Source organism: Bacillus sp. BPN334 (genome assembly GCF_008368885.1).
Lineage (GTDB): Bacteria > Bacillota > Bacilli > Bacillales > Bacillaceae_G > Bacillus_A > Bacillus_A wiedmannii.
The window spans coordinates 1-57,671 of sequence record NZ_QOZW01000019.1; the positions used below are offsets into that span (position 1 = coordinate 1).

Consider the following 57,671-nt stretch of genomic DNA (forward strand, 5'->3'; position numbering starts at 1 on the left):
TCGAACTTTATGTTTAGTAGGACATACCCCATCATCAAGTTGAAATTTTAAAATACCCCCAAAACGAGAAAATTGTACGTTTTAATCTGGAGACGTCAATTTTCTCATTTTCGGGTATTTGCTTTTCTTAGCTTGATGGTGATGTGGCGGTACCCCGAATAGAGTAAACATCAAGTAACTCTAAAATATACAATAAAAATAGTAGGTGGGGAATATTTGACGCTTACACGAAAAGCATTTTCCCTATCGCCATCAAGTTAAAAAACTAATTATCCCACAAAACAAAAAATCGAGTTGAATTCACATAAATAACTGTAGAGAGATAAAAATTTGGTTCTGGGGGTACTATAAAATATTAGCTTGATGGGCATGGGGTGGTACCCCTAATACCCCATAAGAAAAAGAAGAGGTTGAACCCTTTAACGTACAGGGCGTTCCATATATCATTGTAAAAGATCATGAAAATAACATTCAAAAATTAATTCTTGGATTCAGCACTCAATCATTAGAAGAGGCTATTTTATAATAATCATCCCAAAAAAAGAAACGAACAAAAATGTTCGTTTCTTTTTTATGGTGTTTAATGCTCAAGAAAACTTATAACCGCATAAGTATATAGAACGACTAGAGCAAAGGCACATATTCCCATAATTATAATCGCTAGTGCGCTTTTCTCTTGTCTAAACCCTATAATGCCAAGAATAAATGCACTCAACATTGTTACCTTAAGCATTGTAGAAAGGTTGGGAATTGAATATCCACTCAACCAGGTAGAGAAACTTACAATTACAGAAAAAGAGAACAAAGTTAGAACAATAGATAATATATTAATGTGCTTCCCATACTTCAGTTGCATTTCGCTAGCCTCTTTTCATTAGTGAATAATAGGTAGGTGATTATATTTTTTATTTTATTCTAAATTTTTCTTGAAAATCTACAACAAAAAGAAGAGGTTGTCCCAAAAGTCGCTGAGTAGTTACTTTTAGGCAACCTCTTTTCTTTATTTTTTACTTTCCTCTAGTTTAGAGATACTTGTTTCTTTTTCAGGTAACGTATCAACAAAATCCTTTTGAGATTTTAATAGGTCAGATTGTTGTATCCAAGCCATAAGATCATCTAAAGATTTACGGGCTTCTTTTACATCGCCAGTAATATCATTCATGTTCAACTTATTAAATGTAGCTAAAAATTCTTGTTGAATCTCACCTTGCAATGCATTGGCTTGCTTTGTTAATTCTTTATTTTCATCACTTTTTTCCTTTTGAACTTATAACTAGTTTTTATTATGTCTATTTACAAGGAACTGATTATGACAACTACATTAAATTTTTCAAAAGAAAATCCGTTGCTCAAATTCGAACAACGGACCTCCTTTATATGAACCAATGTAAAACATCCTCGGCAATCTCTTCCGGTCTATCCCAATGCATTAGGTGCCCTGTATCTGTATAAAGCTTAGTCGTAATATCAATATGCTTCCTAAATTCCGCAATCTGCAATTCTCTTATTTCTAAATAATTATGTGGAAGATCACAATACAATAGTAAAATATCGCTTTTAATTTTATGAGATTTCAATGTCTTATACACTGTATATTGAAACTTAATTACACTTCTAGCGGTATCGCCAGTAGCATGCCATTTCACTTTATTATCTTCTTCTCTCATTAAATCATAAACCGCACGCTCTATTAATGGCGACCATCTAGTGTAAACCATTTTTTCTGATTGGATGAACGCTTCTTTACTGTCAAAAATATATTCATCAAAATCTTTCTCATAATGGGTGATTTCTTCTTCTAATGACCGAGGTGGGCACTCTCCTTCTTTCGCACCTTTATATAGCTCCGCAAAATAATTTGCATTCATTTTACCATGATGATAACCACCATCTAACAAAACCATTTTATTCACTTTTTCTGTACATTCTGCTGCATAGTGAAGCGCAACACTTGCTCCCCATGAATGTGCTACTATATGAAATGTTTCTTTTCCTATCCCTTCAAGTAATGCTACTACCCATTTTGTTAAATGAGATGCACCGTAATCTTCATCCTTCTCAAAACTTCGTGTTTTCCCATGTCCAGGTAGATCAAACGATACAATATGATAATCATCCTTTAAAAGTTCCGCTATTTCGATAAAACTTAATTTTGTACTTCCTAAACCATGAAAACAAATGATTTGAGGATTACTTTTATCTCCCCATTCACAAACACTTGCTTCATACTCACCAAATTCTACAAAAAAGTAATTCATTTTAATCTCCTCTAATTATCAGATGTAAATTAGTTTGAATGCAAAATTGTTTTTTCTAAATGAATAAATTCAGCAAAATTATCCAAATCCCTTTTTCGTAAATGATTTTATAGAATCCGAGAGTTAACTCTCGTTGAAAGCACGAAACGCTTATCATTTCAGTTAATGGTTAAACTACATCTTCACGCCTATGAAATTAATATAGTTTAATAGTTGTAATATGCGTTTATCATATGTGTGATTTTTTAAAGTTCTATCCAGTCCATTTTTTGCAATTTGTTTTCTTTCTTGTACATGTTCCAAATAATACTCTGCTTTTTGTATAAAATCTGGTGCACTGTAAAAGGTTTCTATTTCAACACCTGGTATGTAATGCTTTGCTACATCTGGGCGTATATCAGTTAATTGAAAAGAACCTACAGCATTAATTTCAAACGTCCTATTGTTTACTGAATATGCTTGGATGTTTGCAGCATTACAATTCAATTCCTGATCATTTGGTGAACGGTGTAAATTTATATTGATTTTAGTTGATACGTAAAATTGTAATGCATCTTCATACTTTGCAAGTGGCAAGATTTGTATTTTATTCTTTAACCTTTCATAATTCTTTAACTTCTCCCAACCGAATCCCACAATTTTTATGTTTTTTTCTACTAAATACTCTGAAATAGAATCAACAAAGTTAATTCTATTTTCAAATGCTGTACCTATAAAACTAAGATCATACTTATATGTATCTTCTTTTTGAGAAGGCTTAAACACATCTTGATTTGCTGCTAACGGGAGATGAAACACATTATTACATCCTAACCCCCTATAAAACTTGATACAATTTAAATCTTGCGTAAATATGTAATCATAATACGGAACAAGATTTTGTGTTACATCCGTATAATACGGATCATCTGTCAACCAAAGTCCAGTAGTAAAACCTGCACTCTTTAGGACTGGCATGACACTAATACATCCCTCGTTTAAACCACTTAGTACCAAAATAAAATCCGGTTTCATTTTTAATGCAGTTTCTACCGCTCGTTCTGGGTTCACCATAATTGTATTACTGTTTACCTTTTGTAAACTATTCAAAATTGCTTCTTCGATCATTGGGTAATAAAAAGGAATTCCTGATTGGATAAATAAAATTTTTTTAGGCGTATTATCTTTCATGTCATCCCCCCTATTTCTACATAATCAAAGTGCGCAAAAATTAGCAGTCTTTATTCATTTTATGACATCTTACTTTACATGTATAAGCAACGTTTATGTCCATTATGTTGAACTCCTCTCATTTTGGAAGCTGGCACGAAGGGAATAAAACTAGGTCATATTCAGTCCAATTATTAATAAAACATGGTACATAAAAAAAAGAGCCAATTCACATGAGTTGGCTCTTTCTTATCGTATAAAACTTCAATAGTTACACTAGCTAAGTTTTACTTTTGTAACCCTTTAATAATGGTATCTGTATTCCATTTCATCATTTTCAAGTAAGTATCTCCATCCTCACCTGATTTACCTAGTGAATCTGTAAAAATTGTACCTGCAATTGGTACGTTTGTTTCTTTTGAAACAGTTTCCATGCTACGTCGATCTACACTTGTTTCAACAAATAAAGCTGGCACTTTGTTTGTTTGAATTACACTTACAACATCTCTAATTTGATCTGGTGTACCTTGATTTTCTGAGTTGATTTCCCAAATGTATCCCGTCTTAATGCCATATGCTTTTCCAAAATATTTAAATGCACCTTCACTAGAAATTAAGAAACGTTTTTCTTCAGGGATTTGATGAATTCTGTTGACTGTCTCATCATGTAATTTTTGAAGTTCCGCTACATACTTGTCGGCATTTTTAGTATAGAACTCTTTATTTTTAGGATCTTCTTTAATTAATGCCTTCTTCACATTTTCAGCGTATACAATACCATTTTTAATATTCATCCAAGCATGTGGATCTGGTTCTTTTTCTAATCCTTTTGTTTCTAAATAAATAGCTTCTACACCTTCACTTACTTTATAAACAGGTGCATCTTTCTCTGATTTATTTGCCGTTTTTAATAGTTTTTTAAACCATGCTCCGCCCTCTTCTAGGTTTAACCCATTGTAAAACACCATATCTGCATCTGTCATTTTCATAACATCTTTTGGTAGTGGATCATATTCATGTGGGTTAGCTCCAATTGGAACAAGACTATGAATCTCAACTTTATCTCCACCAATTTGCTTCACCATATCATATATAATGGAGTATGTAGTTACAACTTTTAATTTCCCACTTTTCTCTTCTTTCCCATTTGTGTTACTAGAACACGCTGTTAATGCAAATACGAAAATACAAAGTATTGATAATAAAACATTTTTGAATTTCATCTTTATCCTCCAATCAATTATGACAACTCTGCTCTATTTTTTCTAATTTTGATAACTCTCCAAAACAAACCTTGTGACGGTGAGAAAAAGAATGCCAATGCGAATAAGAATGTTGCAACAAGAACAATCGTTGCACCTGAAGCAAGATTATAAGAGAAACTAAAATATAGCCCTACTACAGATGAAAGTGCACCAATACCTGCCGCTAAATAAATCATGACCCATAAACGGTTTGTTAATAAATACGCTGTAGCCGCCGGTGTAATAAGCATAGCGACAACTAGAATAATTCCTACAGTTTGAAGTGAAGCAACTGTAACCATTGTAAGAAGAATCATTAAGCCGTAATGAATCCACTTATTTGGCAACCCATAACTTTGCGCCATCGTTGGATCAAAAGTAGATACGAGTAGTTCTTTATAAAACAGAATCACAAGACCAATAATGACAACTCCAATAATAAGTGTCATCCACATATCAGAAGAACGAACTGATAGAACATTCCCAAATAAAATATGATACAAATCCGAACTACTCTTCATAAAGGTAATTAAAATAATCCCTACAGCGAAAACAGATGTAAACATAATCCCTATCGCCATATCATGTTTAATTCGACTATTTTGACTTACAAACCCAATTCCGACTGCAGTAATAACTCCTGTTAAAACGGCTCCTATAAAATAGTTCATACCAATCATATAAGAAAGTGCTACCCCTGGAAGAACAGCATGTGAAATGGCATCCCCCATTAAAGCCATACCTCGTAAAATAATAAAACAGCCAATTACGCCGCAAATCGCTCCTACCATCACGGAAGTTAATAACGCCTTCTGCAGAAAACCGTACTGCATTAATGCATCTATAAATTCTATAATCTTCATGATGAATGTACCTCCGCTGCATTATTAAACAATATGCCGTGATTTACATACGCTTTTGACATAACAGTTGGTTCTAGTACTTGCCTTACTTCTCCGTAATGAATTAAGCTCTTATTCAATAATAGCAATTTATCAAAATACGATTCTGCTTTACTTAAATCGTGATGTACTACGACAATTGTTTTCCCTTCTTTGCGTAATTCTCTAAGGATTTTAATAATTGTCTCTTCACTTGTTACATCAATTCCTACAAATGGTTCATCTAGGAAAAATATTTCTGCCTTTTGTGCTAATGCTCTCGCTAAAAAGACCCGTTGTTGTTGTCCACCTGAAAGCTCACCAATTTGACGATTTTTAAATTCCTCCATACCGACTTTTTTTAGACATTCAAAAGCCCAATCTCGATGCTCTTGCTTCGGTCTTTTCATCATCCCTAAAGATGGATACGTTCCGATTAGTACCACATCTAAAACTGTAATCGGGAAATCCCAATCTATATCACTTCTTTGTGGTACATAAGCAACATGCTTTCTAGCACTTCGAATATCCTCTCCAAGGACTTGAACATATCCCTTATCGCTTGGAATTAGATCTAAAACAGCTTTCATTAAAGTAGATTTCCCCGCACCGTTTGGACCAATAATTCCAACGAGCTTCCCTTTTTCAATATCGAAGGAAACATTTTGAACTACTTGATTCCCTTGATAAGATACAAACAAATCTTTGACAATTATAGCCTCATCCATTTTTTATGCATTCCCCTTTCTTTTTTTCATCTATATAATTATTTTGCACTAAGGCAACTTTCAAACAAAAAAATATAATGCGAATGTAAATTCACACCAAAGTTTCCTTAAGGAAACTTTTTTATATGAGTCAAATTATATAATCTAGATGCAAATTTGTAAACTTCTTTTTATTACTTTATGAATATATTGTGAAAACTTGCCTCTAAAAAACAAAAATATCAAACTTTTCTCAATTCATTTTGACACACATATTAGCCAATGCTAATATGAATAAAGAATAACATATTAGTAATTACTAATACGAATGGAGAGGATACAATTGTGCAACTCAAATGATTCAGATGTAAAAGCCAAGTTCATCCGTGGCTTTGCTGATAAAACAAGATTACAAATTCTTCAATGTATGATGGATGGTGAAAAAACAGTATCTGAAATTGTGGAAATCACGCAAGGAAATCAGTCAAATATATCTCAGCACTTAAACTGTTTAAAAGGATGCGGAATCATCCTAGGTAGACAGGAAGGAAAATACGTCCACTATTCCTTACGCAATAAGCAAATTGAACAGTTACTCACTATGTTTGATGTCGTTTTTCATGAAGTACAAAATGAAGTAGCATCATGTGATAAAAACGATGCTTGTTTATCTCAAAAAGGAGAAAACTGTCATGACAAATAAGAACGAGAAGGAAAAACAAACTTCGTCATGTTGTTCTTCAAAAAAAGAGATTCCAGTTGTTTCTATTGCTAAGAAAACTTCTTATTGTAGTACTGAAAACAAAACTATAAAAGAAGAGATTCCAAAAGAACCTTCATCATGTTGCTCCTCTAATAAAGAGATTCCAGTTGTTCCTATCACGAAGGAAACCTCTTGTTGCAGTAGTAACAATGATTCTATAAAAACAGAAAATAGTTCTTCCTGCTGTTCATCTGAATTAGCTCTAGAAAAAGAACAAACGACATCAAAGTCTTCTTGCTGTAGTGACAACTCATGCGAAGATGCATCTCCTACTCGTGCTACTCAGAAAATAGTAGGAGACAGTGTACAAACATACGTAGTGGACGGAATGGATTGCGGGGCGTGTGCCTTAACAATCGAAAAACATCTACAAAATGTTTCAGGCGTAGAAGAAGTTCGAGTAAACTTTGCTACTGGAAAAATGCATATTCGTCATGACCGCGATGTGGATGACATTATAAAAGAAGTGTCTAATGCAGGGTTTGGGGCTTCCTTAGCAGGAGCCCGCAGAGGGTCCGCTCCTGTTCAAAAAGCTAAAAATACAACTTTAATTCTTTCAGGATTATTTTTAGCTTTAGGGTTTGGAGGAAGTTTTACAAACATATCACCTCTTCTTATTACACTTCTCTATGCGGCGAGTATCGGTATCGGTGGTTATAAACCTGCTAAAAGCGCCTTTTATGCAATTAGAAGTAAATCACTTGATATGAATGTTCTTATGATATCAGCTGCAATTGGTGCTGTATTAATTGGTCAATGGCTAGAAGGTGCAACCGTTGTTTGGCTATTTGCATTAGGTGCAACTTTGCAAAATAAATCAATTGAACGTACACGAGAATCTATTCGCGGATTAATTGATTTAGCACCGTCAGAAGCTTGGATAAAAGTTGGAACTGAACTTATAAAAAAATCTGTAGATGATATTGCAGTGCATACAACAATTGTTGTAAAACCTGGTGAAAAGATCCCATTAGACGGCACAGTTACAGGCGGCACTTCTACTGTAAACCAAGCTCCGATAACTGGTGAATCTATCCCAATTGATAAACAAATTGGTGATTCCGTATATGCGGGGACGATTAATGAGGAAGGTTCACTTGAGATTACAGTAACTAAACTCGTTGAGGATACTACGTTATCTCGAATTATCCACCTTGTAGAGGAAGCCCAGGAAAAGAAAGCACCGACAGAAGCATTTGTGGATCGTTTCGCAAAAATCTATACACCTATCGTTTTTGTATTAGCAATCGGTGTCATGATCATCCCTCCCCTTCTTGGTATGGGTGAATGGATGGAATGGATTTATAAAGGGTTAGAACTTCTTGTTGTTGCGTGTCCTTGTGCTTTAGTTATCTCAACTCCTGTTGCAATCGTATCTGCAATAGGAAATGCCGCAAGAAACGGTGTACTTATTAAAGATGGTACTGCACTAGAAATTGCAGGTGCATTAAATGCTATTGCATTTGATAAAACAGGTACATTGACTGAAGGAAAACCAAAAGTAATGCATGTGCGAAGCTTAGATTGTACGGAAGATGAATTACTATCCATTGCCGCAACAATTGAAGAATATTCTAATCATCCCATTGCAAAAGCCATTACAACATATGTGAAAGAACATCAAACTTCTCTTCAAAGCGGAACAGATTTCCGCGCCATTGTAGGAAAAGGTGCACAGGTCACGATAGATGGCAAGACCTATTACGCTGGAAATAAAGCATTATATGAAGATTTTGGTGTTTCACTTCAAATGTGGAACGAACCAATCGAAGAAATGCAAAGAATTGGTCAAACCGTAATACTTGTTGGAACGAACAAAGTGATTTTAGGAATGATTTCAGTAGCAGATTCCATTCGCTCTACGACTTATGAAACGATTCAAGAATTAAAACGAGCAGGTATTCAGGAAACTGTTATGTTAACAGGAGACAATGAAGGAACAGCTGAACATATTGCACAGAAAGCAAAAGTAGATCGTTATTTTGCTAACTTACTTCCAGAAGATAAAGTGCATGCTGTAAAACAACTTCAATCTGAAGGAAAAACAGTAGCTATGATTGGAGACGGTATTAATGATGCCCCCGCCCTCGCTACTGCAAATCTAGGAATTGCTATGGGCGGTGCTGGAACTGATACAGCAATGGAAACGGCAGATATTGTATTAATGGCAGATAATCTTGAAAAACTTCCGTTTACGATGAAACTTAGCCGGAAAGCATTGTACATTATTAAACAAAATATATGGTTCTCATTGATTATTAAATTTATTGCCCTTGCCTTTATCTTCCCAGGCTGGCTTACTCTTTGGATGGCTGTACTAAGTGATACAGGCGCTGCGCTTATTGTAATCCTAAACAGTATGCGTTTATTACGAAACAAATAATAAGATGCGGGGCTACCTAGTAGCTCCGTACCTTAAATAAATTTTGAAAGGATGTACATATGAAAAAAATGCGTGTCATTACATTACTCATACTTATTTCTATCATTACGATTTTAGGAGCATGTAGTGATAGTAAATTAAGAGATTCACTCAATTGGGTTGTAGAAAAGTTTACTTTTACAGATCAAAATGGAAAAAAGTTTGGTTCATCTGAATTGAAGGATAAAGTTTGGTTAGCCGATTTTATTTTTACAAGTTGTGAAACCGTTTGCCCTCCTATGACAGCTAATATGGCAAAACTTCAAAACATGTTGCAAAAAGAAGGTATTAAAGATGTAGAGTTTGTTTCGTTTAGTGTAGATCCTGAAGTGGACACACCTGAAAAAATAACAGAGTTTATGAAAGTATATGAAATGGATGCGAAGCGAACTCATTTTTTAACAGGGTATACACGACCAGAAATTGAAAAGTTTGCAAAAAATAACTTCCAAACACTTGTAACGAAACCAGAAAACAATACACAAGTTATACATGGTACAAGCTTTTATCTTGTAGATAAAGATGGGAAAGTTGTGAAGAAGTATTCAGGCCTTCAAAATACGCCATATGAAGATATGATCCGTGATATTAAAAGAATTCGCTAACTAAAAACTACTTATTATGTTTCTATTAAACTTAAAAAATCCGAGGTGTTTATATGAAAAAAAAGCAAAGTTCTCACATCAAATTATTGTTCGTTGCCACATTAATCATTTTCGCTGCTGTTACAGCTTTCGTCGTTTTAAATAAAGAAGATAAAGTTGCGACAAATAAAGTAATAAAAGATTTACCCCCTATCGGCAAGCAACCTACTTTAGGAAAAGAAGATGCACCAGTCTCTATTATTGAGTTTGGCGACTTTAAGTGTCCTGCTTGTAAAGCATGGGGTGAGCGCGTCTTCCCTCAGCTTCAAAAAGACTATATCGATACAGGAAAAGTTAAATTTTCATATGTAAATGTTTTATTCCACGGAACGGAATCTAAATTGTCTGCTTTAGCTGCTGAATCTGTTTATAAACAAGACCCACAAGCATATTGGAGCTTCCATAAAGAATTATTTAACGCACAACCAGCAAATCATGATGATCCATGGATTACTCCTGAAAAACTATTAGAAATTGCGAAAACATATACACCAAGTATTAACGCTGTTCAACTTGAAGAAGATTTGAAAAAACAAACAGCGCAAGAAGAAGTAAATAAAGATGAAAAACTAACGCAAGATTACGGTGTAGAACAAACACCGAGCATTGTCATAAATGGAACGATGTTGTCTGACCCTTATGATTATGAACAAATCAAAAATTTAATTGAAAAAGCATTAAAGGACAAGAAATGATGAGTACAACAAATAAGCATTTTGAATGGCGTAATTACACTTTATATTTTGCATGGATTGTATCAATGATAGCGACACTAGGTAGTCTATTTTTCAGTGAGATTCTTGGGTTCATACCGTGTGAATTGTGTTGGTACCAACGAATTATGATGTATCCGCTCTGTATTATTTTAGGCATTGCAACGTTCTGTAATGAAAAAAACATAAAAAAATATGTATTAACAATTTCTATTATCGGCGGGAGTATTTCACTTTATCACTATGCAATACAAAAAATCCCTGGCGTTTCAGAGATTAACCCGTGCGTGCAAGGTGTCCCTTGTAATGTCGATTATATTAATTGGTTAGGTTTTATAACGATCCCCTTCTTAGCGTTAATTGCTTTTTCTTTCATTACTTTGTTTATGTTGTTAACGAGATCGAATTAATATGGTAATGGTAGAAAAAGAAATCGAGCTTTTAAATCGCATTCCTTGTTACTGTGAGTATAATGAAAACCCCGACTGTAAGAACAATAGTTTTATAGACGAAAAAAGCAGGAAATCACTCGTGATCTCCTGCTTTTTTTATATTTTAGGTCCTTGATAAGTGAATCCACATATGGCTACCATTTACTCATACACGATAACTGGATTAGGACTTGCCATTTCCATAAATATTTTAGATTTACATGACGTATTATTTTTATTATGACTCCCTACTAACAACCCCTCGCCTCTCGTATTCCATTCTATATTCAACAGCAGCCGCAATTTTAGGACTTGCAAATCTCTCCGTGATCCAAAGTCCTAAATCAAGCCCTGAAGTAACTCCTCTTGCGGTAATACTATCGCCTTGATCCACAATTCTGTAAGGAAGAAATTCTGCCCCATATGTAGGAATTTCACTCTGCGCCAAATGATGCATTGTTGCCTTTTTATCATTCAATATACCGGATGCAGCTAGTAACATACCTCCAGTACAAACTCCAGCAACAATCGTTCCTTCATTGTGCATCTCTCTAATTATTTTAGTCAAAGTACCAAGCTCAGCTTGCTTTCGCGCCCCGTGTTTAGCTTTATGATTCCAGCCACCACCAGGTACAATTAACAAATCTGGACGATTATCCATTCGTAAAAAATCATGTAGTTTAATCGTAACTCCAAACGAAGTAGTAACTTCTTGTTTTCGTTCACTTGATACGAGTTCAACCGTAAATGGAGCCCCTTCTTCTATCGCTCTTTTCAGTACTTCAAAAGGTGCAAAGGAGACAAGTTCTCCGAAACCGTCAAACAATACAATTTGTATTTTCATTTTTCGAACACCTCATCGTTAAAAATCACTTTATCGGTTATTTACGAGCTATAGGCAGAAAATATAACTTTATATAATATTTTAGATAAGAAGTTTTAAATTCCTATAACAAATAAGTAAAATGCATCAAATATAAAAGTAGACATACAAAAACGCTATTCTACAGAAAGAATAGCGTTTTTTTTTAGATTTGTTAGCCTATCTTTATTTATAACTCAACCAAGCATCTCCCCAGTCCGCATGATCATTTCCATTTCCATTACCGTTACCTGCATCGTCAACTACTAGTTTTAATTCTTTCTTACCTGTAAGATCAACATCAACAAATTTGGCCGGGGTATTATAATACATTTTGCCGCTATTAAATACTTCCACTCCATCAAGTAGTACTTTAAATACGACCGAACCGCCTTTACCGCCAGGTTCTTGATCAATTCCTACATAGGAATTAAATTGTTTGTACGTTGCATTTGATATATCATAGGTAACTTCTGATTTTGCATGCGTTCCGATCCCTTTTTTATACGTAACCGGGCCTGTCGTTCCGAGTAATGAAATTGGGTTTCCGTCAGTACTTTTATCTTTTTGAACTGTTGCCCATCCAGCAGTTGCTTTTACCCATGGAATATCACTAAGATAAATACCACCAGAAGCAACTTGCACTTTCGTTGAAGTCACGACCGAATTCCCCAATTTTACGGAGACCCCAATTTCTTTCATTCCTTTAAACTGAGTTGGTGGAGTGATAACAAACGAATATGTTTCCTCTCCTCCTGCCGGTAATTGAAAGTCCGTTGTTGATGGCTGTGCATTCCAGCCGTCTGGTAATTGCAACTCAATTTTGCCAGGCGTCACTTTTTCCTTTATTTCATTTTGAACCTTTACTTTTAATGTAGTAGAACCACCTTCAGCGCTAATTGGATTTGGTTCTACTTTTGCCGAAATGAGCTTTACTGCTGGAGTTACTTCTATTTGATTCGATTTACTAACCGTCCCACTATCTGTGTTTACTTCCGCTTCAATGGCGTAATTGTTAGCGACTATATCGATAGGAACAGGTAAATCCGCCTCAATTGTTTTAGATCCTCCTGGTTCAATACCTTCAAAAGCTACTTGAATCGGTTTCACATTCCAGCTCTCAGGAGCCTTTACAACTACTTCTCCAGAAGAAGATTTCAATGTACCAAAGTTTGATAAATGAGCTTTTACCTTCACTGTATTTCCTGCAGTTACACTGTTCGTAGATTCTAAATCGAAACTAAGCATAGACTCAATTTTATAAGATTTACCTTGTTCCGTTTTAAAGGAAATCGTATCGCCATCCTTCGTAAATGGCACTGATGTATTCGTGCCAACTCTTGTTAAAGTAAATGGTGTATTGAACATTGGACTTTTTAAATTTACATCGTTTCCATGATCAGAAGTCACCTGAATAACTGTAGGAACACCATTTTTCCAGTCCGCATTAATTGTAAATGCACCGCGTGCTCTTAGTCCTTTATAAGAACCGTCCTTCCAAGCTTTCGGAAGTGCAGGCAATAGTTGAATGGAGTCGGTATGGCTTTGAATTAACATTTCAGCAATTCCCGATGTCGCACCAAAGTTTCCATCAATTTGAAACGGTGGATGCGTATCAAATAAGTTGCTGAGCGTACTTCCTGTAAGCTCCCTTGCAAAATTTTATAAGCATGGTCACCATCTAACAAACGTGCCCATAAGTTAATTTTATTCGCTTTACTCCAGCCTGTTCCCTCATCACCACGATGGTTTAGAGTAACTATTTTCGGTATTCCTTTTAGCATTTCTATCCCCCTTCCGATTTTTATCTGAAAGAAAATCATTATTTCTAATCGTTTTAAATACTTACACTTTGTGCATCTATTAGTAATTTCGGTGTAAATATTTCATTAAAAGGGCCTTCTTCATTGTTTAAACGCTTTAGTAAAATATCACCTACTCTTTCTCCCATTTCATATGGTTTGTGAGCTACTGATATAATCCCAGGTGCTCGTAATAATTGTGCTGCTTCCACATCACCAAATGAAGCGATCACTATGTCCTCTGGTACTGAGTATCCTCTCCTCGTTAATTCAAGAAGAACACCGAATGCCATTTCATTGTTCAAGGTTAGAATAGCTGACGGTTTCTCAGTAAAATTAAGAAAATAATCAACTGCTTTCATTCCACCCTCTCTAGTGAAAGTGCTATTAAACGTATAGTTTTCATCTTCCTGAATACCAAAATCCTCCAAAGCTTTTTGAAATCCTTCATAACGCTCTTTACCTGTACTTACGTTCAACAATCCATTCACAAGACCAATTGATTTATGCCCCTGTTTTAAAAGATAGCTCGTTAATGTATAAGCACTTTCAAAATTACTTTCTATAACCGAATCTAATTTTGAATCTCCAATCTCAACAGTCCGATCAACTAAAACAATTGGTACACCGGCTTGATGAATACTTCTTACTCTTTCTTCACAACCTCCAGCAGTCGCCAACACAATCGCATCTACCCGTTGCTCCACTAGTAGTTGCAACAATTTATCCTCTTTTTTAGGATTTTCATGACTACTACAAAAAATAAGGTTATACCCCTTTTGCTGTACAATATCTTCAATCGCCTTTGAAATCGTCATGTAATATTGGTTTGTGATATCAGGAATCACAACACCAATCGTGTATGTTTTATCTTGCTTTAAACTTCTAGCAATCGCATTCGGTTGATAATTAAGTTTTTTCACAGCTAAATAAACACGATCTTTAATGTCGTCACTTACAAATCCACTTGCATTTAACACCCGAGATACTGTAGCTGTAGACACATTCGCTTCCATTGCAACATCTTTAATTGTAGACTTAGCCATTTCATCACTCTTTCTAAGTTTTCAAGAAATCGTTTACTTCAGTTTCGTTTAAAGCTTTATTCCATCCATGTAAACGATTACTTAGTAGTTTACATGGATAATAATAATTTAATTTTCAAAATATTTCAACACTTTTTAAAAACATTTTTTATAAAAAAATACAACTATACATCAGATAACCCGTAAAGTGTGAATGGGGTCATTTTTTTATGATTACATGGGCGTTTTTTAGGCTTATATTTTATGGGAGGAATGCCGCAGCATCGTACTATTACGAAGATTCGTAGTACATAAAAAGAAAGAGCCTACTCGTGTGAGTTGGCTCTTTCTCTACTTACTAATACAGATAGATTTTCTCCTCTTATTTTATAAACTCTCAAATGTTCTACTAATTCACTCTCGTCACCTAAATGGCAATAACATCACTATTTGTTAGAATTATGCATGTTTGTATTTGAAATCATTCGAAATACTTTTACATAGAAAACCGCACTAACAAGGGCACAAAGTAATATAATGCCAAACACAACAATTGGAGATAACCATGTAGAAAATACAATCATAATGGGTGCAATAAAGCGCCCAATGGTAAATTGTAAATTGGATGCTGCCATATATTGTCCTCTAGCATTTTCAGGTGCATATTTACTGACAAAACTATGTACAACTGGTGAACGGATCAATTCACCAATTGTTAATATTGCCATAAACCCGAACAATAGCCATATATTCGTTGTGAGTCCTATTAAAAACATACCCGTTCCAAATAAAACATTAGAGATAATTAAAACGTTTCGGTCGCTCCAACTCTCAAAGTATTTTGCAACAGGTAGAGAACATAAAACAAATAGAATCCCATTCAACCCCATCATCCATCCGAAAATTTCAGTATTACTTAGAGAGAACGAACCAGTACTCCATGAGAAAAGAGATTGTGTTGGTACAAATTCTTTTACATATAACGCAAGGTAAAGATCGAGTTGCATGAAAGCTATCATAATGAATATTCCAGCAACTATATAAAGAGCGAAAATTTTATCACTAAAGATTTTCGTATAATTATTCCATTGTTCTTTAAAGATTTTCGATATTTTGTTTTTGTCCCCATTATTTTTAGAAGCTTCTGGAAACGTTTCTCTAATTATGAAATAGATTGCTATAAAATAAATAAATGTAACAATTGTACAAGTCCATAACAATTCACTTCGATAATGAAAGAAGAAAAATGAACCTAACACCGGTCCAAATACAGCACCGATATTATTGGCTGTAACAAAAGTGGCAAAGACGACCCTTCTATCCTTTTCTGGTACTATATCAGCTATCATTGCAGAACTTGCTGGACTGTAGATTGCCCCACTAATCCCAATACCAATATAGGCTAAATAATTAATCCAATGTGAATGAGATAAAGCAAAAACTCCAAACATTGCTACCTGTATGATTGTGCCTAATAGCATGACAGGGCGGCGTCCTAATCGATCAGCTAAATATCCACCTAATAAATTACCTATTATACCTACAAGAGGTATAATTGCCATTAAAATCCCGCCAATAGTTTTACCAAAAGCATCGCTATAGTATATTGCCATAAACGGAAAATACATCCAAAACAATGTATTGAACATAGTCTCGCCAATCAATCTAGTTTTTAAATTTCGGTCCCATAATAACCATTTCAATATAATACATCCCCTATTTTAACTTATAAAATATTTACTATACATTTTATAAACTTTTAATCCAAGGAAAACATAATAACATAAAGGGAATTTATTTTACAAATTAATATAGGAATCTAAACTTTGCGCGCGAGAAAACCTGTTTCATGTCCCGCTATATTGTGCTGCAGTTGGAAACTAGCACTCCTACCAATAAACTCAACGTTCTTAATGCGTAAAACTCTTGGTTATCAAACCCGGATAGATAAAAACAGGCATATGATAATGGGCCAATGGAGTCTTTTAAGGAACTATTAAGTGCGAGAAATATTACTTACATAAATACGATACGTTTGAGGAACTAAATCAAGCAATAGACGAGTACATTCAGTTTTATAATTACGACATTCCAAAAACAACTAAACGGCCTCATCCCCATGGAATATAGAACTAAAGCCGCTTAGGGGGTTTTATTAGTTCCCTTGTCTACTTGACAGGGGGCTGTTCAGAATTGACTCTTCCTCTACTTACTAATACAGATAGATTTTCTCCCCTTATTTTATAAACTCTCAAATGTTCTACTAATTCACTCTCGTCATCTAATAGACTCATCGTCTTTTTAACAAAGTTCCAATTTAAACTGCCGGATAACCATAGCAATGAAGAAAGTCTTTTATAATCATTTGAAGTTAAAATGTTATTAGCTCCATACCCTTCTAAAAATGCTCTAGCAACTTCCGAACATACTTTATGCGACTGTATTCCTTCTATCCGGGAGTACCATTTTATTAAAAAGGCTAATCCTTCCATACGATCAACATATCCAATCGATTCAAAATCTACAATTCCTTTTACACATTGATTTGCATCCCATATGACATTTAAAGGATTTAAATCTGTTTGTACTATATACTCTAAATCATTCGTATATGCGCTTTCTATATGATACTTAGCGAGATCTATATACCCTCTTAATTCCTTACATGTACCACTCTTATTTTCTAACAACTTTATAAACTCACCATATCCATCTAAATGAGATTTCTTTTGAAAAGTCGAGCTTTGAAACGTACTAGAAATATCATGTATCTTTCTTGCTTCCTTTCCAAAGACTTCTGCCATCGTTTCTGTACAATGAGTAACATGTTCTCCTTCCATCCAAGTAGACAATACAAACCGATACTGTTCATCATTACAAGTGACAAACGTAAAGGAATCTCCTGCCCTATTCTCCTTAATCTGCATAAATGGAATCCCATGCTCTCGTAAATAATATGTAAACCGTACTTGCTCTTTCAATTCTTCATTTGATAACGTCCCAAAAGCTGGATTGATTGTTCGGTCGCTATTTATAAACCGTGCGGAATACCGATTCCCATTCACCATGATTTTATAGTGTAGATCTGTATGCCAACTATTCTTATGTAATTCTTCTTCCACTATTAGTGAATGAATTTCTTTAAAATAATTTATTAATATGTCTTTTATTATTTGTTTCATCCTTTTTTCCTTTCATATGAAAAAAGTATTATTACATACTATTTTTTATGATTACTATCTCAATTACTCTAAAAACCAAAATTCTATTCATCATTAATTATCAATAGTATTATATGTGTAAATTTAATAGAGTCGGACTACTATTCTAACTATATCATTCTTACATAACATTCTACATTCGTTGAGATAGTTGTTGTAAACCAATGCAGTAGTGACCATGTATAGAAAAAGAACCAATCCCCTATACGATAGAAGATTGGCTCTTTCCTTTATTTACTCCCCTGTTTCAGAAAATCGCTTTATACGTTCTCCAATTTCATCGCGAACACGTTGAAATTCAGACCACTCTTTTCCTGCTGGGTCATCAAATCCCCAGTGGACACGATTTACGTGCGAAGGTGTCGAAGGACAAACAGAATCCGCATGACTACAAAGCGTAACGACTAAATCAGCACTATTTAAAATGTTTGTATCAATTATATCCGATGTTTGATTCGTTATATCAATATTTACTTCTTTCATCGCTTTAATAGCATTTGGATTTACTCCGTGTGCTTCGATTCCTGCAGAATATACATTCCACTTATCTCCTACATATTGTTTGCCCCATGCTTCTGCTATTTGGCTTCGGCATGAATTTCCTGTGCATAAGAAATAAATTGTCTTTTTGTTCTCCATGTTGTTTTCCGCCTTTGTTTTTAAATTATACTGGTTGATCATTAAAATATTTACGCTTAAACCAAAAAGCGACATTTACAAGTGCAATCATGACAGGTACTTCCACTAATGGTCCGATAACAGCTGCAAATGCTGCGCCCGAATGAATACCAAACACACCAACTGCTACAGCAATCGCTAACTCAAAGTTATTACTACCTGCTGTAAATGCTAACGTTGTAGTTACCGAATAGTTTGCACCAATTTTTCTTCCCATAAAGAAAGAAACAAAAAACATCACAATAAAATAGATTAATAATGGAATCGCTATTCTTACTACATCTAGTGGTACGCTAACAATCATCTCCCCTTTTAAAGAGAACATAACGATGATTGTAAATAGTAATGCAAGTAATGTAAGTGGACTAATCTTCGGTATAAACACCTTTTCATACCACTGTCTTCCTTTTAACTTAACGAGTACAAAACGTGTCAACATACCTGCTATAAAAGGAATTCCTAAATAGATAAATACTGATTTCGCTACTTCTACCATTGTAATATCGACAATAGCCCCTTCAATTCCTAACCATTCTGGAATGACTGTTACAAACACGTATGCATAAACGGAGAAGCATAACATTTGGAATACTGAGTTAAAAGCCACTAAACCTGCCGCATACTCTTTATCCCCATCAGCAAGGTCGTTCCAAACAATCACCATTGCAATACAACGTGCTAAACCAATCATAATGAGTCCGACCATGTATTCTGGCTTATCAGGAAGAAAAATAATTGCTAAAACAAACATAAGTACAGGTCCGATAATCCAGTTTTGTACTAAAGATAAAACCAATACTTTTACATCTTTAAATACTCGGCCCATTTCCTCGTAACGAACTTTCGCTAATGGTGGATACATCATGACAATTAAACCGACAGCTAGTGGGATAGACGTTGTTCCAACTTGTAATGTATTCAGTCCTTCTACTACACTAGGAAACACAAACCCTAAACCAATCCCAACAGCCATAGCTAGAAAAATCCATAGTGTTAAATATCGATCTAGAAAAGATAAACGTTTCATTTTATTTTCCATCTCCTATTAACAACAAGAATTTTTATCTACTACGTTAGAAGTCGTACAACAAGATGGTTCTTCTATTTTATGAACATCACTATGTGCTTTTGTATAAAAGAACTCCCACTCGTTCCCATCAGGATCCGTTACCCAAAACTTATCTTGAACTGCATAGCAACAAGTCGTATCCATCTCATCACGCGCGAAGAAACCTTCTTTTTCTAATCTTTCTTTATGTAATGTAATTTCTTCAGCTGTATCCACTTGGAAACCGAAATGATTTACCTGATTTCCTTTCACTTCATCTCGTACGTTCAGCGTGAAATTAAGTCCTGGTGTCTCTAATAAAAATTTTACATAATCTACTTTCACCTTTACTGGTGATACGCCAAATACCTTTTCGTAAAATTCGATAGACTTCTCTAAATCCGTAACATTTATACCAACGTGAACATATCTCATAGCTTACTCCTCCTCTTTATATGTTATTAATCAATTTTTTTTGATTAATAACATAAAATTTTAACAACAGCTACCTTTTCCTGTTTTTCTAAAAATACAGCACAATTCTTCTGATAATAAATTATTTACTTCCGCATCATTTAAATCATAATAACTCCAAGTGCCTTTTGTTTCTTTTACAATTAAACCCGCATCTAATAAAATCTTTAAATGATATGACAACTTAGATTGCGTCATTTCAAAAATCTCTGTTAAATCACATACACACGTCTGGCCTCGCTGACAAAGCTCATACATAATCTCTAAACGCTTTTGATCCGCCAACGCTTTAAACTTTTTTTCATAGAGCTGAAAATCTTGTGCCACCGTAGTTCACTTCCCTTCATCAACTTTTTTTGATATTTATAGTATATACGCTGATTAATTTATTATGCAACTAATTAATCATTATTTTTGATTTACAAAAACTTCCTCGCATCCTATCTTTGTTACAATTAAAAAAGACCATAGCTTTTTCAAAAATGAAAAACTATGGTTCTTTTTACAACTTAATAGTTACAATGTTTCCGAGGAATGGAGTCTCTATAACTGTTTTAAATTTTAATTTGATCATTATAGAGTAGTGCCCCATCACCATCAAGCTAAGAAAAACAAATACCCCCAAATGAAAAAAATCGATATAACTCTTCGGCAAATAAAGATAACTCTTGTTTTTGGTGCATATTCATAAAAAGCACGTCACCCTTTCTCATTAACATAAGAGAATAGTAATGTGCTTTTAATTTCAAAAATAGTCTAAATCCTTAAGTTGATGGTTGTGGGGCGGGACCCCAATAAGAACGGTATCTAAGGTTGTATGAGAGGTGTTAGTTCCATTCCAAAGGCCTCAGCCGACGATTAACTCAAGTATCGATTTCGGATGACCCCCATGTGATGAAGTTCGTGTCCTGCTATGCCGTACGCGAGAGCGCGCGCCGTAATGCTTAGGTTGTTGGCTGTACCCTTACGGGTCCACGCCTCCGCCGGTAGCCCGCGCAGCAATGTGATCGTTGATTGCCGTACGGCCCGGTAGTCTTCGGCCAATTGCGCGGTTGTCCAGCTTCCGAAAGGAGGTATGAACAATTCCTGATCGAAACCGGTCAGAGGCGTCTGGTCCCCTCTTGCGAACCGGAGCAGGCGGTAGGTCATGACGCGTTCCGCGTCTGCAATGTGGCCCACGACTTCTTTCAGCGTCCATTTTCCTTCCGCATACCGATATGCGGCCTGGCTTTCGGTCAACGATGCCAGGAGCTCAGTCATTTGCTTTTCCTGGGCGAACAGAATATCGATGATGTTACCGTCCGGCACCAAACGGATATATTCGCCGGAGTTCCCGGCGTATTCTTCTTCTGACGGTCTTTGATTCATGCATAGTCACCTCTTTATGTACATATAGAAAATTATAGCACTCGTCTATGTCTAATAAATTCTCGAAATGATAGAACTTTCCTTCTAATAATTGAGGATAAGCAACTATTTAGTTTGTCGGTCGCCACACTATCCTGATTCGTTAGCACAATAAGCAATGCTAATCAATAATGCATAAAGTGAAACTTTAATCAGTGGGGGTTTTCTTCATCCCCCACTGATTATTAGTTGAACCAATCGGACTTTTATGGGCAGTTGATCCCCCACCTAACTTCTTTGCTTTCGCTGAATTTTGAGGTGGGGGTCTTACTGCCCATTAAAGCGGGATAAAAATTATCTGTCATACAATATTTCGAAGTTATTAATATATATAGGTAACCCCTTCTTTTTTTAATTTAAAGATGAATTTCCAATTATATTTTGAAATGAAACGGAGTAAAACACACTAGTCTAACTACTTTTTTATACAAGATTTTATGCAAAAAAGAATAGCGAAGATCCCTAGAATCTCCGCTATATCAATGATGTATAAAATCTTGTATAAGTGATAGATAGACATAGAGACAAAAAATTTAGTAAAAACAAGGATTCTATGAAAAACTTGCTACCGATAATGAGACATTATGTTAACCTCACATGTATAGAATATACAACCAAAATCAAACAACATATCATTTCTCTTAAATGATAAAATAGGGAAAAAGGGAGGTCTAAATAATGCCTTTAGAAAACTCTATGTATTACATAGGAGTTGCTATTATTTTAGTGATCATCGGTGCACTGTTTGGGGGAATTATACGTATCATTCGGCATACCAATAATCGCAAAAAAAAGATCCAGTTGAGCAAAAATTAGATAAGGTTATTCAACTGTTAGAAAAACAAAACAAAGATTAAATCTCTCCAATCAGGAGGGGGTTAAAATAACTTCCAGAGACGTTATTTTAACTGAAACTGTATAGAATATACAAGAAAAACACGACACATCACCTTTTAGGAATGGTATAATAAGGAAAAAATGAGGTGGAAAACTAATGGAAGACTCTATGTTTGCGTTTCGAGTTGTTTTCAATGCACTAACATCATTCTTTTCCAACGGGGTCTGGGTCGTTTTGTTCTTCTTCTTGTTAAATAAAACGTATGAAAACAAAACTTTCAGAACAGCATCGAGTATTATTACTGTTGTTGTCTTAGTATTTTATTTGTTTTATTGCATTTGGAATAGCATGTAATGCCTTTCTTTGAATAAGAGAGGTTTACCGAGAATTATGTAAATAAGCTGTCCATGTGGACAGCTTATTGTTTTTTTGCTTAGCGTGCAAAATTCGTGTCTTGTTGGCGGTACCCCATGCCTATCAACCTAACAGAACAGGTTGTCCCAAAACGATAAAAATGAACTTCGGTGCTATAAAAAACACAAAGTTTTCGTTTAGGGGGTACTTAGTACAAAAAATAACCGTAGATAGTAGCACGAACACTGTTCTTGTTATAATTAATTTTTTCAGAACGTCTATAATCCTCTTTTAAAAAATATATGTAAATATAATAAAAAACGAATGATTAATAGAAATATTCTACGCCACTCGTTTTTTATCGGACTTCTTTTTACTGTACTTTTATTTTCTTTATGAGTTATTAGAAAAATAATTGTCTATATAAGTCTTTATTTTTTCAAAATCCTTTTCCATAAATAAGATTGCTGGTACTTCAATTATTGGAAGATTATTTTCATTATCAAAAGGTGGACACGGTTTGGGAACTACCAAATAGTCAACTGAGTTTTTATCCCTAATATAATTAATTGAAACATCATAATACTTAGAAAAATATTCCTTCAAATCATCCTGATTCCTTAAAAATGGTAGAGAAAATATTGAACCATAATTTATACCAGCGTCGACAATTAATACAAAGCATATTTTTTTCATGATACACCCTCCTCGTATAATAAGTTTTAAGTTAATAACTGTTCCTTGAAAATTAAATAGTTTTTATCTTCAAGAGCTACATCAAAAAAATGATGTATGGGTAAAATTTAGTCTTGGATACCGGGGGATTCCCCCAGATAATGGAAGTGTAGAAATGGATCCATCGGGAATATGCTTACTCCTCCTGTAGTTCGACCACGTTAAAAGACTGTGACCCAGACCAAAATGCACTGCATACGCACAAGCTGTATCGGTTTCCTTCACTTACCTCTCATAGTGGTGGGAGGGCAGCTTAGGTGAAGGCAATCATTGAATACTCATACGCGAGGTTGTGGCTATGTTTTGGACTCTAGGGAGATCCCACAGTATCCAAGCTCATTCCAAATACTATTCAAAGAAAGGAGGTCCTTTCCATGAGATTATTCGTAGCTATTGATGTAAGCTCTGAAAAACTTGATGTATGTTTTCTTGACAGTCATGACACTGTTTTGAAAGAAATTTGTCTTTCAAACGATGTGAATGGTGCCAACGCCATTAAGGAGGATGTTCTCCATTTTCACCAGTTGTACAACTATGAAAAAATTGTCATTGGCATGGAATCTACTTCCGTCTATAGTTTCCATCCTTCCATGTTCCTAACGGAAGATAAGGATTTGAGGGCTTTAGACGTGGAAGTGGTCGTACAAAATCCAAAAGCCATCCATCGGTATAAAAAACTCTTTGAAGAAGATAAGACCGATAAAATAGATGCTTTCCGTATTGCCGATTTTTTACGAATCGGGCGGTATAATAAGTTTCTTATCAAGGAGGAAAAATACGTTGCCCTTCAACGTTTAACACGATCTAGATATCAACTCGTTCACCAGCAAACAGAATGTACGCAACACTTTCTGGAGAACCTTTACTACAAATGTAATACGTTATCGAAAGAGTTAAATACCTCTGTTTTTGGTGCGACGATGATGGAAATACTCTCAGATTCCCTTTCGTTGGATGAAATCGCAGAAATGGATCTAGAAGCACTCGCTACTCTTCTTCAGAAAAAGGGGAAAGGACGCTTTAGCGACCCGGAAGATTTAGCGAAAACCATCAAGAAAGCCATACGTGACTCCTACCGACTAGGTAAGGTCGTTCAAGACTCTGTGGACGTTGTATTAGCCACTTATGCACGATTGATTCAAACATTGAAAAAACAAATCAAAGAGATAGAAAAAAGCATTACTGCTTTATTCGAAGCCATTCCAGAAGCGAGATATTTAACAAGTGTTCCAGGCATTGGAGTCGTATACGCCGCGGGAATCATTGCGGAAGTTGGACAAATTGAACGCTTTGAGAACGAAGCACAATTGGCCAAATACACCGGTCTTTACTGGAAAAAATCGCAATCTGAAAACTTTGAATCGGAACGAACACCCATGACACGAACAGGAAACCAGTATCTTCGTTATTACATGGTTGAAGCTGCCAACTCTGTACAACTTCGTGAAGCTACTTACCGTGCTTATTATTTAAAGAAATATGATGAAGTTCCGAAATACAAACATAAAAGAGCCCTTGTCTTAACAGCGAGAAAACTAGTGCGTCTGGTGGATGTGCTACTACGCAACCACCAACTCTACATGCCATAAAGGAGCGTGTAAATCAAGAGCTAACTACTGCTTTTGATATCCTTTCAAGGCGGCTTTAGGGATATGAACAAACATTCATGTTTCCCGCCCAAAAATACGAACTAACGTTCTGTGTATTCCTAAGGTTTAGTTTCCTGCGTTCTTTTTTAGAAATTCTTCTCTAGTTTTTATCAATCATATACTTGACTTAATACCACAAGTCTTATTTAACTTTATGTAACCGTTACAATTTATATTGTAACAATAAATTTGCGAAAAAAAACATTGAGTTTAAGATAATTTATTTAAAAAATATAGCTTATGGGGTAGCGTCACATGCCTATCAAGCTAACAAAGTAAATTACTAGATACGAAATGATCCTTGTTTCAAAACTAGCGAGTGATGGAAAAGTAGGCACGCTAAAGAATCCTATTAAAATGAGATTTTTTCGCTAGGCAGATTGTCTATGCTTCACCGTCGTTTTATACACAATCCCTAGAATATCAAAGACGGTCATCTTCTTATACCGATGACATTTACGACCGTTCTTTTTGAGCAGCAGATAAAGACGATGCAGAATTTTTAAAATTTCTTCTGTGCCAACGGCTATCGCTTGAAACAGTAATGGAAAGTAATCTTTAATCATATAAATCGCTTTGTATTCACTCAGCTCCTGCTTTGTCTTTTCAAGCAGAAACTGTCGCATTTGAAACATCGTAGAAGAACAGAGGAGAATGCCGATGAGTTGTCCATATAAATGGCACTCTAGGCGTTCTCTTTTAATATTTTTACATTCATCAATTTCAAAAAATGACTTCCACGTTTTAAACAAAATTTCAATCTGCCAACGAAGTGAATACAATGAGTGTACGTAGTTCGTTGGTACTCCTTCTAGAGACGTGTTCGTGATATATACATTCATACCCATTAAACGTTTACTTTTCTCCTTCATGACGATGCCTTTTTTCTTTTCACGTATCGCTTGGTTTTTCAGGCGTGTTTGCGTTTGATCATCGGTTAAACGATGGAAAATGACACGTGCTGGAAGCTTCTAATTTTGGCCAATGTATACCTCGGGGATTTCTATCGTTTCACCTGGGATTAGACCCGACATCATTTGTGCCATATCAAGCTGGATGTATTCTGTTTGCTTTTTTAACGTGCCGTTGTTGAAGTATTCTGGCTCAGGGTTCTTGATATAAATGCGTGTATTCAGCTTCAACCGCGAGATATAGTAAACCTCTTTATCATGAATAGTTTGTAAGTCTCCTAAATCGAAGTAACCAAGATCACGTAAACACAAATCACCCGCCTCTACGGTTTCAAGGCAGATGGTACCGTATGTTTTATCATTATTCTTTCCTGATCCAAGCTGCACGTTAAGAAATTGACCACTAAGTAAATCATATTCCAATTGGATTTTCACACCTGCCGTATTACTACTCCCGCCTGAACCTTGATAGTTAGTGGCGAAATGATCAGGCAGTTGAAACACTGTCGCATCTAAAATACGGACACGATTGAAAGTAGAGATCATGTGTGCAGAAAGCGAGTGATTTGAACAGAGTTTTTGTGTGAGAAGAGAAGTAAAGACTTCTCGAAGAAAATGCGACAGCTGCTGGATTAAAGCGTTGGTTCAATCCTTCTGAGCGAGGCTTCTAACTGACTGCACAATTGTGTAAGCGATGTGCTAGCGATTTCTTGACTGAGCCATACGCAAAGGGCAATGAGTTCGTTTGCTTGATACTTACTAGATCGCTGTACAAAACCAACTTGTTTGGCGATATCTTGTAGGACTATTGGAGATAAAAAGTATTGTAGCTCTTGTGCGAAAAGATTCAGTTCATTGGAAATGATAGGATTCATCAAAAACGCCATCCTTTCTGTATATTTCTACAAAAAGAATAGCGTTTTTTTGATTATATGGATACAAATTTATCTTAGCTTGATAGCGATGTGGCGGTACCCCATTGCCATCAACCTAAGCTTTTGAGATACCCCCATACCGAAATTTTCACTTTTTTACAGTTATTTATGAGAATTCAGCTCATTTTATCGTTTTGGGGAACAATCAATTTCTTAAGTTGATGGGTATGTGATAATGCTTCCATTTGAACAAATTTTCCTTTTCCATACCGATCACACACCTTTTGTAAAGTAATAGTATCAGCATATCCCAGTTTAAGAGGTTACTTACAAAATATTTAGAATTTTTTCGCGAGAATCCTCCGAAATGTAATACGGACTTTAAATATTTTCATTTATAATTCTCTATTTGTCTATACTTTTCATACCGCTGTTGTATAAGCTCTTCCGAGGATAATAGTATCAATTTTTTTAGAGATGATTCGATTACAGATTCAATCATTTTTGCCTGTGATTTTATATCATTTTGTGCTCCACCTTTAATTTCAGGAATGATTTCATCAATAATTCCTAAATGTTTTAAATCTTTTGCTGAAATTTTCATATGTTCAGCAGCTTCTGGAGCATACTTAGCGTCCTTCCATAGGATAGATGCTGCTCCTTCTGGCGAAATTACCGAGTACCATGAATACTCTAACATATGGATATGGTTACCGACACTAATGCCAAGAGCTCCACCACTTGATGCCTCTCCAATTACAATACAAACAATTGGCACTTTAAGTGTAGTCATTTCAAATAGATTTCGAGCTATCGCTTCAGAAATTCCACGTTCTTCAGACCCTATCCCTGGATAGGCGCCTATTGTATCAATAAATGTAATAATAGGGCGATTAAATTTATCAGCTTGTTTCATAAGTCTTAGCGCTTTTCTATAACCTTCTGGATGTGCCATTCCAAAATTTCTTTCTATACTTTCCTTTGTATTTCTACCTCTTTGATGACCAATAACCGTAACGGGCATTCCTTTAAATTTTGCAATACCACCTATCATTGCTTTATCATCACCATATAATCGATCACCATGAAGTTCGAGAAAGTTTGTAAACAATAAAGGTATATAGTCCAATGTCGTGGGTCGGTTACGTAGCCTTGCAATTTGAACTCGTTGAAAAGGTGTAATATTAGAATAAATTTTATCTTGCATTTTATTTAAACGTTTTTCTAATTCATGAATTTCTGACGATAAATCTACATTATTTTCTTTCATAATTTTCTTTAATTCATCAAATTTCTCTTTTAATTCAATAATAGGACGTTCAAAATGCAAACTCATTTTATCCTCCAAATATTATGACTTACCTCACTCTAATCAAAAGGCTTAGAAATAGAATCAATAAATAATTCAAAACCATCCACAACTATTTTTTGTTCTGATTCTGATAAATTATTGAGAATACTTTGATAAAATGTAATGGATTGCTCTCTTAAGCAATTAACAGTTATGTGACCTTTTTCTGTGAGGTGCAGAAAAAGTTCTCTTCTATTTTTTTCATTTACTTCACGATAAATAAGCCCCTTTTTTACTAACTTATCTACCAATCTACTTACAGTTGAAGTCTCTAATCTAAGTTTATTGGATAGTTGCCAAACAGTTAGTTTTTCCACCTCTAGTTCCTCTAACGCCATCATTTGAGAAGTTGGTAAAGGTTTTTCAAATGGTCCATTGGGCAAATTTTGAGATTCAAAAACCCCAGTTATTATAATCATTTTCTTAATATCTGTTCTTAGTTTTAAGGCATCTTCTCTTTTCAAAAAGGTCACCCTCCTACAACTAATGTATCATACATCAATTGTATTATACATGAATATGATTTTTTCACAAGCTTAACGTAAGCCAATATTACAACATGGACGAGATATTTCTTCTTGTTAAAATGGTATAAGTGGATTGTTTTCTACAAATGGCAAAACATCAATTATGTATCAGGGGCCTTTATGGGGTACCGCTCATCGCAATCAATCTAAGAAAATAAAACTACCCCAAAAACGAAATTTTGTGATAACTTGTAACAAAAAACTCATAATTTTGGAGGGGGGGGAATTCTAAATTCTTAAGTTGATGCGCATGTGGCGGTACCCCATACCCATCAACTTAAGAAAAAGAAATGCCCCCAAAACGAAAAAATGAGCGGCTTCTCAGAATAGCTATCTGTAGAGAAAGAAAATTTTAATTTAGGGGGATATGAAAATATTAGGATATATATGAAGTGGTGCCCCTATAAACAAAATCCTCCAGAAACATCTAAAATTTGCCCTGTTACCCAGCGGCTATCAGAAGAGCAAGGAATGCTACTACATCTGCAATATCTTCAACTTGCCCTATTCGTCCGAACACAGATGAATTCGTAGCAAAATTTCGTATTTCCGGATTATCTAGCAATTTCGCATTTATATCTGTCTTCGTATATCCAGGCATAATTGTATTCACTGTTATACCTCTTTCTCCAAGATGTTTAGCTAGAGGAAGTGTCATCGTATTTAGTGCCCCTTTACTTAAACCATATGCAATGGACCCTGCAAAACCAAGTCTTACTTCAGCTGATGAAATGTTAATAACTCGCCCCTCCGCTCGTAATAACGGTAATGTTTGCTGAATTAAGAAGAACGGTGCTTTAATATTTACAGACATAATTTCATCAAAAACTTCTTCTGTCGTATTTTCAATTGTTCCTTGTGTACCTATCCCTGCATTGTTTACTAAAATATCAATCTCTGATGTACCAACTCTTATTTGTAATTCATTCTTCAATTGTTCTACTATCTTTTTGATACCATCAATTGAATTGAAATCCGCTTCAATTAAGAATGCCTTTCCTCCATTAGATTCAATCTCACTAATTGTTTCATCTGCAGCTGCTTTATTTCGGCCATAGTGAATTGCAACTAATGCACCGTCGTTTGCCAATCTCATCGCAATCGCACGACCAATACCGCGACTCGCCCCTGTTACTAACGCTACTTTCCCATCAAGATTCTTCATTTTTTCCACCCTTCCTAAATTTCCGTTTAATAAAGTGAAACTTTAATCAGTGGGGGTTTTCTTCATCCCCCACTGATTATCAGCCCTCACCAATCGGGCTTTTACGGGCAGTTAATCTCTCACCTAACCACTTTGCTCCAGCTGAATTTTGAGGCGGGAGTTTTACTGCCCGTTAATGCGGGATAAATCCTATACTTATATTTTTAAGCAAATACTAATAATTTTAAATATAGATTTATAGGTAATTTAGTTCCTTCACTTATGATATTATAGTAATAATTTACGATTCACTTTATAAAATAAAGAAAGGAGGCTACACAATGCAAAACACAGTAAAACTAGATGAAATCGATCATAAAATTATGAACTTGTTATATGAAAATGCGAGAATTTCTGTTTCAGAAATAGGACGTATTATATCCATGACGCAGCCTGCTGTAAAAGAACGCATTAACAAACTTGAAGATCAAGGCGTTATAGCTGCATACCGAACGAAATTTGAGCCTTCTAAAATTAATAAGAACATTCAAGCATTCATCATGTTTAAAACGAGTCAATGCTCTGATTTCATCCAATTTTGTAATGCCGCTCCCGAAGTAACTGATTTATATCGAATTAGCGGGGAGTTTAATTATATGATGAAGGTCATGAGCGATTCGATGGATTCCCTCGCTGCATTTTTAGACTCTTTAATGCAATTTGGATTATCGTCTCCTCTAATTGTTTTAAAGAGTGAGTTTGAGGAGAAATTGTCGTTCTGATAAGAGGGTACTAAGATAAAGATACCGAGTGTATGTGGAAAAATTCTTATATAATATAAAAAGAACCACCCATAGGCTGGTTCTTTTTTCATTCAATTTCCTACTAGAAAATCCAGAGATACGTCTCCTTCTCACCTATCCCTGATTCCTCTGCGCCTCTCTAAACTCTTCCTTCACCTTCTCTAACAGCCCTTCTTCCGTAATTAATCGATATGCTGTATTTGCTAGTGCTTTTGCCGATGTAACTAGCGCTTTATCTCCAAGTTCTGAACGGGCTGCTTCTCTAAATTCATTCGTATGTGCAATTAAGTCATCTGGGCCGATTTTAATGTACGGGTGAATGGTCGGTACGACTTGGCTTACGTTTCCTGCGTCTGTTGAGCCGATGCCAAATCTTTCTTTCCGATTTACGTCTTCACCTTGTAATTCTAGTTCTTCGGCTACGACGTCATTAAATGTTTTTGTTACGAGTAGTTCATCGATTTCATTTTGGAATTGATGAATTTTCACTTTTGTGCCTGTTGCTAATGCTGCTCCCTCTGCGATATTTCTTACTTTCTCTGTTACTTCCGCACATCTTTTTCGCGTTGCTGCGCGGATGAAAAACCTTGCTGCGGCGTAGTCAGGAATAATGTTAGGTGCTTTTCCGCCTTCAGTAATAACACCATGAATTTTCACATCTGACGGAAGTTGTTGGCGAAGTGCGTTGATGCTGTTATACAGCTGGATAATTGCATCTAATGCGTTAATACCTTCTTCCGGTGAAGCTGCGGCATGCGCTGTTTTTCCGTAAAAATGAAAATCAAGTGGATCGACTGCTAGTGAAGGGCTCGTTGGCGCTGTCTTTCCGCTCGGATGAATCATAAGTGCCGCATCAATATCTTTAAATAACCCCGCTTTTACATAACTCGCTTTCGCACTACCGTTTGGCCCTCCTTCTTCAGCCGGAGTACCAAACACGACAACTTCTCCGCCGATTTCCTCAAGCGTTTCTGATAACGCGATCGCTGCTGCAACGCTAATTGTGCCAATTAAATTGTGACCACATGCATGACCGAGTCCTGGTAAAGCGTCATACTCAGCTAAAAATGCGATGACTGGTCCTTGTTTCCCTGAACTTTTTCGCGCGATAAATCCTGTTTCATGCCCAGCTATATTGTGCTGCAACTGAAATCCTGCGCTTCCTAACAACAAACTTAACGTTCTTGATGCGTAAAATTCTTGGTTACCAATCTCCGGATTCGCATGAATATTATGACTTGTTTCTATGTACTTTTCCTTATTTCTTTCTATACTCTCTTCAATTGTTTTTCTTTGTGACGTTACTCCTGTCGCTCCCATTTTTCTTCCTCCTTTTATTTTCACGTAAAAAAGCCTCTTTCTAAAAGATAGAAAGAGGCTTCTGTATATACAGTCAAAATGAGCTTCTTTCTTATCTTTCAAGTTACCTTGCTGGAATTGGCACAGTATTCATAAAGAATCCGCTGCCGAGGTGTCATAGGGCCAGTCCCTCAACCTCTCGTGATAAGAATTTTCATAAAATTGTATTAAATTATTTTCATTCTAAGTTCATTCCAGGCAAAAGTCAAGGAATTCCTATCCGAATTTACCGAATATCTAAAAACCCTTTTAACACACCAATTGTTTCTGGTGCTTGCAGTCTTGCACATACGTACGGAAATTCCGTACTACCTTCAAACATCATTTGAGATGTGAGCGGTGCCCCTGCCCAAAAGATTTCATCATCGATTACGATAAACGGGAATGCTTTGTTTTGCCTTTGTAACTTTACATTTTTCAATGGAACTGGTCCATCACTATACACCGTTATTTGCGCATTTGTACGCATTAACGCTTGCCATACTCGCTTATCCACTTGTTTTGTGCTTGGAAGTGAAATAATAATTTTTCGTTTTGCAGCTAAAATATCTTTCAATAGCCCTTTCGGTTCTTCAAGATTCATTTCCATAAACCAGCGTAAACGTTTCGAAATTTTTCGTTCCCACAATTGTCTTGATGTCGTACGATCATACACATCTCCGTGACGTTCTATATGAGCCGTTAATTGTGATAACGCTTGTTTTCTCGAAAGGTTTTTACGCATATAATGGCAATCTGATAATTGAATGAACTTCCCTCTCGCTCTCGTTACGGCTACATTGACGAGGCGATGGTTTTTATGGTCAAAGAATAACACACCAGGTCGTTCTTGCGGATAACTATCCACCGTATCAAATATCATCATATCTCTTTCAGAACCTTGAAACTTATGAACCGTTGCTGCTAAAACTGGTATGTTTTGATATTTCGTTCTCTGCAACATTTCTCTAATACACGTTGATAAAAAGCGGGATTGTGCCCTGTAAGGTGTAACAACACCGATCGATTGAACACCATCTAACAGTCCAATTAACATCATTTGCATCGCTACTAAACCAGACATAATGTTAAAACGAGAACCTGAAGCAGCGTCTTTTAACGAAAAGGCTCCCATTAAGCTCGTATCAAATAAAACACTTGCCTCATTTGCGAACGGTTGTAGCTGTGCAAGTTCTTTACGCTCTGAAACAGACGGATGATCATATACTCTATTTTTATAAATAAATGAATTTGTAAACTTCGATATATCCGCATGCATACGTCTTTGTTCCTGCAGCATAAAGAGGTTCGGATGTGCTTCTGATTTATTGACAGACTCAACAATCCCGGCATGGTAAAACATATCTTCCCCGAGCCATTTTCGAACGAGTTCATGGTTCGCCATCGCGATTGGAGGTAACTGTAAAAAGTCACCACAAACGACAATACGTTTTCCAAGTGAAGCAGCTAATGCAATTTGCGGAACATATGCCATACTCACTTCATCTACGACAACTAAATCAAATGTACGCTCATAAATAAGTGAATCAATGGCACATTTCGATAAAGTTGCGCCGATTACTTTCGCGTTTTCAATGTATTCTTTTTCTACTTCTTTAATTTTCGCTTTTTGCTTTCGAAGATCATTTTCAATCTCTTGTATACGCTTCTTATCAGCAGAAGTCGCTTTATATGATAAAATCTTTTCACGAAGATCTTGTCGTGTCTCTTCTAAATAGAGTCTTTCTTCTCCCCAAGATCCGTTCGTCGTTTCAACTAGCTTCGACGTAAGTAATGTTTCATGATTTCGTATATGTTCATGTTGACTATAACCGTAACGAACAATTTCGCCAGGTGTCCATTTCTTTTTCTTCTCAATTTGCTTCGTTACTTCGCTCATTAATACGTCTACTGCCGCATTACTATGAGCTAATACAAGTACCGATTTTCCTTTTTGATAATGAGCCGAAATAATACGTGATAAATTGTAAGACTTCCCTGTTCCAGGCGGTCCCCACACGTACGTTGTCGGATTGTAAAACGAACGATACGCCAATTCATTTTTCGGATTTTTCATCTTCTCAATATGTTTCGGACTGCTCGTCCCATCAACAAGACGCTTTATACGATTACGTTTTAACTTATCTTTATGTGCCTCTTTCAATCGCTCTTGTAGTTGCTCTAACAATTGCCACGGTTCACTGTATAAAACAGCTTCTCGTATTTCACCTTGTATATAATCATTTAATTTCAGTTCTATTTCTAATCCATGTACAGATAATACTTCTCCTGTCGCTTCCTCACCATCAAACTCAATTCGAATTGGTGAACCTTCAGGTAAGCTTACTTCCGAAATAAGCTGAAATACGTATACTGTACTTTCATAATCTGTATATAAAAAACGACCGTTCATAATAGAAATTTTACTACCACCTATCGTTTTCCAATGTTTAATTTCATACGCTAATGCATAATGCCACTCTTTCATCGTTGCCGATAATGAAGGAGTTTGAGTAGGTGTATTCATCGTATAATCTCCTTCCTTCTCCCCAAACATACTTTCTCACTATACCATATAACAAGCTAAAATTTGTAAGGTTTTTATCTTGCTTATTTTCTTAATTTTCAATAACATATTGTATATAATTTTCAGAAAGAAGGGATCTACATGCCAGTTAGAAGAATTGAACACGTCGGTCTTATGGTCGCAAACTTAGAAACATCTATTTCATTTTATGAAGAAGTAGTTGGCTTACAACTCATTAAACGTATGGGTCACCCGAATCCAGACTTAAAACTCGCTTTTTTAGGTGTGGAAGAATCGAAGGAAACGATACTCGAACTTATTGAAGGTTATAACTCTTCTCTTCCGGCAGAAGGAAAAGTACATCATATTTGTTTTAAAGTAGATTCATTAGAAGATGAAATTGAAAGAATACAGAAACACGGCGTAACCTTTCTATTAGGAGAAGAAATTGAAACATTACCAGATGGAACACGTTACATATTCTTCGCTGGTCCTGATGGAGAATGGATTGAGTTTTTTGAAACGGAGAGATAAAGTGAGACTTTAGTCAGCCTACAATTAGCGGGATAATAAATTTATTATCAACATAAGGAGTAGAAACTGATGAATACAGTTTTTATTATCGTTTTTTGGATACTTATGCTCTTTCCAATCCTTTACGTAATCAAGATAAAGCATTGGAATTTAAAAGTAGCTGCCTTATTTGTTGGAAGAATTCTATTAAGTATTATCTTTTTCATAAATGGAATTGTGTTAGGACTGCAACGAAATTGGGCAGAGCCTCCCTATGGAACAGAATGGGATGTCTTTATAAATTCTTTATTACACGGTAAAACTGATGCACTTATACACTTATTACTTCTAATTATTATTGTCACATTCGACTTAATAATCTTATTTTATTATAGAAATAAAAAAATTAGGGTGTTTCCCTATTTCTTTCATCTTGGCTCATATTAATGCGTGGGAAACAACATAATTGATTATATGCCAAAACAAAGACAAAAACGGACCTGTTATCAGGTCTTTTCTTGCTTTTTCTGTTACACTCCTTTAAAAACAACATAAGTCAAACAAAATTCGCTATACATGTTACAAAATTATATTTCCTTTCATATTTTGCAACATGTTTAGACAGATATAATAGAACTTTATCAATTTTATTGGATAAACATGGGCAGATAAATAAGCCACACTATTAAATTCGAATACGAATAATTATATTAAGTTTCAAAAAAGGAGATGAATTATTTTGAGGTCATATTTCCCAAAATCATTTTCAACCTCAAAACAGAAAAGAGACTGCCGTAGAATTTTCCCTGCTTTTCCAGCTTAATTCCCTCCTGTTCTCCATATAATATATCTACCTTGATTCAATTTATGTTTTAAATTGTTATTTTTCATATAATCTTTCTCCACCTCGATCAAGCTAACAAAAGTACATTTCATCTTACTTTCTCATTATATAGACTATACCAATTTCTCTTCTCACTTAATGGTTTCGTTTATGTTAAAAAAATAGAGCCTCAGGGACGAAATCCTGAGACTCTATTTTTATTTTAAAAAGGACAGCATGATTTTCTCTGTTTCTTCTTTACTTAAATCACCTGCAAGAATTAAGACTTGATAAGCGCTATTCTTTCCTTTTGCAGGAACAATCATTTGCATTACTTTATAGGTTTCCTCTGTATCAAGACTTTCAACTAAGGTTATTTTTGTACCTTCTAATTCATAATTTGTTACCTTTTCATTATACTCCGCTCTTTTATTCGAGAATTCTTTTCCCTCATCAGTAACTGCAGATTGGTGCACAATATATACATTATCTTTACTTTGATTTTGATATTCATAAATAAAATCGGGATTCATTTTTCCAGTAGTCTTCGGTGTTGTAACACCTTCTCCAGTTAATTTAAACCCTTTTACCACATAACTTGGGGCATTAATTGGAAAATCAACATATTTCTGTGCTTCCTTTTTAGTTAATCTAAATTCCGAAGTAATTTTCTGTCTAAATGGTCCAATTTCTTCACTGTTTTTCTGATATTTTTTTTGTTCTTCTGAATCTAACTTTTCAGGACTTCCTACTAACTTTACTTTTTTACCCAAAGTATATGCTTCTGTTTCTAAATCAATAAATCGTTCAAATTCTTCTTTTGTAAACAGATTTCGTGCCAAACCAACTTCTTTAAGTAAAGTATTATACTCTCCCTCTGAAACAAAAAATTCTGCATCTGCCCGTTCTTTTGTACCAATCATTTTTTCTACAATTTTCTGTATAGGAATATCGGTTTGTGTTTTTAATTCTTTCATATTATTTTTCACTTCTATTTGTTGTTTCTCAGGGTTAGTCGGCTTATCAGCACGGGCGTTTAATAAGGATACAGATGAAACTGCAATAACTGCCACAGCCCCTATCGCAGACCAACGATATGATTTTTTTTGGAATTTTTTAATCATTAGAATTCTCCTTTTTAACGCTCTCTTGTTTTTACTAAAATTTACTATACTTGGTACTTGATAATAACTTGAGTAGTGTTCCAATAGACTAATAATAGTATGTCCATACGCAATTCGCTCCTCTGCATCTATACATGTAAGAGCTAATGCATCGCATGCTAGTTCTTGATCTTCCCGCATACATGAGTAGGCATACCATAGAATGGGATTAAACCAATTTAAAATTAGTAAGCCATGCATAAGCCAGTTCACACCAACATCTCTTCGCTTGATGTGAGCTAATTCATGATGAAAAATATATCGTAACTGTTGCTCATCTAATATTTTCATATGTACAGTTGACAATAGCAACTTGGGACGAATAAATCCAAACACTGTTGGACTGGAAACCTTTCCAGATACAAATAGAGGGATATTCCGTTGAATAGACATAGATTGCTTACACTTTTCAAAAAGCTGGACAATCTTCTCGTCTGTAATAACAGGTTGTTTTTTTATGTAAAGTAATAAACGCCTGTTCATTATAAAAGTAGCAACACTTAAAAGGATAACACCAGTAAGCCAAATGTATATACAAATTGTATAGAACGGAATTGGCTCACCATCCTGCTTTTCATTCATGCCTGTTTGTGTCTTATTTGTCTGAACAGTTTTTGTTGAACTTGAGGTATAAGTATCTTCTTTTGTGAGAACCTTTGTATCGTCTATACCTTTTAATTCTTGCGTACTCTCTTTTGTAAGAAACTTAGCTACAGGATTTCCCCTAGAAATGAATGCATCATCATTCTTGTAAGTAAGAACAGAATAGATACTATAGGAACTATCTGGCGACCAAGGTAATACAAGTCTTATAATTAATATGATCCATAGCATATATTGCCAACGTGGCGTTAACTTATTTCTAAACAAGACCTTGATACACAAGATTAGGCCCACTAATATACTAGCCATAATGGAAGTCTCAATCATCCAATCAAAAAAAGCAGGTAGATAGATATTTACAAATTTTTCTATCACTATAATCTATCCTTCCTCTGATTTTCCTCAGTTTTCTCATCCAGAATACGTTTAAGTTCGTTAATATCTTCTGAAGACAGCTTTTCTTCTTTTAAGAAATTTACAAGTAAAGGTTTAAATGCTGCACCATAGAAACGTTTAAGCAAAGATTTTGTTTCTACTTGTAAATAACTATCTTGCGATACCAAAGGATAATAAGCGTACATACGCCCTTTATCTTGATGGTAAGCAACTGCTTCTTTGTGAACTAATCGATTAATTAGTGTTCGAATCGTTTTGGGTTTCCAATCCATTTTCTTCTCTAACTCTTCAATCACTTCATTTGCGGTTTGTGGAGATTTTGACCACAGTACTTTCATTACTTCTAACTCAGCTTCTGAAATTTTAGGTAATTCTTTCATTAGTTTAAATTACACCTCCATTGGATTACATTTGTAATCCGTAACTGAATATTACACTTGTAATCTTGCATTGTCAATCTTATTTTATATTTTGAAATCCTTTCCTATGCCCATCAACATAAGGACGAAAAAAATTAACATAAGTATAGAACTTCATGTCCTCCTAATGAGACAAAAAAGTAGATGCTTCATAAATATTTTTTGTTACTAATATAAAATTGAATTTTAATTTCACACTTAATTAGTATATTCCGTTTTAAAAAAGTACCCATTTTCTTGTCCATATATCGAGACAAGAAAATGGGTACTAAATGCAATGTATCTGTAGATAATTCAGCATTTTACACTATAAAATAAGTTCCTACTTTCATGTCTTTTTACTCCCCTTTTTTGTTGTACAAGGACATGAAACTCCAAACTATTTAGACTAGAAATTCTAAAATAAGATTTTTATTAATTATTTAATTGTATATTAAATAATTAATAAAATCAGCGTTTTTAAATATAAAAGACCCAAAACAATAACAATTAGTTTTAGGTCTTTTTAAGTATTTCTGATCCAATTCTTAAATTATTAAGTCGAAAATATTGAACGATCTATAGTTAAAAATTATATACTTATTACTTCTCTTTCGGAAGTACAATTCTTTTATATAATTGAACTGTAATCAAGTAGTAAATCGAGTAAATCACTACAAAAATAACAAGTGGTAACCAAATGCGAGAGTACGGATCGATTAAAAGAGGGCTAAACATGTTCATACCAACTAATATATGAGTAATCCCCACAATTGCTGGGAATAAGAATATGAAGAATAACTCTTTATAAATTGATTTTGTTAATAATTCTCGGCGGACACCAATTTTTTGAAGCATTTGATAACGTGTTACATCTTTTGATGCTCCCGACAGAACTTTAAACATTAAACAACTTGCCATCATTGCTAAGAATGCAATTCCAACGAAGAAACCCATAAACATTATTCCGCTGGCAAAACCATGACTCATATTATATGTTTGATACTTACTATGCAATTCTTCTGCGTTCACATTTTTATATTTCGCTATCTGTAATTCATCAAGTTTTTTCCATTCTTTTATGTATGCTCCAAAATCATCTGTTTTCCCAATGAACACAGTACTTTCTTTACCCTTCATACCATCGTATATTTTTTGGTCTACAATTTTTATTTCATAATCAGGATTCACATATTCTGGCTGAATCGTTCTGAAAGCCTGGATCCATTGTTTTGTGTCCGTCTCTCCTTTAACCCATTTTATTGAAAAGGCACCAATTGGTAATCCCTCTGAAACTTTCTCTTTTTTCAAACCTTGTATAAAAGGGCGATTTTTCTCTAAATCTTCTTTTAGATAATAAACATACTTATCATCCACTTTGTAATGATATTCAAGTTTTTCTTGAAATAAGATACCACCCAAAATTGTCTTTTCTTCCGCTGTTGGATTATGAATGACTGAATCGTAAATTCTTATTTGATCTGTCATTTTTAGGATGTTGTTTTTAAATGCCATACCACAAGCAATTCCACCAGCACCAAGAGCCACTAAGATTGCTACTGTTGCAAGCACATTTGTTAGACCATTAATGCGGAAATTTAATTGTGCAAAAGTAAAAGCATTGAGGCCTTTTTCACTACGTTTTTTATTACTCTTTAGCTTGTTAATCATAACTGGGAGAAGTGATCCAAATATTAGGTAAGTACCAACGGTTGCTGAGATTAATCCAACGGCCATTAATCCCAAAACAATTAGCGAATTTGCATATGACATATAAATTAGTGATGCATAACCAATACCTAATAAAAGAATACCAAGGAATGCAATTACAACGGTCATTTTTCCTTTTATGGCAACACGTTCTGTTTGTTCATCTGCATGTACAAGTTGCAGTACAGAAATACGAGATAATTTAATACTATTCATAATTGCCGATAATACAAATAGTGCAAAGAAGAAGACACAAGTAATAGCTATAGATGGCAGATAAAGTGCTTTATAACCTTCGCCAGCAAACTCGAGTTGTTTCATTAATAGCTGACCGATACCTTCTGCAAGTCCAACACCAATTGTAATTCCAATCAAAAGAGATGTGGCACCTAATATAATTGTTTCGATAAACATAAGTAAGGTAACTTTATGCTTTTTTGCTCCTAACATCATATACATACCAAATTCTTTTTGACGAAGAGCTGATAAGAAAGAGTTTGCATATAAAATATAGAAAAATGTGATAACCGCTAACAAAAAGGAACCAATTTTAAATACAGACACAATATCCCTAATAGAAGAGTTAGATTCAAGGAACGTTTTATTGGATGCTAGCGTTTGAAACATATAAAAAGTTGAAATAGAGACAATAAGACCAACAAGTAAAACAATGTAATCTTGCAACTTACTTTTTAGGCCTGACATAGAAAGCTTAAATAACATGATTGAACTTCCTTCCTTACGCTTTTTGTGTGCCCAAGTTTGCAAGCACGTCTAAAATTTCTTTATAGAATTCTTCACGGGTACCACCGCGATGAAGTTCTTTATATAACTCACCATCTTGAATGAATAAAATACGCTGGCAGTAACTTGCGCTGTAAGGATCATGCGTAACCATCATTATGGATACACCTTGCTCTTTATTTAGGCTTGTTATGGCATCAAGTAAACTCGTTGCATTTTTGGAATCTAGAGCTCCAGTTGGCTCGTCCCCTAAAATAATAGCAGGTTCATGCACTAACGCACGTGCTGCTGCAGAACGCTGCTTTTGTCCACCAGATACTTCAGAAGGATACTTTTGAAGTATTGCTGTAATGCCTAACATATCAGCTACTTTTTCTACTTTCTTTCCAATATTACGAGAAGAAACACCTTGAAGGGAAAGTGGTAGTGCAATATTTATATATATAGATAAATTCTCTAATAAGTTAAAGTCCTGGAAAATGAATCCTAATTTTTGCGAACGGAAATCAGAAAGCTCACCTTGCTTCATTTTCGTAATATCCGTACCTGCAATTTCAACAATACCGCCCGTTGCTGTATCTAACGTTGAAATTACATTTAATAATGTTGTTTTACCAGAACCAGAAGGCCCCATAATACCAACAAACTCTCCCTCTTGAATCGAGAATGATACACCTTTTAACGCGTGTGATTGATTCTCACCTTTTTTACCGTACAATTTTTGAATGTTTTTTACATCTACAACTGGTTTTATCATATATATCCTCCTACGTTTGTTTTTTCTATTTCATTACAATAAGCTACTATTTTTATTTGCTACTAAAAAAATAGTCATGTTGCATCCACCCTTATGCTACTATGAAAACTTTCATCTTATCTTCTTCACTCACCCCATCACTTTGAATACACCCATGATAAACTATGAAAATTAGGAAACACCCCATAAAATCCTTAAGATTTCTTAAGTTTTTATAAAAAAAGCTTATGGAATCTATAATTCCATAAGCCATTCTATTTTATTGGATGTTCAACAATAAAGGACATCCAGCCGTCTTTAAATTCTGCATGTATATTACCATGATGAAGTTCAACAATTCTTTTTGAGATAGCAAGCCCCAGACCATTTCCCTGGTCATCTTTTCTTGCCTTGTCCCCCCTGAAAAACCTTTCAAACAATTTATTTGGATCACTAACTGGCGGTTTCTCGACTTTATTTGACACTTTCAAAATTGCTTTGTTATCCATTAATTCAAGACATACGGATAATTCGGATGGTTTCATGCTGTACTTTATCGCATTCATAAACAGATTTTCATATACACGTACCATTTTTTCTACATCTATGAAGATAGGTATTGTTTCTTGTGTAATTGATTTTTGAACGATTAAGCTTTCCTTTTCAAATATAGGAATGTATTCTCCAACTATTTGCTCCAACAAACCTGATAAATCAACTTCATTAAGATTTAACTTAGCATCTACGCCTGATAAACGAGTATATTCAAACAGCTCATCAATTAAATATTTCAGTCTCTGTGACTTTGAATAAGTGGTTTCAAGGTATTCCTGTAATTGTGTTTTACTGTTGTATTGCCCTCTTTTTAATAAATCTATATAGCCAATAATAGATGTTAACGGTGTGCGTAAGTCATGAGATACATTGGTGATAAGTTCATTTTTTGTACGTTCCAATCGTCTTTCTTGTTCAAATGTATTTTCCAATTCCTTGGACATATAGTTGATATTTTGAGCAAGTTGGGTCAATTCGTCCTTCCCCTTAATCCCAATTGTCAAACCCAGTTTTCCATTTGCAATATCATTTACATTATCCGAAATGAGCTTCAAATATGCTATTTTCTTTCGAACCAATATCAAAAAAATTATTATAAAGTTAAAGATTGCGAACGCGAATAAGAACAACAATACCAAATTGAATTCAAACATACCAAATTCTTCGTGTTTTATAAATAATGGATCTATAACGTATGCCAAAATGAGGATTGTTAAACCAAATGAAATAAAAAAACTAACTGCAACAGCACCAAGAAGTTTTATAATGATCTTATTTCTAAAACTAACATTCTTCATATTTTATATCCAATTCCCCAAACAGTTTTAATATAAATAGGATGTTTAGAGTCCTCTTCAATTTTGTCTCTTATTTTTGTAATATGCACCATGACGGTATTATCTGATTTATAAAAAACCTCTTTCCAAACTGCTTCATATATTTTTGCAACACTCAGGACAATCCCTTTGTTGCGGGCAAGTAATTCGAGAATAGCAAACTCTTTTGGAGTTAACCTTGTTTCTTTTCCTCTTACCCATACTTGACATGTATCTGTATTTACGGTTAAGTCACCAATTTCTAGAATGCTTTTATTATGCTCTATTGGCGTATTGTATTTTTTAAATCTTCTTAATTGGGATTTCACTCTAGCGATTAATTCTAATGGGTTAAACGGCTTTGATAAATAATCGTCTGCGCCAGAGGCTAGACCTTGAATTTTGTCTATATCCTCAGATTTTGCAGATAGCATAATGATAGGCATATTACGATCTTCCCTAATTTTCATACATGCTTCAATGCCATCCATATTCGGCATCATAATATCTAAAATAATCAAATCAAATTCCTTTTCTTCTAACAGTTGTAAAGCTTGTATAGCATCTTCTGCCTTTTGAGTTTTTAGGCCTTCATTTTCCAGGTATACAGAGATAAGATTTCTAATTTCTTTATCATCATCAACAATAAGAATTTTTGACTCCATTTTATTCCTCCACATTAAATGCAATAAGTATCCAATAAAGCATATATTTGTTGTTAATTAATTAATAAACTTAATAGAGATTGTTTCTATCTTTTTTCTTTACTTAAGACGATTCTTTGTAAAATACACAAAAAGACCGTCACAGTATTGTGACGGAAAAACAGGAAAATTTCAATAACTAATTACTATTATTATTTATTTTTAGCTTTTAAGGCATCTAACGCTATTTTGGTTGCTTCTGCAATAAGCTTATCATCGTATTTAGCATCCTCTTTATCATGATTAGAAAGTATCGCAAGAACAATTGGCTTTTTATTTGGTGGCCAAATAATTGCGATATCATTTCTGGTTCCATAAGATCCCGAGCCAGTCTTATCAGCTACTTCCCATCCTCCTGGAACTCCAGCACGAATTAAGTTGTCTCCCGTAGTATTCCTTTTCATCCAATCTATTAATAAATCCCGTTTCTCAGTTGAAAGTACATCTCCTAGCGTAAAAGCCTGAAGACTAGTAGCTAATGCCTTTGGGGTACTAGTATCATGGGCGTCTCCTGGATACACTTCGTTTAACTCTGGTTCAAAACGTTCAGGATTTGTAACGGTATCCCCTATTTCTCTCAGTGATTTTTTGAATTCACTAGGTCCACCTAATTGTTTAAGAATAAGATTTTGTGCAGTATTATCACTATATCGAAGGGAAGCATCTGCAAGCTCTTTCAGAGTCATACCTGTATCAACATACTTTTCTGTAATTGGATTGTAATTAACAAGATCTTCACGAGTATACAAAACTCTTTGATTTAGATCTTCTATTGATTTCTTTTGTAAAAGTACTCCCACAGCTAAAGCTTTGTGGGTAGATGCGTATGCAAACCGTTCATCTGATTGATAAGTAACGGTTTGATTCGTATCAGTGTCCAATGCATAAATACCGAGTTTAGCATCAAATTCTTTTTCAAGTTTAGCAAAAGAATCATTACCAGTAGTTTCTTGTTTGATTTGATTTGTTTGTTTCGTTTGTTTAGGTGATTCAGATGGAGTATTACTATCAGAACAGCCTATAAGCGTTGCACATGAAAGAAATACTACAGGTACTATCTTTTTGTAATGTAACATGTTAAAAAACTTGTTTAAGACTATCATACATTTTCAACCTCTTTCAAGAATATATGGTTTTTCTAGGTGTTTACATACCGATACAATTAAAGCGTGTATCGGATATCACTCTTCTTGCGTCTCACTTTTCATAAAATGAGCGAACTATCATGAACACCTGTTTTATACGTATACTTAATAGACAACCTAAGTAACAATTTTGTTCCATAAATAAGAATCTTGAAAAAGAACTGATAGAATCCTCTATTACGATTCCCTTATACTATGATACACGTCAAATTCCTTTTTCATCAGATTTAACGAATATTAAGATGAAATATTTTGGGTATGTGGATTTTTCTCAACTTTGGATAAGACCTTTAATTTAAAATTCACAAGAAACCTAATCCACTTGTAATAATTATCACCCTATTTAATTTCATAGAAGGTATACCTAATTTGATACATTCCTCCAGCGATTTGACACTATGCTAAAAACTGTTCAGCCAGTGTGCAAAAGTTTATTTTAAATTTCAAATTCCGTCAAGAAATTGGTTAACACCTTGCCCATCAAGCTAAGATTATATAGCTTTGATTTCATATGAGATTTTTTCTTTTTCTACGGTATCAGTCCCGCTTATTAAAAATAAGAAAATCCCGTATTCAATAAAAATACGGGATTTTTTTATTTTTAATTAACACTTATTCGAAAGAAGTTCATTCGTTACATATTACTTATCTAATTAAGAAAAATTCATATACCAGCCCAAACATCTTTTCCATATCGCCCTTCTTCTTGCACACGATCCAACCAATTCCTTGCTTCTTGTTCACTGACTTCATGAATTTCTTGATATGCTTGACAAAGGGTGTCTTCTACGTCAGGAGCCATTTTACTTCCATCACCACATATATAAAGATGAGCCCCATTATCTAATAACGAAATTAAATTGATTCTATCTTGTTTTATTAAATGCTGTACATATGTTTTAGGATATCCTTCTAAGCGAGAAAAAGCTGTGTGTAAAGAGATTAATCCATCTCTTTCATCATTTTCTAGTTCTGTACGATAGAGATAATCCTTTTCAGGATGACGACAACCAAAATATAGATGTGCTTGTCCTAAGTTAATACCTTTTTGCTTTTGAACACGACGCGCTTGCAAGAATCCACGGAATGGTGCAATTCCAGTACCTGGTCCAACCATGATAATTGGTGTTTCTGGATTTTCAGGTAATTGAAAGTTTGATTGTGGCGTTCGAATGAAACAGATAATCTCGTCTTTATTATGACGCTGAGCTAAATAATTAGAAGCGACTCCTTCATATGTCCCTACCCCACTCCATGCAGGTGCATTAACAACACCAACCGTAATGCTCAGACGATCCTGTGCAACGAGTGGAGAGCTTGAAATAGAATAGTAACGCGGTTTGAGCGCAGGAAGAAGTTCTAAAAAGCGTTCAAATCGGATTTCACAAGCCTCATACTTTTCAAGAAGATCCAACATTGACATACGTTTCTTTAATATTTGTTCATGATAAACTCCCTCTTCCAATAATGATTCCAATTCCTTTTTATGAGGAGGGCATGCTGTAAATGTCACCATTTCTCGTATTTGTGCTCGAGTAGCTGCTTCTTGAATTTCTACACTATAACTAAGAAGGTCAAATAAACTAACAGGACTGTCTAAAGGTATGTGATTTACACTTCGTCCACTTGCACTCAATATGACTTGATCCTTCCCATTTAATCCAAAGCGTTTTAAAATTCGGTTGACATTTTTCTCACTATTAATTGGCAGCACCCCAAGGTGGTCACCTTCTTGATACGTAGCACCTACTGGCAAGGATATCTCAATATGTCGCGTGCTTCTTTCACTGCTAGATGATTGAAGTTCACGATTTTCTAGTATAGATGCATAAACTGCTTCATATGTTCGTGCAAGAGGAGATCCTCCAAGACGACTAACAAATTGTAAACTTAATGTACTACGTTCTTTCTCAATGTTTTTGTTAAGTTCCAATCCAAATGCCTTCATCGCATCAGACCACATACTTTGTTTCCATTGCTCAAGTTGTTCCTCGAAATCACCACTTGCATCCGCTTCTCCACGTGTAGAAAATCTTGTTGCTCCTTTTTGAGCCATTTGCTCATCAATGTATCTTGGAATCCGCTGATAAGTACTAGCCCAATTATGATCTCCACAACCAAAAACTGCGTATTGAACACCTTTTAGCTCATCCGGTTTTAATTCCTCCAACCATTGCACAAACTGCCCTGCATTACTTGGTGGTTTTCCATTATAAGAAGAAGTTACAATAAGAACCGCCCCTTCTTTTGGCAGACTTCCAATTCGATCGTTAAGAGCTACCACTTCCGTTTGAACACCTTCTAAACTAGCTGTATCTGCTAGTTCTCTTGCAATACCTTCCGCTACCCCTGTATCCGATCCATACAGAACAAGAAGCGAAAGATTATCGGCTCCAATAATAGAAGGAGTTTTCTGAACTTGCTGTTCGATTTCATGGTTTTTCAGTTTCTCCTCGATAGGCGCAAGAACAGTAGTATGGCTAATAGTTTGTTTTCGTGGTAGAATCCTAATTTTAAAATCACCAGGCTTTAGCGTTAATGTTTGTTTTACGTCCAGCTGATAGTCTTGATAATCGATGAATTCAAAATGTTGAAGAAGCATTCCCGTTACGAGTGTGGCTTCATGAAGTGCAAACTGCATACCGATACATGCTCGTTGACCATTTCCAAATGGCTTATAAGCATGATGGGGAATCTTATCCAGCTCTTCAAATCGTTCAGGTTGGAATTCTTCCACATTGTCTCCCCACGCGTCTTTATCCCTATGTAGCTGTGGAATAAGAACAGAAATACGATCTTCTCCTTTCTTAATAGGATATTTCCCACCAATCACTGTATCCTCTTTTGCATAGAGACTGAATGCTGGAGCAGTAGGCCATAGACGTAGCGATTCATTTAAAATCATCCGGATATACTTTAATTTCATAACTTGTTGGTATGTTGGAGTGGGATCTGTTAAAACCCGATCTACTTCTTCATAAGCTTTTTTCAATTTATCTGGATTCTTTAATAAAAAATAGATTGCAAAAGATAATAATCCACTTGTTGTTTCATGCCCAGCTATTAAAAAAGTGATAATTTGGAAACGAATATTTTCATCATCTAATTTTTCACCAGTTTCCGGATCCTGCACATTTAACATACGGGAAAGTAAATCATTTTCTTCCTGATTTCCATTACTTTTACGTTCAGCAATAATATTATCTACTAAAGAAAACATAGATTGAATATCATGCTGAAATTGACGTTTCGTTCTCCACATGAGTTTATCTTCTATATCCAGCCGCTGTAATTGGTGCATTGCCTCATCTAGAGCACGGCTCATGCTAGTAATAAAAGGATGAGGGGTCTCACGATAATAGCTATTAAATCGATAATTAAAACCACATAGACCAATTGTATCCAATGTAAGGCGAGTCATATCCTCCGGAACATCTACGTTTTCATTCGGATTAAGCCGTGCCCATTTTTGAACGAGTTGTACGGCAATATCGACCATCATAGCATGATAATCTTTCATTGCTCGTTGGCTGAATGTAGGCATCAAAATATTATGAGCTTTTTTCCAGTTAGGCTCTTGAGTCTCGCTTGTAAATAATCCATCTCCAGCAAAGGCACGAACTTTTGCTAAAGCACCCTCTATACTTTTATCGAACCGTGTTTCGTCACAGACTTCTGCTACCAGTTCATGTCCAGAAACGACAATGATGGTATCACTTAAAGTTTGAATTTGAAAAATGGGACCATACTCTTCCGCTATCTTGATAAAGGATAGGGTCGGTTTATCTTTATCGATTAGTGGGAGATTCCCCAGCAATCCATATGTTTTCGGTTGAGGAATGGCAGATACTTTTTTTTCCATTAAAAACACCCTTTCAAAAAAACATGAAATAAAATATCCCATTCAATAAAAAGAAGATAGCAATGAATCGCCTGGGATAAAGATATGTAATTGATTACCTTATTTTATCTTTTCCCTAACTATTCACGATTATGATATTGCTTATAAAGTTGGTAATCTAAATTGTTTGTTGCTATTACATTTATAACTTGCAGAGAAAATACTAAATTAAAATGAAGCGTATTATTATAATGTTTATCAGAAATTGAGAGCTAAAGATTGTAGTATTGGGAAAACCAGTAGTTTCTAATGTCAATTCAAACAAATACGATAAGTAAGTATACTGTGTTGCTAATGAAAAAGGATCTGATATGAATATCAGATCCCTTTTACTATATATAATTATTTCACTGATTCTTTTCCAGATTTAAATACCAGCGCCTTAGCGGCAGAAATTTGCATTTCTTCATAGTCTAACTAAACAGTAAAAACTTAGAGGAATCATGATCTAAAGTTTTATTTTACTCTACCGATTTAACCTCTCGACAGCTTCCGCGCTTGTATCTACACGTTTAACGAAAAAAACTAATAGTAGTGCAACAATATTCATGCCAAGCGCTACATAAAATGAATATTGAATTCCAGATAATAAAGCCTTCTGAGTTAACATTGCCTTCGTAGCTTCTGTGAAGGTTGTTGGATCTACATCAGCCATTAGACTTTCAGCTTTTGTTTTTGTTACCGAATTCATAATCGTAACAAGGATAGCAGTACCAATCGAACCGGACACTTGTTGAGCTGTATTATTAACAGCTGTACCGTGCGGATTTAAGCGAGTTGGCAATTGATTAAGGCCGTTTGTCATAAGTGGCATCATCACCATCGCCATCCCAAACATCCGCAGTGTGTAAATAAGAATAATATGTGTGTGACTAGAGTCGAGTTGCAGGTTTGCTAGCATATAAGTTGAAACAGCTGTAATGGAAAGTCCTACTATACCAAGAATCCGAGGGCCGTATTTATCAAATAGTTTACCTGTAATTGGTGACATAACCCCCATTATTACCGCACCTGGAAGCATCATCAGCCCAGAGCTCAGCGGCGAAATACCGCGGACGTTTTGTACATAAGCTGGTGTTAAAATCATACCCGAAAACATGGCCACTGCGTTAACAATCGCAATTACAGACGCAAGTGCAAACATTGGGTACTTGTAAACACGTAAATCCAATAACGGTTCATTCATTTTTAATTGACGGATAATGAAAGCGATTAGGGAAATAGCGCCTATGATTAAGGTTGTTAAAACAACTTTATTCGTCCAACCATCGGAACTTGCAGAACTGAATCCATATAACAAACCGCCAAAACCGATAGAAGATAATAGTAATGAGAGATAATCAAGTTTTGCATTTTTGTTTTGTCTCATGACATTCTCTGATTTCCACATCCCTAACAGTAAGCTAATGATTGCTAACGGTAAAATCATTTCAAAAAGCAAACGCCAGTCATAATACTCTACAATATAACCCGATAGTGTCGGTCCAATTGCTGGTGCCGTAATCATAACTAATCCAAAAATCCCCATCGCTGTTCCCCTTTTTTCTCTTGGAAAGCTTACTAGCATAATATTCATTAACAAAGGCCCCATGACTGAAGAACCTGCTGCTTGAACCATCCGACCAGTAAGTAATAAACTAAAGTTCGGCGCTAAAGCCGCTAAGGCCGTACCAAGAATAAAAATTAACATAGATGTAATAAATAAGCTCCTATTGGAGAAGCGGGTTATTAAAAATGCTGAGGCCGGAATTAATATACCACTTACAAGCATATACCCTGTAGAAAGCCACTGGATCGTCGAATAATCTTTAATGTCTAAATCCTTCATTATTGATGGCAAAGCAACATTTAAAAGCGAGTTATTTAGAAATGAAACAAATGCTCCAATAAAAAGGATTACAAGCATTAAATATGGTGGCTTTCTTTTATGTAATGTTTCACTCATATATTCATTTGCCCCTTCATTATAAATTCCATTGATTCGTTTAAATCGTTTGTATATCTGCATAAGAATACATTATCCTTTCAGTATTTTGCCAAACTCTTTGAATGGATATTCTCTTTTTAGTAATTCTACTTGCTCGACATAACATGTTAAATTTTTTTGTTGATTAAACCTTTATAAACGCGTTTGTTAACCAAAATTAAATTAGGCTGAATTAAACAAAAGGAGCGACTGAAAATACCCTTCTAAAATAAAGTGACACTTGAATCAGTGGTTCTTTTACAGGCAGCCGCTTTCACTTAATTTTGAGGTGGTGTCTTATGCCCACAAATAGCGGGATAAATATGACCACACACCCATTCCTTTCAATACAGGCTTGTAAATCTAGATATGTAACCATCCATAAAAAGGAATATTACATAGGCTAAGTCTAACATTACATTTTTAAAGTGAGGGGAATAAGCTTATGCACCAATATTGGTATTTGAATTCAAATGGAAACGGGGAGCAATATAATAACCAAATTTCAATGTCATCATTATATTCACAACCTCAAATAATTAAAGCTCAGGGAATGGATGGTCTGAAGGTTCCTGAGAATTGGAGTTGTCGAGTCTATCCATTTGGTTGGGATTCACCAGCCAATTATACGGGTTTCAATCCCGAGCCCCCTCCCTTCTCTTTAGGTCAGCCAATCCATTATGCAGGGATGATGCCCCATGGATATCCTGCTAATTGGGCTCCATTACAAGGTCATGCAGGTTTTAATTTTCAAAAACCTCCCCTCCCCTGGGCTCAACCATTCAATCATACAGGGATGTTCGCACAAGGTCATCTTGCCGCTTTACTATCGCCGCCAGCCAAGCCTTTTCATTTTAATACAAATAATAACTGGGGTATTTTGGGGAATTCTCCAGGATGGGGAGGACAGATAAGTCCCATGGGATGGGGGAATAACGGAGGTAACGGTCAGCCAGGAATGCTTGGAAACTTATTGACAGTAGGAAAAGGCACCATGAATGGAATCGGGATGCTTAGTAGTCTAATCGGTATGGGAAAGTTCTTCTTTTAGTTAATTAGAACGGGAGGATAGGTCCATAGCTCAAACATGCCCCCTCAATGTATTTATTGTACGCTTCCCATACTCCCTCCAAGTTCGTTCCCTCTCCTTTCAAATTATAAAAACATCTATTACCTTGTATGTGATAACTTGATAGAGGTGTGGTGACATCAACAAAACGCAAATTTCATCCGATAAGCAAAACGCTACAAAAAAAACCGGTTCCTTTACGAAAGAACCGGTTTTTTGTAGCGTTTATTTATTTGAAAAGTATTCAAATCTTTTTTCACTAGTTAACACTTTGAACACGGCCAATTTGTCCATCTTGTAATCGAACTTTAATTCCGTACGGATGTGTTTCACTATGCGTCAAAATGTCTTTCACAACACCACTTACAGTTTTACTATAGTCATTATCCAATTGAATAACTACATGTGAACCAACTGAAATTTGTGATCTTGTTGGTTTCCCACCTGTTGCTTGTGTTGTTTTTTCTTGTTTTTGTGTTCTCTCTTGTTGTATAGACTGTTCTTGCTGAGTCTTCTGCTTTTCTTGTTTACGTTTTTCTTCTACTCTTTGTTGCTCTTCTTGCTTACGTTTTTCTTCCTCTGCTCTTTGTTGCTCTTCTTGCTTACGTTTTTCTTCCTCTGCTCTTTGTTGCTCTTCTTGCTTACGCTTCTCTTCTTCTACTCTTTGTTGTTCTTCTTGTTTACGCTTTTCTTCCTCTACTCTTTGTTGTTCCTCTTGTTTACGCTTTTCTTCCTCTGCTCTTTGTTGCTCTTCTTGCTTACGTTTTTCTTCCTCCGCTACTTTTTTATCTTCATCTATTTTTTGCTCATCCTCTGCTACTTTTAATTTTTCTTCATCACCTTTACAAGCACTTAAAGCCATTACACACAAGCTCATAAGTACACATAATAACAATTTCTTTAACATTAAAAAAATCCTCCTATATATACATTACAAATTAATAACTTTCATAGCATAACAAAAATATATGTATTTATTTGTCAAAATTTGTCGTAAATATTTAATTTCTACTAAAAGACTGACACTACAATAAAAGCGGAAATTATTATATCGATTCGTGCACAGGAATTACGTTCGTTTGCTAGTCAATTAAACTTAATTAATGAAATACAAAGAAAAACCTTCATCTTATGTATAAAAGGATCTTTCAATTAAAGATCCTTTTATATCGCTCATTCAACTAAATAAATTGGTTAATTGCATAACGCTTTTCTAACTTTCCTTGCGAAGCTTAGCGGATCATCAACGTCTTCGATATTAACGTAAATTAAATTCGGCTCATCACATAACCACTCATTGTGTATAGACGAAACGATTATTCCTTGTTTAATAATTGTAGCAACAAACCCATTGACTTCTCTTTGCAAGAGCGCTACCCTGCCTAAACATAATGCTCGTCCAGTTTTATTATCTCGTGATTCGAATGAGAAGGAAGTTGTTACTCTAAAACGTTTTCCTAAGATAGTTGCTTGTATTTCATCCCGATTTATTGTAGCCACGCATTTTCCACCGGCGAACCCTTCTTGGCCACCTATAATTCTCGCAAACTGTTGACAGATTAATTCATCATGAAACGCCATACCTTGAATCATCCCCCCTTTTACTGTTAGGTTATGAATGAATACTTAGGTCTGAAACGGTAATGAATCTATTCTATTACAAAAAATATTATCGAAATCTAACGAAGTCTATTATATGGTAAGGCATTTTTAGAGAGCACAAAAAAACACCCTAAGGTACCATCCTCCGACTTGAGAATCATATCTATGTATGGAGAAATTTAGAAAAGAGAAGGTTCTAACTATAATTTATAGAGCTCTTATACCATGAATTACTTACATACATATTTCCTTATTTACTCGAAGAAGAATCCCGTTATATTACTTTCTGATCAGTCTCGTTAAAGCCATCCCAATAAATCCAGCACCCATCCCTATTAGCCATCCAGCATGAGTATCACCTAATATAGATCCCACTCCTCCGCCAAGAAACATGCAGCCAACAAATACTAATCCTCCAATTCCCCAATTCGGCCTTTCCATAATTCAATCACATCCTTTCAATAAAACATATGCTTTTAGCTATCTAAACTTTCTTGCATAGGATGGTTAATTTTTTGCTTAAGTTTAGTACTTTCAGGGAATTCATAAGATGCGAAGATTGAACCCTTTGAATGAATTACAGAAGGAGAATTTCATTTTTTCATATTAAATAACTTAAGAATGTGTTCCACAATTTATGACTCACCCCACCGCTATCCAGCTCAGAAAAGAAAGCAAAAACGAAAATTATATGCATCATTGACTACTGTTAATGAGACGTTATGTTAACCTCACATGAAGATCCTATTCATCCAAATTTACACAAAGTTGTCCTTGCTGATGGTACAATTAAAATTATGGAGGGATATTATGGGGATTTTTTTGTAATAACACTACTTCTTATAAACGGCACTGCAATATTCTTATTTTTCTTGTCTGTTTCACCAAAAATTAAGGCTAAAAACCTACCTTCAATAATGATCTGTTTAGGGATAAATCTAATCATAAGTCCAGCGGCTTTTCTTATAGGTGGGATAGCTGATTATGCAGGTGTAGCGGCTAATTATGGGGCTTATTTTGCGGGTGAGTCGGCAACAGCCCCTCCTCTAGTTAGTCGTGCACTTTATTTTTTGGGAGGATTTCTCTTTATTCAGGGAATTCCACTGCTCATACTACTTGCAGCTTTTTGGAAGTTTGCTAGAGCAAAGAAAATAAAACAAGTATAGAAGGATGAGTGGATGCTTTTTAGAGTAGGGATCCGCTTTTTTCTCGCTACCAATAATAGGATTTCATGTCATACAATGGAGTTAATATTAGAAAACTGTGAGGATGATTAACGTTGATGAAATTTGTAATTAGTTATGCTGCAAGTCTGTTTGCTTTTATTTTTGGATGGTTCTTGATTTCATATATTTCTCATCCTAGCTTTATTCACCCGAACGTTGTATTAGGATTCATTAAAACGATCGTCACTTATGGTAGTATACCGGCTCTTGTAGCCTGTCTAATTGGGGAAGTGTTATACAGGAAAATCAAACGATGTAGAGAATTTCAATTTGGAATTCCTGTATTTATAGGACAAGCAGTTATCTATACACTTATACCATTTCTTTTTCTTTTTCCTTTTAATTTTTCCCATTTCTTTGATTTCGTTGCACCTGTTATTATGGGGGCCTTATCTTTTTATTTAGTACGTAGAAAAATATAATTAACTTCAAGAGTGTGACAGAAAGAAGCCGGAGTGAGTAAAACCACACTGTATAACCATACAGAACTCAAAGAACGCATCAATTCTTGCGAAATCAACAAGAAAAATTATTTGTGGACTCTAGGTTTAAATAAAACGAGAACAATCAAAATGCCTTCATTGCTTCTCTTAAAAGAAGAATTGAAAAGAGAGAGAAAAAAGAATAAAGGGCTTGAAGAAAAAAATAAGTAATTGCGTGAAAAAGAAAATGTAAAACTTACTGATTACTTCATGAAGTTATAAAATTAGGACCGTACATATTAGACATATCTAAAATGTACGGTCCTTTTGTTTACTAGTCGTTCACTTATCTAACCTAAAGATAAGTATGTGGTCCTTTTACAAATTGAATTTCTTTTTAAGCTTCTTATATTTTCTATACGAACGTCTAACAATGTTTAACATAAAATACGGTATTTTAATAGGGAAAGGAAAATTATAAATGAAAGGCAAATAAAATATAAAATATGCCTTTTCTAGGTCTCTCCACTTACTATCTTCTTTTGTTTTTAAGAAATCAGATACATCGACTACATATCCCCTTCCGTTTTCCATCATCACATTTTTCCCGTGAACGTCACAAGGAGTTAATCCTTGTTCCCTTGCATACTCTAAAGCTTCATTGATATCAAAGATCACCTGCTTAGGAATTTTAATCCCCTTATGAAGGGCATCGTATAAAGTAATTTCTTTTAAACGTTTCAATACTATGAAATTTTCTCCTTTATATATAAGCTTCGAATAAGAAGGATGGTTTCCAATTCTTCGGTATACTTCTGATTCTTTTTCAATTCCTTCTCCTTCTCGTGCGTAAACTTTCACTACCCAATCTTTGTATTCTTTGTGCATAAATACTGCGGCATAATTACCTATCCCTAAACACTTCCAAAGTCTAGGAATATCTTTAACTACTACAGGCTCAAATTCATCCTCACTTCTTATGCTTACCTCTTTTAATAATTCATCCTTTATCAATCTCACAAAACTGTTTATACTCATCATTTCCACTCCGGTTTTGCTAAAAGGGGCCCACCCACATTTTAACGAAAATATACACTAAGTGAATTTTAGCATAAAATGAGTCATCTTTTTTCTTAAAATAAAAAGATGACTCGTTTTATTTGAACTGTTGAATACTTAATATTTATTCCACTATTCATAGCCAAAAACCGTACAACATAAAAATATCCCCAACTATTTTTACGTATTTTCATTTTTTCAGAGGCAGCCGTATAAGAGCTTTTCTTAGTGCAAGTTCTCTTCGTTCATTGGTCATGCAAATCCATGTTTCCCCATAAGCATAACCTAACTTTTCATCTGGATCGGCAAAACAAAATGATCCTCCTGCGCCTGGGTGACAAAAAGAATTTTCACTTCCATAAAAATTATGATTCAGGGATGTCTGCTTTCAAATCGGATGCTTAGTACTCTATTTTATAATCTAAAACATTGTTTATGTTGTTAACACCACATGTCTATAAACCTAACAAAAAAGGTTTCCTCAAAACGTTAAAAATGAACCTCGGTGCTGTACAAAACACAAAATTATCGTTCTGGGGTATTTACTTTTCTTAGCTTGATAGCGATATGGTAGGGCCCTATATTTGACTCTTTTTCTACACCTAGATATTCTAGAGTTCGTTCTAACATAAGTGCAGCCTGTTGACGTGTGAGTGTGCCATATGGCGTAAACTTAGTAGCTGAAACACCTCCGATAATTCCTGTATCGTATAGGGCTTGTACATCATAATACCGGCTGCGAACGTATTTACATCAAGAAGATTAATGGAGCAAATGATGATTGCCCTGAATTAGTATGATAGCTGTTTTTGCAGAGTTTGAGCGTGATATTATTCGTTGAAATTCTCTTCTTAAAGATAATACGTAAATACAAACAAAACCAGCAAAACACCGTTCCTATGTCGTACTGGTTTTGTTGAAGTCCATCTTGAATTGTAGCTAGTTCAACGTAATTGCAAATTCTGAGTTCGGTGCCCCAGCAATTACAACCGTTCCATTCTTCGGCAGTTTCACTTTGTTATTGCCGCTCACGATGGTAAAGTTGACGCATACTCCATTCTCATCATACACCGCGAACGCACCCTTCGATGGCAATGTCACGGTCATCATTTTTCCTACTGCCGCTTGCGGGATCGTAAACCATTTAGCATGCCCATTTGCTTGCAGCGTAACTTTGGATGATTGGCCAGCATCGAGTGGTTTTACGTTGGCTCCACTTACGTATAACAACCCGGCCATTTCCATATATTCATTACCGCCTTCTGTATAGAAATGCGTTTCCATCGTATCACGGCCATTCATCACGGGGATCTGGAGCTGATGCGTCGCGGTGTTCGGAC

General features: G+C 35.2%; 50 protein-coding genes, 7 pseudogenes and 1 riboswitch (1 of these 58 running past the window's edge). Of the genes and pseudogenes, 16 read left to right on the forward strand and 41 right to left on the reverse strand.

Annotated features, from left to right (window positions below; genetic code table 11):
- Positions 1 to 580 precede the first annotated feature (580 nt).
- The 7 genes from DN393_RS25660 to DN393_RS25690 all read right to left on the reverse strand — a co-directional run bounded on the left by DN393_RS25660 (position 581) and on the right by DN393_RS25690 (position 6,260).
- Positions 581 to 856, reverse strand: coding sequence for a hypothetical protein (locus tag DN393_RS25660; protein ID WP_001176332.1), 276 nt, complete (start codon positions 854 to 856; stop codon positions 581 to 583).
- A gap of 144 nt (positions 857 to 1,000) precedes the next feature.
- Positions 1,001 to 1,213: a hypothetical protein gene (locus DN393_RS25665; RefSeq protein WP_064475754.1), complete on the reverse strand. Its 213-nt coding sequence runs from the start codon at positions 1,211 to 1,213 to the stop codon at positions 1,001 to 1,003.
- Positions 1,214 to 1,373: 160 nt separating this feature from the next.
- On the reverse strand, positions 1,374 to 2,258 hold the full coding sequence (locus DN393_RS25670) for an alpha/beta hydrolase (protein WP_149174073.1): 885 nt from the start codon (positions 2,256 to 2,258) through the stop codon (positions 1,374 to 1,376).
- A gap of 174 nt (positions 2,259 to 2,432) precedes the next feature.
- Positions 2,433 to 3,428: a CgeB family protein gene (locus DN393_RS25675; RefSeq protein WP_064475756.1), complete on the reverse strand. Its 996-nt coding sequence runs from the start codon at positions 3,426 to 3,428 to the stop codon at positions 2,433 to 2,435.
- Between the two features lie 266 nt (positions 3,429 to 3,694).
- On the reverse strand, positions 3,695 to 4,630 hold the full coding sequence (mntA, locus tag DN393_RS25680; RefSeq protein WP_064475757.1) for a manganese ABC transporter substrate-binding protein/adhesin MntA: 936 nt from the start codon (positions 4,628 to 4,630) through the stop codon (positions 3,695 to 3,697).
- A gap of 17 nt (positions 4,631 to 4,647) precedes the next feature.
- Positions 4,648 to 5,514, reverse strand: coding sequence for a metal ABC transporter permease (locus tag DN393_RS25685; protein ID WP_064475758.1), 867 nt, complete (start codon positions 5,512 to 5,514; stop codon positions 4,648 to 4,650).
- A complete protein-coding gene (locus tag DN393_RS25690; RefSeq protein WP_064475759.1) occupies positions 5,511 to 6,260 on the reverse strand; it encodes a metal ABC transporter ATP-binding protein in 750 nt (249 codons plus the stop codon). The genes DN393_RS25685 and DN393_RS25690 overlap by 4 nt, the downstream gene beginning before the upstream one ends.
- A gap of 322 nt (positions 6,261 to 6,582) precedes the next feature.
- On the opposite strand from DN393_RS25690, the gene DN393_RS25695 reads away from it, so the two are divergent.
- From DN393_RS25695 to DN393_RS25715, 5 genes are read left to right on the forward strand one after another with little or no spacing between them, the layout of a single operon-like run.
- Complete coding sequence (locus DN393_RS25695; protein ID WP_000336202.1) at positions 6,583 to 6,942, forward strand: ArsR/SmtB family transcription factor; 360 nt, start codon at positions 6,583 to 6,585, stop codon at positions 6,940 to 6,942.
- Positions 6,932 to 9,385, forward strand: coding sequence for a heavy metal translocating P-type ATPase (locus tag DN393_RS25700; protein WP_149174074.1), 2,454 nt, complete (start codon positions 6,932 to 6,934; stop codon positions 9,383 to 9,385). The genes DN393_RS25695 and DN393_RS25700 overlap by 11 nt, the downstream gene beginning before the upstream one ends.
- Before the next feature lie 59 nt (positions 9,386 to 9,444).
- Entirely contained in the window at positions 9,445 to 10,029 is a 585-nt protein-coding gene (locus DN393_RS25705) for an SCO family protein (protein WP_064475761.1), read from the forward strand.
- A 53-nt stretch (positions 10,030 to 10,082) separates the two neighbouring features.
- Complete coding sequence (locus DN393_RS25710; RefSeq protein ID WP_064475762.1) at positions 10,083 to 10,763, forward strand: DsbA family protein; 681 nt, start codon at positions 10,083 to 10,085, stop codon at positions 10,761 to 10,763.
- Positions 10,760 to 11,191 (forward strand): disulfide oxidoreductase, encoded by a 432-nt coding sequence (locus tag DN393_RS25715; protein WP_064475763.1) that lies wholly within the window; start codon positions 10,760 to 10,762, stop codon positions 11,189 to 11,191. Before DN393_RS25710 ends, DN393_RS25715 begins: the two co-directional genes overlap by 4 nt.
- A gap of 259 nt (positions 11,192 to 11,450) precedes the next feature.
- Here DN393_RS25715 and DN393_RS25720 read toward each other — a convergent pair whose 3' ends face one another.
- The 6 genes and pseudogenes from DN393_RS25720 to DN393_RS32550 all read right to left on the reverse strand — a co-directional run.
- Entirely contained in the window at positions 11,451 to 12,056 is a 606-nt protein-coding gene (locus DN393_RS25720; protein ID WP_098112169.1) for a DJ-1/PfpI family protein, read from the reverse strand.
- Positions 12,057 to 12,260: 204 nt separating this feature from the next.
- Positions 12,261 to 13,834: pseudogene (locus DN393_RS25725) on the reverse strand (NPCBM/NEW2 domain-containing protein); the annotation flags it as partial.
- Positions 13,835 to 13,911: 77 nt separating this feature from the next.
- Positions 13,912 to 14,922 carry a LacI family DNA-binding transcriptional regulator gene (locus DN393_RS25730; RefSeq protein WP_064475765.1) on the reverse strand — a complete coding sequence of 337 codons (1,011 nt, stop codon included), beginning with the start codon at positions 14,920 to 14,922 and terminating at the stop codon, positions 13,912 to 13,914.
- Positions 14,923 to 15,227: 305 nt separating this feature from the next.
- A pseudogene (locus tag DN393_RS32225) lies at positions 15,228 to 15,332 on the reverse strand (aminoglycoside phosphotransferase family protein); the annotation flags it as partial.
- Between the two features lie 15 nt (positions 15,333 to 15,347).
- On the reverse strand, positions 15,348 to 16,604 hold the full coding sequence (locus DN393_RS25740) for an MDR family MFS transporter (RefSeq protein ID WP_064475766.1): 1,257 nt from the start codon (positions 16,602 to 16,604) through the stop codon (positions 15,348 to 15,350).
- 122 nt (positions 16,605 to 16,726) lie between these two features.
- Positions 16,727 to 16,833, reverse strand: a pseudogene (locus tag DN393_RS32550) (amidohydrolase); the annotation flags it as partial.
- A gap of 63 nt (positions 16,834 to 16,896) precedes the next feature.
- On the opposite strand from DN393_RS32550, the gene DN393_RS25750 reads away from it, so the two are divergent.
- A complete protein-coding gene (locus tag DN393_RS25750) occupies positions 16,897 to 17,031 on the forward strand; it encodes an IS3 family transposase (protein WP_081257319.1) in 135 nt (44 codons plus the stop codon).
- A 38-nt stretch (positions 17,032 to 17,069) separates the two neighbouring features.
- Here the strand turns inward: DN393_RS25750 and DN393_RS25755 are convergent, their stop codons facing one another.
- The 6 genes from DN393_RS25755 to DN393_RS25780 form a co-directional block, all read right to left on the reverse strand.
- Complete coding sequence (locus DN393_RS25755) at positions 17,070 to 18,083, reverse strand: phosphotransferase enzyme family protein (RefSeq protein WP_149174075.1); 1,014 nt, start codon at positions 18,081 to 18,083, stop codon at positions 17,070 to 17,072.
- A 273-nt stretch (positions 18,084 to 18,356) separates the two neighbouring features.
- Entirely contained in the window at positions 18,357 to 18,761 is a 405-nt protein-coding gene (gene arsC, locus DN393_RS25760; protein WP_098102875.1) for an arsenate reductase (thioredoxin), read from the reverse strand.
- A gap of 25 nt (positions 18,762 to 18,786) precedes the next feature.
- Complete coding sequence (arsB, locus tag DN393_RS25765; protein ID WP_064475769.1) at positions 18,787 to 19,827, reverse strand: ACR3 family arsenite efflux transporter; 1,041 nt, start codon at positions 19,825 to 19,827, stop codon at positions 18,787 to 18,789.
- Between the two features lie 18 nt (positions 19,828 to 19,845).
- Positions 19,846 to 20,283: an ArsI/CadI family heavy metal resistance metalloenzyme gene (locus tag DN393_RS25770; protein ID WP_064475770.1), complete on the reverse strand. Its 438-nt coding sequence runs from the start codon at positions 20,281 to 20,283 to the stop codon at positions 19,846 to 19,848.
- A 60-nt stretch (positions 20,284 to 20,343) separates the two neighbouring features.
- Positions 20,344 to 20,649 (reverse strand): arsenical resistance operon transcriptional regulator ArsR, encoded by a 306-nt coding sequence (arsR, locus tag DN393_RS25775; protein WP_000046014.1) that lies wholly within the window; start codon positions 20,647 to 20,649, stop codon positions 20,344 to 20,346.
- Between the two features lie 531 nt (positions 20,650 to 21,180).
- Entirely contained in the window at positions 21,181 to 21,690 is a 510-nt protein-coding gene (locus DN393_RS25780; protein ID WP_064475771.1) for a DinB family protein, read from the reverse strand.
- A gap of 717 nt (positions 21,691 to 22,407) precedes the next feature.
- Between DN393_RS25780 and DN393_RS25790 the strand changes: the two are divergent.
- A pseudogene (locus DN393_RS25790) lies at positions 22,408 to 22,586 on the forward strand (DUF4083 family protein).
- Positions 22,587 to 22,723: 137 nt separating this feature from the next.
- On the forward strand, positions 22,724 to 22,921 hold the full coding sequence (locus tag DN393_RS32555; RefSeq protein WP_098112209.1) for a hypothetical protein: 198 nt from the start codon (positions 22,724 to 22,726) through the stop codon (positions 22,919 to 22,921).
- A gap of 393 nt (positions 22,922 to 23,314) precedes the next feature.
- Here DN393_RS32555 and DN393_RS25800 read toward each other — a convergent pair whose 3' ends face one another.
- The gene (locus tag DN393_RS25800) at positions 23,315 to 23,617 is read right to left on the reverse strand and encodes a hypothetical protein (RefSeq protein WP_000717614.1); all 303 of its coding nucleotides are present in this window, start codon (positions 23,615 to 23,617) and stop codon (positions 23,315 to 23,317) included.
- A 413-nt stretch (positions 23,618 to 24,030) separates the two neighbouring features.
- On the opposite strand from DN393_RS25800, the gene DN393_RS25805 reads away from it, so the two are divergent.
- The gene (locus tag DN393_RS25805; protein ID WP_064475772.1) at positions 24,031 to 25,245 is read left to right on the forward strand and encodes an IS110 family RNA-guided transposase; all 1,215 of its coding nucleotides are present in this window, start codon (positions 24,031 to 24,033) and stop codon (positions 25,243 to 25,245) included.
- 431 nt (positions 25,246 to 25,676) lie between these two features.
- On the opposite strand, the pseudogene DN393_RS25810 reads toward DN393_RS25805, so the two are convergent.
- The 4 genes and pseudogenes from DN393_RS25810 to DN393_RS25825 form a co-directional block, all read right to left on the reverse strand.
- A pseudogene (locus DN393_RS25810) lies at positions 25,677 to 27,091 on the reverse strand (IS4 family transposase).
- 391 nt (positions 27,092 to 27,482) lie between these two features.
- Positions 27,483 to 28,427, reverse strand: coding sequence for an acetyl-CoA carboxylase carboxyltransferase subunit alpha (locus DN393_RS25815; RefSeq protein ID WP_000052085.1), 945 nt, complete (start codon positions 28,425 to 28,427; stop codon positions 27,483 to 27,485).
- Between the two features lie 32 nt (positions 28,428 to 28,459).
- Positions 28,460 to 28,906 (reverse strand): MarR family winged helix-turn-helix transcriptional regulator, encoded by a 447-nt coding sequence (locus DN393_RS25820; protein WP_000817662.1) that lies wholly within the window; start codon positions 28,904 to 28,906, stop codon positions 28,460 to 28,462.
- 464 nt (positions 28,907 to 29,370) lie between these two features.
- A pseudogene (locus DN393_RS25825) lies at positions 29,371 to 30,134 on the reverse strand (SDR family oxidoreductase).
- 320 nt (positions 30,135 to 30,454) lie between these two features.
- Here DN393_RS25825 and DN393_RS25830 point away from each other — a divergent pair.
- Entirely contained in the window at positions 30,455 to 30,895 is a 441-nt protein-coding gene (locus DN393_RS25830) for an Lrp/AsnC family transcriptional regulator (protein ID WP_002120574.1), read from the forward strand.
- Positions 30,896 to 31,030: 135 nt separating this feature from the next.
- Here the strand turns inward: DN393_RS25830 and DN393_RS25835 are convergent, their stop codons facing one another.
- A complete protein-coding gene (locus tag DN393_RS25835) occupies positions 31,031 to 32,236 on the reverse strand; it encodes a M20 family metallopeptidase (RefSeq protein WP_149174076.1) in 1,206 nt (401 codons plus the stop codon).
- Positions 32,237 to 32,324: 88 nt separating this feature from the next.
- A riboswitch (SAM riboswitch) is annotated at positions 32,325 to 32,426 on the reverse strand.
- A gap of 75 nt (positions 32,427 to 32,501) precedes the next feature.
- A complete protein-coding gene (locus DN393_RS25840; RefSeq protein ID WP_142289279.1) occupies positions 32,502 to 34,811 on the reverse strand; it encodes an AAA domain-containing protein in 2,310 nt (769 codons plus the stop codon).
- A gap of 111 nt (positions 34,812 to 34,922) precedes the next feature.
- Between DN393_RS25840 and DN393_RS25845 the strand changes: the two genes are divergently transcribed.
- Together DN393_RS25845 and DN393_RS25850 are read left to right on the forward strand one after the other, a co-directional pair.
- A complete protein-coding gene (locus DN393_RS25845; RefSeq protein ID WP_001145279.1) occupies positions 34,923 to 35,315 on the forward strand; it encodes a VOC family protein in 393 nt (130 codons plus the stop codon).
- 69 nt (positions 35,316 to 35,384) lie between these two features.
- Positions 35,385 to 35,741: a hypothetical protein gene (locus tag DN393_RS25850; RefSeq protein ID WP_081257286.1), complete on the forward strand. Its 357-nt coding sequence runs from the start codon at positions 35,385 to 35,387 to the stop codon at positions 35,739 to 35,741.
- A 594-nt stretch (positions 35,742 to 36,335) separates the two neighbouring features.
- Here DN393_RS25850 and DN393_RS25855 read toward each other — a convergent pair.
- The 9 genes from DN393_RS25855 to DN393_RS25895 form a co-directional block, all read right to left on the reverse strand.
- Positions 36,336 to 38,258 carry a M56 family metallopeptidase gene (locus tag DN393_RS25855; protein WP_149174077.1) on the reverse strand — a complete coding sequence of 641 codons (1,923 nt, stop codon included), beginning with the start codon at positions 38,256 to 38,258 and terminating at the stop codon, positions 36,336 to 36,338.
- On the reverse strand, positions 38,258 to 38,659 hold the full coding sequence (locus tag DN393_RS25860) for a BlaI/MecI/CopY family transcriptional regulator (RefSeq protein WP_000661426.1): 402 nt from the start codon (positions 38,657 to 38,659) through the stop codon (positions 38,258 to 38,260). Before DN393_RS25860 ends, DN393_RS25855 begins: the two co-directional genes overlap by 1 nt.
- A 621-nt stretch (positions 38,660 to 39,280) precedes the next feature.
- On the reverse strand, positions 39,281 to 41,110 hold the full coding sequence (locus tag DN393_RS25865; RefSeq protein WP_064475779.1) for an FtsX-like permease family protein: 1,830 nt from the start codon (positions 41,108 to 41,110) through the stop codon (positions 39,281 to 39,283).
- A gap of 16 nt (positions 41,111 to 41,126) precedes the next feature.
- Positions 41,127 to 41,888: an ABC transporter ATP-binding protein gene (locus tag DN393_RS25870; protein WP_149174078.1), complete on the reverse strand. Its 762-nt coding sequence runs from the start codon at positions 41,886 to 41,888 to the stop codon at positions 41,127 to 41,129.
- Positions 41,889 to 42,142: 254 nt separating this feature from the next.
- Entirely contained in the window at positions 42,143 to 43,219 is a 1,077-nt protein-coding gene (locus DN393_RS25875) for a HAMP domain-containing sensor histidine kinase (protein ID WP_064475780.1), read from the reverse strand.
- On the reverse strand, positions 43,216 to 43,902 hold the full coding sequence (locus DN393_RS25880) for a response regulator transcription factor (RefSeq protein WP_048559889.1): 687 nt from the start codon (positions 43,900 to 43,902) through the stop codon (positions 43,216 to 43,218). Before DN393_RS25880 ends, DN393_RS25875 begins: the two co-directional genes overlap by 4 nt.
- Before the next feature lie 191 nt (positions 43,903 to 44,093).
- Entirely contained in the window at positions 44,094 to 45,044 is a 951-nt protein-coding gene (bla, locus tag DN393_RS25885; protein WP_064475781.1) for a class A beta-lactamase, read from the reverse strand.
- Positions 45,045 to 45,750: 706 nt separating this feature from the next.
- The gene (gene cypD, locus DN393_RS25890; protein WP_149174079.1) at positions 45,751 to 48,948 is read right to left on the reverse strand and encodes a bifunctional P-450/NADPH--P450 reductase; all 3,198 of its coding nucleotides are present in this window, start codon (positions 48,946 to 48,948) and stop codon (positions 45,751 to 45,753) included.
- 505 nt (positions 48,949 to 49,453) lie between these two features.
- The gene (locus DN393_RS25895) at positions 49,454 to 50,932 is read right to left on the reverse strand and encodes a DHA2 family efflux MFS transporter permease subunit (protein WP_149174080.1); all 1,479 of its coding nucleotides are present in this window, start codon (positions 50,930 to 50,932) and stop codon (positions 49,454 to 49,456) included.
- 466 nt (positions 50,933 to 51,398) lie between these two features.
- Between DN393_RS25895 and DN393_RS25900 the strand changes: the two genes are divergently transcribed.
- Positions 51,399 to 52,004: a hypothetical protein gene (locus DN393_RS25900; RefSeq protein WP_064475784.1), complete on the forward strand. Its 606-nt coding sequence runs from the start codon at positions 51,399 to 51,401 to the stop codon at positions 52,002 to 52,004.
- A gap of 277 nt (positions 52,005 to 52,281) precedes the next feature.
- Here the strand turns inward: DN393_RS25900 and DN393_RS25905 are convergent, their stop codons facing one another.
- From DN393_RS25905 to DN393_RS31715, 3 genes are all read right to left on the reverse strand, one after another.
- Positions 52,282 to 52,929: a YwbE family protein gene (locus DN393_RS25905; protein ID WP_149174081.1), complete on the reverse strand. Its 648-nt coding sequence runs from the start codon at positions 52,927 to 52,929 to the stop codon at positions 52,282 to 52,284.
- Positions 52,930 to 53,216: 287 nt separating this feature from the next.
- Positions 53,217 to 53,603, reverse strand: a complete 387-nt coding sequence (locus DN393_RS25915) for a DUF1259 domain-containing protein (RefSeq protein WP_048566088.1) — start codon at positions 53,601 to 53,603, stop codon at positions 53,217 to 53,219.
- A 300-nt stretch (positions 53,604 to 53,903) separates the two neighbouring features.
- On the reverse strand, positions 53,904 to 54,065 hold the full coding sequence (locus tag DN393_RS31715; RefSeq protein WP_000441003.1) for a hypothetical protein: 162 nt from the start codon (positions 54,063 to 54,065) through the stop codon (positions 53,904 to 53,906).
- A gap of 356 nt (positions 54,066 to 54,421) precedes the next feature.
- Here DN393_RS31715 and DN393_RS25920 point away from each other — a divergent pair, with 356 nt between their 5' ends.
- The 3 genes from DN393_RS25920 (at position 54,422) to DN393_RS25930 (ending at position 55,503) form a co-directional block, all read left to right on the forward strand.
- The gene (locus DN393_RS25920; RefSeq protein WP_149174102.1) at positions 54,422 to 54,790 is read left to right on the forward strand and encodes a hypothetical protein; all 369 of its coding nucleotides are present in this window, start codon (positions 54,422 to 54,424) and stop codon (positions 54,788 to 54,790) included.
- A 116-nt stretch (positions 54,791 to 54,906) separates the two neighbouring features.
- Complete coding sequence (locus DN393_RS25925; protein ID WP_064475787.1) at positions 54,907 to 55,272, forward strand: hypothetical protein; 366 nt, start codon at positions 54,907 to 54,909, stop codon at positions 55,270 to 55,272.
- A 33-nt stretch (positions 55,273 to 55,305) separates the two neighbouring features.
- Complete coding sequence (locus DN393_RS25930) at positions 55,306 to 55,503, forward strand: hypothetical protein (protein WP_241753413.1); 198 nt, start codon at positions 55,306 to 55,308, stop codon at positions 55,501 to 55,503.
- A 147-nt stretch (positions 55,504 to 55,650) separates the two neighbouring features.
- On the opposite strand, the gene DN393_RS25935 is transcribed toward DN393_RS25930, so the two are convergent.
- The 3 genes and pseudogenes from DN393_RS25935 to DN393_RS25950 all read right to left on the reverse strand — a co-directional run.
- Complete coding sequence (locus DN393_RS25935; RefSeq protein ID WP_142315078.1) at positions 55,651 to 56,310, reverse strand: protein kinase family protein; 660 nt, start codon at positions 56,308 to 56,310, stop codon at positions 55,651 to 55,653.
- A 546-nt stretch (positions 56,311 to 56,856) separates the two neighbouring features.
- A pseudogene (locus DN393_RS32560) lies at positions 56,857 to 57,048 on the reverse strand (S-layer homology domain-containing protein); the annotation flags it as partial.
- A 222-nt stretch (positions 57,049 to 57,270) separates the two neighbouring features.
- On the reverse strand, positions 57,271 to 57,671 hold the 3' end of the coding sequence (locus DN393_RS25950; protein ID WP_098103029.1) for a serine hydrolase domain-containing protein. It continues 1,684 nt past the right edge of the window; the window shows 401 of its 2,085 coding nt (coding positions 1,685-2,085); its start codon lies beyond the right edge, outside the window; the stop codon is at positions 57,271 to 57,273.

Bases quoted from the DNA above. Each gene is read 5' to 3' on its own strand.
- DN393_RS32555 (WP_098112209.1), top strand. From the start codon at position 22,724: ATGGAAGACTCTATGTTTGCGTTTCGAGTTGTTTTCAATGCACTAACA.
- DN393_RS25670 (WP_149174073.1), bottom strand. From the start codon at position 2,258: ATGAATTACTTTTTTGTAGAATTTGGTGAGTATGAAGCAAGTGTTTGT.
- DN393_RS25875 (WP_064475780.1), bottom strand. From the start codon at position 43,219: ATGAAGAATGTTAGTTTTAGAAATAAGATCATTATAAAACTTCTTGGT.
- DN393_RS25690 (WP_064475759.1), bottom strand. From the start codon at position 6,260: ATGGATGAGGCTATAATTGTCAAAGATTTGTTTGTATCTTATCAAGGG.
- DN393_RS25705 (WP_064475761.1), top strand. From the start codon at position 9,445: ATGAAAAAAATGCGTGTCATTACATTACTCATACTTATTTCTATCATT.
- mntA (WP_064475757.1), bottom strand. From the start codon at position 4,630: ATGAAATTCAAAAATGTTTTATTATCAATACTTTGTATTTTCGTATTT.
- DN393_RS25715 (WP_064475763.1), top strand. From the start codon at position 10,760: ATGATGAGTACAACAAATAAGCATTTTGAATGGCGTAATTACACTTTA.
- DN393_RS25720 (WP_098112169.1), bottom strand. From the start codon at position 12,056: ATGAAAATACAAATTGTATTGTTTGACGGTTTCGGAGAACTTGTCTCC.
- DN393_RS25915 (WP_048566088.1), bottom strand. From the start codon at position 53,603: ATGGCGTTTCATGATGAATTAATCTGTCAACAGTTTGCGAGAATTATA.
- DN393_RS25835 (WP_149174076.1), bottom strand. From the start codon at position 32,236: ATGGGAGCGACAGGAGTAACGTCACAAAGAAAAACAATTGAAGAGAGT.
- DN393_RS25685 (WP_064475758.1), bottom strand. From the start codon at position 5,514: ATGAAGATTATAGAATTTATAGATGCATTAATGCAGTACGGTTTTCTG.
- DN393_RS25710 (WP_064475762.1), top strand. From the start codon at position 10,083: ATGAAAAAAAAGCAAAGTTCTCACATCAAATTATTGTTCGTTGCCACA.
- DN393_RS25870 (WP_149174078.1), bottom strand. From the start codon at position 41,888: ATGATAAAACCAGTTGTAGATGTAAAAAACATTCAAAAATTGTACGGT.
- DN393_RS25730 (WP_064475765.1), bottom strand. From the start codon at position 14,922: ATGGCTAAGTCTACAATTAAAGATGTTGCAATGGAAGCGAATGTGTCT.
- DN393_RS25880 (WP_048559889.1), bottom strand. From the start codon at position 43,902: ATGGAGTCAAAAATTCTTATTGTTGATGATGATAAAGAAATTAGAAAT.
- arsB (WP_064475769.1), bottom strand. From the start codon at position 19,827: ATGAAACGTTTATCTTTTCTAGATCGATATTTAACACTATGGATTTTT.
- bla (WP_064475781.1), bottom strand. From the start codon at position 45,044: ATGATAGTCTTAAACAAGTTTTTTAACATGTTACATTACAAAAAGATA.
- DN393_RS25675 (WP_064475756.1), bottom strand. From the start codon at position 3,428: ATGAAAGATAATACGCCTAAAAAAATTTTATTTATCCAATCAGGAATT.
- DN393_RS25905 (WP_149174081.1), bottom strand. From the start codon at position 52,929: ATGTTAAAGAAATTGTTATTATGTGTACTTATGAGCTTGTGTGTAATG.
- DN393_RS25850 (WP_081257286.1), top strand. From the start codon at position 35,385: ATGAATACAGTTTTTATTATCGTTTTTTGGATACTTATGCTCTTTCCA.
- DN393_RS25895 (WP_149174080.1), bottom strand. From the start codon at position 50,932: ATGAGTGAAACATTACATAAAAGAAAGCCACCATATTTAATGCTTGTA.
- DN393_RS25830 (WP_002120574.1), top strand. From the start codon at position 30,455: ATGCAAAACACAGTAAAACTAGATGAAATCGATCATAAAATTATGAAC.
- DN393_RS25900 (WP_064475784.1), top strand. From the start codon at position 51,399: ATGCACCAATATTGGTATTTGAATTCAAATGGAAACGGGGAGCAATAT.
- DN393_RS25660 (WP_001176332.1), bottom strand. From the start codon at position 856: ATGCAACTGAAGTATGGGAAGCACATTAATATATTATCTATTGTTCTA.
- DN393_RS25800 (WP_000717614.1), bottom strand. From the start codon at position 23,617: ATGAAAAAAATATGCTTTGTATTAATTGTCGACGCTGGTATAAATTAT.
- DN393_RS31715 (WP_000441003.1), bottom strand. From the start codon at position 54,065: ATGGAAAGGCCGAATTGGGGAATTGGAGGATTAGTATTTGTTGGCTGC.
- cypD (WP_149174079.1), bottom strand. From the start codon at position 48,948: ATGGAAAAAAAAGTATCTGCCATTCCTCAACCGAAAACATATGGATTG.
- DN393_RS25860 (WP_000661426.1), bottom strand. From the start codon at position 38,659: ATGAAAGAATTACCTAAAATTTCAGAAGCTGAGTTAGAAGTAATGAAA.
- DN393_RS25770 (WP_064475770.1), bottom strand. From the start codon at position 20,283: ATGAGATATGTTCACGTTGGTATAAATGTTACGGATTTAGAGAAGTCT.
- DN393_RS25845 (WP_001145279.1), top strand. From the start codon at position 34,923: ATGCCAGTTAGAAGAATTGAACACGTCGGTCTTATGGTCGCAAACTTA.
- DN393_RS25780 (WP_064475771.1), bottom strand. From the start codon at position 21,690: ATGAATCAAAGACCGTCAGAAGAAGAATACGCCGGGAACTCCGGCGAA.
- DN393_RS25920 (WP_149174102.1), top strand. From the start codon at position 54,422: ATGGAGGGATATTATGGGGATTTTTTTGTAATAACACTACTTCTTATA.
- DN393_RS25935 (WP_142315078.1), bottom strand. From the start codon at position 56,310: ATGAGTATAAACAGTTTTGTGAGATTGATAAAGGATGAATTATTAAAA.
- DN393_RS25805 (WP_064475772.1), top strand. From the start codon at position 24,031: ATGAGATTATTCGTAGCTATTGATGTAAGCTCTGAAAAACTTGATGTA.
- DN393_RS25840 (WP_142289279.1), bottom strand. From the start codon at position 34,811: ATGTTTGGGGAGAAGGAAGGAGATTATACGATGAATACACCTACTCAA.
- DN393_RS25755 (WP_149174075.1), bottom strand. From the start codon at position 18,083: ATGAAACAAATAATAAAAGACATATTAATAAATTATTTTAAAGAAATT.
- DN393_RS25865 (WP_064475779.1), bottom strand. From the start codon at position 41,110: ATGTTATTTAAGCTTTCTATGTCAGGCCTAAAAAGTAAGTTGCAAGAT.
- DN393_RS25925 (WP_064475787.1), top strand. From the start codon at position 54,907: ATGAAATTTGTAATTAGTTATGCTGCAAGTCTGTTTGCTTTTATTTTT.
- DN393_RS25700 (WP_149174074.1), top strand. From the start codon at position 6,932: ATGACAAATAAGAACGAGAAGGAAAAACAAACTTCGTCATGTTGTTCT.
- DN393_RS25815 (WP_000052085.1), bottom strand. From the start codon at position 28,427: ATGAGTTTGCATTTTGAACGTCCTATTATTGAATTAAAAGAGAAATTT.
- arsC (WP_098102875.1), bottom strand. From the start codon at position 18,761: ATGGAGAACAAAAAGACAATTTATTTCTTATGCACAGGAAATTCATGC.